This is a genomic window from Acuticoccus mangrovi (assembly GCF_016411865.1).
Taxonomy (GTDB): domain Bacteria; phylum Pseudomonadota; class Alphaproteobacteria; order Rhizobiales; family Amorphaceae; genus Acuticoccus; species Acuticoccus mangrovi.
This window is the reverse complement of record NZ_JAEKJA010000013.1, coordinates 113,028-169,434: the sequence shown is the minus strand read 5'-3', so window position 1 is coordinate 169,434 and position 56,407 is coordinate 113,028. Positions and strand designations below refer to the sequence as shown.

General features: G+C 69.7%; 52 protein-coding genes (1 of these 52 running past the window's edge). 22 read left to right on the top strand and 30 right to left on the bottom strand.

The window, feature by feature from the left end:
* Positions 1-227 precede the first annotated feature (227 nt).
* The gene (locus JCR33_RS16360; protein ID WP_198883178.1) at positions 228-683 is read right to left on the bottom strand and encodes a YaiI/YqxD family protein; all 456 of its coding nucleotides are present in this window, start codon (positions 681-683) and stop codon (positions 228-230) included.
* Positions 684-729: 46 nt separating this feature from the next.
* Positions 730-1,080, bottom strand: coding sequence for an SH3 domain-containing protein (locus JCR33_RS16355; RefSeq protein ID WP_198883177.1), 351 nt, complete (start codon positions 1,078-1,080; stop codon positions 730-732).
* Positions 1,081-1,252: 172 nt separating this feature from the next.
* Here JCR33_RS16355 and ilvA point away from each other — a divergent pair, with 172 nt between their 5' ends.
* From ilvA to JCR33_RS16340, 3 genes are read left to right on the top strand one after another with little or no spacing between them, the layout of a single operon-like run.
* Positions 1,253-2,539 carry a threonine ammonia-lyase IlvA gene (gene ilvA, locus JCR33_RS16350; RefSeq protein ID WP_198883176.1) on the top strand — a complete coding sequence of 429 codons (1,287 nt, stop codon included), beginning with the start codon at positions 1,253-1,255 and terminating at the stop codon, positions 2,537-2,539.
* Positions 2,539-3,537 carry a 4-hydroxythreonine-4-phosphate dehydrogenase PdxA gene (pdxA, locus tag JCR33_RS16345; RefSeq protein ID WP_198883175.1) on the top strand — a complete coding sequence of 333 codons (999 nt, stop codon included), beginning with the start codon at positions 2,539-2,541 and terminating at the stop codon, positions 3,535-3,537. Before ilvA ends, pdxA begins: the two co-directional genes overlap by 1 nt.
* Complete coding sequence (locus tag JCR33_RS16340) at positions 3,534-4,262, top strand: pyridoxine 5'-phosphate synthase (protein ID WP_198883174.1); 729 nt, start codon at positions 3,534-3,536, stop codon at positions 4,260-4,262. The genes pdxA and JCR33_RS16340 overlap by 4 nt, the downstream gene beginning before the upstream one ends.
* Before the next feature lie 69 nt (positions 4,263-4,331).
* Here JCR33_RS16340 and JCR33_RS16335 read toward each other — a convergent pair whose 3' ends face one another.
* From JCR33_RS16335 to JCR33_RS16295, 9 genes are all read right to left on the bottom strand, one after another.
* Positions 4,332-5,033, bottom strand: a complete 702-nt coding sequence (locus JCR33_RS16335) for a 2OG-Fe(II) oxygenase (protein WP_332461214.1) — start codon at positions 5,031-5,033, stop codon at positions 4,332-4,334.
* On the bottom strand, positions 5,020-6,084 hold the full coding sequence (gene ada / locus JCR33_RS16330) for a bifunctional DNA-binding transcriptional regulator/O6-methylguanine-DNA methyltransferase Ada (protein ID WP_198883172.1): 1,065 nt from the start codon (positions 6,082-6,084) through the stop codon (positions 5,020-5,022). The genes JCR33_RS16335 and ada overlap by 14 nt, the downstream gene beginning before the upstream one ends.
* Positions 6,085-6,222: 138 nt before the next feature.
* The gene (locus JCR33_RS16325; RefSeq protein ID WP_198883171.1) at positions 6,223-6,423 is read right to left on the bottom strand and encodes a hypothetical protein; all 201 of its coding nucleotides are present in this window, start codon (positions 6,421-6,423) and stop codon (positions 6,223-6,225) included.
* A 55-nt stretch (positions 6,424-6,478) separates the two neighbouring features.
* Entirely contained in the window at positions 6,479-7,249 is a 771-nt protein-coding gene (locus JCR33_RS16320) for a VOC family protein (RefSeq protein WP_198883170.1), read from the bottom strand.
* 76 nt (positions 7,250-7,325) lie between these two features.
* Entirely contained in the window at positions 7,326-10,490 is a 3,165-nt protein-coding gene (locus JCR33_RS16315) for an efflux RND transporter permease subunit (protein WP_198883169.1), read from the bottom strand.
* Positions 10,491-10,526: 36 nt separating this feature from the next.
* Positions 10,527-11,897: an efflux RND transporter periplasmic adaptor subunit gene (locus tag JCR33_RS16310; protein WP_198883168.1), complete on the bottom strand. Its 1,371-nt coding sequence runs from the start codon at positions 11,895-11,897 to the stop codon at positions 10,527-10,529.
* A gap of 518 nt (positions 11,898-12,415) precedes the next feature.
* The gene (locus tag JCR33_RS16305; RefSeq protein ID WP_198883167.1) at positions 12,416-13,543 is read right to left on the bottom strand and encodes a zinc-dependent alcohol dehydrogenase family protein; all 1,128 of its coding nucleotides are present in this window, start codon (positions 13,541-13,543) and stop codon (positions 12,416-12,418) included.
* Between the two features lie 135 nt (positions 13,544-13,678).
* On the bottom strand, positions 13,679-14,110 hold the full coding sequence (gene aroQ / locus JCR33_RS16300; protein ID WP_198883166.1) for a type II 3-dehydroquinate dehydratase: 432 nt from the start codon (positions 14,108-14,110) through the stop codon (positions 13,679-13,681).
* Positions 14,107-14,781, bottom strand: coding sequence for an aspartate/glutamate racemase family protein (locus JCR33_RS16295; protein ID WP_198883165.1), 675 nt, complete (start codon positions 14,779-14,781; stop codon positions 14,107-14,109). Before JCR33_RS16295 ends, aroQ begins: the two co-directional genes overlap by 4 nt.
* Before the next feature lie 153 nt (positions 14,782-14,934).
* Between JCR33_RS16295 and alaS the strand changes: the two genes are divergently transcribed.
* Positions 14,935-17,580, top strand: a complete 2,646-nt coding sequence (gene alaS / locus JCR33_RS16290) for an alanine--tRNA ligase (RefSeq protein ID WP_198883164.1) — start codon at positions 14,935-14,937, stop codon at positions 17,578-17,580.
* Between the two features lie 53 nt (positions 17,581-17,633).
* On the opposite strand, the gene JCR33_RS16285 is transcribed toward alaS, so the two are convergent.
* On the bottom strand, positions 17,634-18,041 hold the full coding sequence (locus JCR33_RS16285; protein WP_211110349.1) for a DUF4112 domain-containing protein: 408 nt from the start codon (positions 18,039-18,041) through the stop codon (positions 17,634-17,636).
* Positions 18,042-18,236: 195 nt separating this feature from the next.
* Here JCR33_RS16285 and JCR33_RS16280 point away from each other — a divergent pair, with 195 nt between their 5' ends.
* From JCR33_RS16280 to hydA, 8 genes are read left to right on the top strand one after another with little or no spacing between them, the layout of a single operon-like run.
* Positions 18,237-19,073, top strand: a complete 837-nt coding sequence (locus JCR33_RS16280; protein WP_198883163.1) for a transporter substrate-binding domain-containing protein — start codon at positions 18,237-18,239, stop codon at positions 19,071-19,073.
* 23 nt (positions 19,074-19,096) lie between these two features.
* Complete coding sequence (locus JCR33_RS16275) at positions 19,097-19,888, top strand: amino acid ABC transporter ATP-binding protein (protein ID WP_211110348.1); 792 nt, start codon at positions 19,097-19,099, stop codon at positions 19,886-19,888.
* Positions 19,889-19,935: 47 nt separating this feature from the next.
* Positions 19,936-20,571, top strand: coding sequence for an amino acid ABC transporter permease (locus tag JCR33_RS16270; RefSeq protein WP_232372617.1), 636 nt, complete (start codon positions 19,936-19,938; stop codon positions 20,569-20,571).
* Positions 20,572-20,586: 15 nt separating this feature from the next.
* A complete protein-coding gene (locus JCR33_RS16265) occupies positions 20,587-21,252 on the top strand; it encodes an amino acid ABC transporter permease (protein WP_198883161.1) in 666 nt (221 codons plus the stop codon).
* A 10-nt stretch (positions 21,253-21,262) separates the two neighbouring features.
* The gene (locus tag JCR33_RS16260; RefSeq protein ID WP_198883160.1) at positions 21,263-22,189 is read left to right on the top strand and encodes an N-carbamoyl-D-amino-acid hydrolase; all 927 of its coding nucleotides are present in this window, start codon (positions 21,263-21,265) and stop codon (positions 22,187-22,189) included.
* Positions 22,189-22,830, top strand: coding sequence for a flavin reductase family protein (locus JCR33_RS16255; protein ID WP_198883159.1), 642 nt, complete (start codon positions 22,189-22,191; stop codon positions 22,828-22,830). Before JCR33_RS16260 ends, JCR33_RS16255 begins: the two co-directional genes overlap by 1 nt.
* Positions 22,827-23,777, top strand: a complete 951-nt coding sequence (locus tag JCR33_RS16250) for a dihydrodipicolinate synthase family protein (RefSeq protein WP_198883158.1) — start codon at positions 22,827-22,829, stop codon at positions 23,775-23,777. The genes JCR33_RS16255 and JCR33_RS16250 overlap by 4 nt, the downstream gene beginning before the upstream one ends.
* Complete coding sequence (gene hydA / locus JCR33_RS16245; RefSeq protein ID WP_198883157.1) at positions 23,777-25,234, top strand: dihydropyrimidinase; 1,458 nt, start codon at positions 23,777-23,779, stop codon at positions 25,232-25,234. The genes JCR33_RS16250 and hydA overlap by 1 nt, the downstream gene beginning before the upstream one ends.
* A 51-nt stretch (positions 25,235-25,285) precedes the next feature.
* On the opposite strand, the gene JCR33_RS16240 is transcribed toward hydA, so the two are convergent.
* Positions 25,286-25,432 (bottom strand): hypothetical protein, encoded by a 147-nt coding sequence (locus JCR33_RS16240; protein WP_198883156.1) that lies wholly within the window; start codon positions 25,430-25,432, stop codon positions 25,286-25,288.
* A 168-nt stretch (positions 25,433-25,600) separates the two neighbouring features.
* A complete protein-coding gene (locus JCR33_RS16235; protein WP_198883155.1) occupies positions 25,601-26,770 on the bottom strand; it encodes an isovaleryl-CoA dehydrogenase in 1,170 nt (389 codons plus the stop codon).
* Between the two features lie 141 nt (positions 26,771-26,911).
* On the opposite strand from JCR33_RS16235, the gene JCR33_RS16230 reads away from it, so the two are divergent.
* From JCR33_RS16230 to JCR33_RS16220, 3 genes are all read left to right on the top strand, one after another.
* Entirely contained in the window at positions 26,912-27,994 is a 1,083-nt protein-coding gene (locus tag JCR33_RS16230) for a GSCFA domain-containing protein (RefSeq protein ID WP_198883154.1), read from the top strand.
* 42 nt (positions 27,995-28,036) lie between these two features.
* On the top strand, positions 28,037-28,852 hold the full coding sequence (locus tag JCR33_RS16225) for a hypothetical protein (protein ID WP_198883153.1): 816 nt from the start codon (positions 28,037-28,039) through the stop codon (positions 28,850-28,852).
* 209 nt (positions 28,853-29,061) lie between these two features.
* Positions 29,062-29,454, top strand: a complete 393-nt coding sequence (locus JCR33_RS16220; RefSeq protein ID WP_198883152.1) for a hypothetical protein — start codon at positions 29,062-29,064, stop codon at positions 29,452-29,454.
* A 37-nt stretch (positions 29,455-29,491) separates the two neighbouring features.
* Here JCR33_RS16220 and gatB read toward each other — a convergent pair whose 3' ends face one another.
* Together gatB and rpsD are read right to left on the bottom strand one after the other, a co-directional pair.
* Positions 29,492-30,973, bottom strand: a complete 1,482-nt coding sequence (gene gatB, locus JCR33_RS16215; RefSeq protein WP_198883151.1) for an Asp-tRNA(Asn)/Glu-tRNA(Gln) amidotransferase subunit GatB — start codon at positions 30,971-30,973, stop codon at positions 29,492-29,494.
* Between the two features lie 376 nt (positions 30,974-31,349).
* Positions 31,350-31,967, bottom strand: a complete 618-nt coding sequence (rpsD, locus tag JCR33_RS16210) for a 30S ribosomal protein S4 (protein ID WP_198883150.1) — start codon at positions 31,965-31,967, stop codon at positions 31,350-31,352.
* 278 nt (positions 31,968-32,245) lie between these two features.
* On the opposite strand from rpsD, the gene JCR33_RS16205 reads away from it, so the two are divergent.
* From JCR33_RS16205 to JCR33_RS16185, 5 genes are all read left to right on the top strand, one after another.
* Positions 32,246-33,664 (top strand): cytochrome P450, encoded by a 1,419-nt coding sequence (locus JCR33_RS16205; RefSeq protein WP_198883149.1) that lies wholly within the window; start codon positions 32,246-32,248, stop codon positions 33,662-33,664.
* 76 nt (positions 33,665-33,740) lie between these two features.
* Complete coding sequence (locus JCR33_RS16200; RefSeq protein ID WP_198883148.1) at positions 33,741-34,634, top strand: lysophospholipid acyltransferase family protein; 894 nt, start codon at positions 33,741-33,743, stop codon at positions 34,632-34,634.
* A gap of 56 nt (positions 34,635-34,690) precedes the next feature.
* Positions 34,691-35,662 (top strand): ABC transporter substrate-binding protein, encoded by a 972-nt coding sequence (locus tag JCR33_RS16195; RefSeq protein WP_198883147.1) that lies wholly within the window; start codon positions 34,691-34,693, stop codon positions 35,660-35,662.
* A gap of 76 nt (positions 35,663-35,738) precedes the next feature.
* The gene (locus JCR33_RS16190) at positions 35,739-37,370 is read left to right on the top strand and encodes an ABC transporter permease (RefSeq protein ID WP_332461213.1); all 1,632 of its coding nucleotides are present in this window, start codon (positions 35,739-35,741) and stop codon (positions 37,368-37,370) included.
* Between the two features lie 54 nt (positions 37,371-37,424).
* Positions 37,425-38,405, top strand: a complete 981-nt coding sequence (locus JCR33_RS16185) for an alginate O-acetyltransferase AlgX-related protein (RefSeq protein ID WP_198883146.1) — start codon at positions 37,425-37,427, stop codon at positions 38,403-38,405.
* 4 nt (positions 38,406-38,409) lie between these two features.
* Here JCR33_RS16185 and JCR33_RS16180 read toward each other — a convergent pair whose 3' ends face one another.
* From JCR33_RS16180 to mutS, 4 genes are all read right to left on the bottom strand, one after another.
* Entirely contained in the window at positions 38,410-39,471 is a 1,062-nt protein-coding gene (locus tag JCR33_RS16180) for an ABC transporter ATP-binding protein (RefSeq protein WP_332461212.1), read from the bottom strand.
* A 79-nt stretch (positions 39,472-39,550) separates the two neighbouring features.
* Positions 39,551-40,348, bottom strand: a complete 798-nt coding sequence (gene dapB, locus JCR33_RS16175) for a 4-hydroxy-tetrahydrodipicolinate reductase (RefSeq protein ID WP_211110352.1) — start codon at positions 40,346-40,348, stop codon at positions 39,551-39,553.
* Positions 40,348-40,656, bottom strand: coding sequence for a DUF1330 domain-containing protein (locus tag JCR33_RS16170; RefSeq protein ID WP_198883144.1), 309 nt, complete (start codon positions 40,654-40,656; stop codon positions 40,348-40,350). Before JCR33_RS16170 ends, dapB begins: the two co-directional genes overlap by 1 nt.
* Positions 40,656-43,367 carry a DNA mismatch repair protein MutS gene (mutS, locus tag JCR33_RS16165; RefSeq protein WP_211110347.1) on the bottom strand — a complete coding sequence of 904 codons (2,712 nt, stop codon included), beginning with the start codon at positions 43,365-43,367 and terminating at the stop codon, positions 40,656-40,658. Before mutS ends, JCR33_RS16170 begins: the two co-directional genes overlap by 1 nt.
* Before the next feature lie 18 nt (positions 43,368-43,385).
* Between mutS and JCR33_RS16160 the strand changes: the two genes are divergently transcribed.
* Positions 43,386-45,797 carry an NADP-dependent malic enzyme gene (locus JCR33_RS16160; protein ID WP_198883143.1) on the top strand — a complete coding sequence of 804 codons (2,412 nt, stop codon included), beginning with the start codon at positions 43,386-43,388 and terminating at the stop codon, positions 45,795-45,797.
* Positions 45,798-45,842: 45 nt separating this feature from the next.
* Entirely contained in the window at positions 45,843-46,394 is a 552-nt protein-coding gene (locus JCR33_RS16155) for a DUF1697 domain-containing protein (RefSeq protein ID WP_198883142.1), read from the top strand.
* Between the two features lie 9 nt (positions 46,395-46,403).
* On the opposite strand, the gene JCR33_RS25535 is transcribed toward JCR33_RS16155, so the two are convergent.
* The 10 genes from JCR33_RS25535 to rimI all read right to left on the bottom strand — a co-directional run.
* Positions 46,404-47,420: a GNAT family N-acetyltransferase gene (locus JCR33_RS25535; protein WP_332461210.1), complete on the bottom strand. Its 1,017-nt coding sequence runs from the start codon at positions 47,418-47,420 to the stop codon at positions 46,404-46,406.
* A 109-nt stretch (positions 47,421-47,529) separates the two neighbouring features.
* Positions 47,530-48,699, bottom strand: a complete 1,170-nt coding sequence (gene metK, locus JCR33_RS16145; RefSeq protein ID WP_198883141.1) for a methionine adenosyltransferase — start codon at positions 48,697-48,699, stop codon at positions 47,530-47,532.
* Between the two features lie 367 nt (positions 48,700-49,066).
* Positions 49,067-49,498 (bottom strand): helix-turn-helix domain-containing protein, encoded by a 432-nt coding sequence (locus tag JCR33_RS16140; protein ID WP_198883140.1) that lies wholly within the window; start codon positions 49,496-49,498, stop codon positions 49,067-49,069.
* 213 nt (positions 49,499-49,711) lie between these two features.
* Entirely contained in the window at positions 49,712-51,301 is a 1,590-nt protein-coding gene (lnt, locus tag JCR33_RS16135; protein WP_198883139.1) for an apolipoprotein N-acyltransferase, read from the bottom strand.
* A gap of 36 nt (positions 51,302-51,337) precedes the next feature.
* Positions 51,338-52,315: a hemolysin family protein gene (locus tag JCR33_RS16130; RefSeq protein ID WP_198883138.1), complete on the bottom strand. Its 978-nt coding sequence runs from the start codon at positions 52,313-52,315 to the stop codon at positions 51,338-51,340.
* Positions 52,316-52,350: 35 nt separating this feature from the next.
* Complete coding sequence (gene ybeY / locus JCR33_RS16125) at positions 52,351-52,860, bottom strand: rRNA maturation RNase YbeY (RefSeq protein WP_198883137.1); 510 nt, start codon at positions 52,858-52,860, stop codon at positions 52,351-52,353.
* Complete coding sequence (locus tag JCR33_RS16120) at positions 52,841-53,854, bottom strand: PhoH family protein (protein WP_198883136.1); 1,014 nt, start codon at positions 53,852-53,854, stop codon at positions 52,841-52,843. Before JCR33_RS16120 ends, ybeY begins: the two co-directional genes overlap by 20 nt.
* On the bottom strand, positions 53,851-55,224 hold the full coding sequence (miaB, locus tag JCR33_RS16115; protein ID WP_198883135.1) for a tRNA (N6-isopentenyl adenosine(37)-C2)-methylthiotransferase MiaB: 1,374 nt from the start codon (positions 55,222-55,224) through the stop codon (positions 53,851-53,853). The genes JCR33_RS16120 and miaB overlap by 4 nt, the downstream gene beginning before the upstream one ends.
* 10 nt (positions 55,225-55,234) lie before the next feature.
* Complete coding sequence (locus JCR33_RS16110) at positions 55,235-56,086, bottom strand: lysophospholipid acyltransferase family protein (RefSeq protein ID WP_211110346.1); 852 nt, start codon at positions 56,084-56,086, stop codon at positions 55,235-55,237.
* Positions 56,087-56,140: 54 nt separating this feature from the next.
* Positions 56,141-56,407: the 3' portion of a ribosomal protein S18-alanine N-acetyltransferase gene (rimI, locus tag JCR33_RS16105; RefSeq protein WP_198883134.1), read on the bottom strand. It continues 246 nt past the right edge of the window; only the last 267 of its 513 coding nucleotides appear in the window; its start codon lies off the right edge, out of view; its stop codon occupies positions 56,141-56,143.

Sequence of the window (56,407 nt, the reverse complement as noted above, 5' to 3'; positions counted from 1 at the left end):
GACGCCGAAGGCGCCCGCAGGGCTTGTCCTTGACACGCCCACGACCCGCCCCAAGCTTGTCGCAGGGTGTCAGGCAAGAGGACCGCGAAGCGGTCGTCTTTCCTGAACCCCTGCCCATCGGCGAGATGGGGGAGCGCGAGGGGGAACACCCTCGCCCTAGAAAACAATGCCGGCGCGCAGCGCCGTCCGCCTCCCACTTACGCGCAAAGGCACCGGCAGGGCGCTGCTCACCCCTTGAGCGCCGCCCGCACCATCCGGTCGAGAGTCTGCAGGAAGCGGGAGCGGTCGGCCTTGCCGAACGCCTTGCCGCCGCCGCCCGTCGCGAGCGGGTGGGCGGCACGGATGTCGGCCATCAGATCCCGCATCGCGAGCTGATGGCCGATGTTCGCCGCCGTGAAGGCGTCGCCGTTGTGGCGCACGGCCTGGGCGCCCTTCTCCAGGCAGCGCGCGGCGAGCGGAATGTCGCCGGTGACGCAGATGTCGCCGGGCCCGATGCGCTCGGCGATCCACTGATCCGCCGCGTCCGGCCCCTCCGGCACCACCACCGTCGTCACCATCGGATCGGCGCTCGGGCGGATGCCGCCGTTCGACACGATCACCACCTCCAGGCGATGGCGCTCGGCGACCTTCAGCGTCTCCCCCTTCACCGGGCAGGCGTCGGCATCCACGTAGATGATCGTCATCGCCGTTCGCCACTCCCTCGTTCCTCACGCGCCCTCGGCGCGGCGCTCACCCGAGATAGCGCGCCGAGGCCCATCCCGTCCGCCCGCCATACCAGATCGGGCACCAATTTCCGCGACAGGCGTCCCACTCCACCGCCACGCCGCACGCATCGGGCGGGAGGGCGAAGAGGATCCGGTGCCGAATGCTCGGCCCGGCGCGCACGTTGAGAGTATCCCAGGAGGCGACGTCCACCACGCAGGCGGCGACCTCGACCGGGGCCGCCCGAGACGGAGCAGGCTGAGGCGGAGCGGCCTGGAGCTGAGCGGCCTGGAGCTGAGCAGCTTGGAGGGGAGAGACCGCGAGAAGGGCGGGGGCCGCCGCAAGCACGAGACGGCGAAGGCGCGAGCGGGTCGTCATGGTGGGCTCCTTGGCGATGATCCTTTTCTCCCTTTCGATGTGACCCACCACACGCGCCAGCGCAGCGATCCATGTCACACTTTCGCCCGATTGCGCGATCGCCCCGGCCCGATGCCATCCTCGACGCCTCGACCCGTTGGCGCGGCAAGCCGAAGGGCGTATGGAGGGCGCCATGACCCTCGCCACTGCCCACAACGACGCGCTACCGCGCGACAGCTTTCTCGACCGCTGCGAAGAGGCGGCGGCCGAGTTGCGCCCGCTCCTGGAGCCCACCCCGCTCCAGCGCAACGCCTTTCTGTCCGAACGCTATCGTGCCGAGATTTACCTGAAGCGCGAAGATCTCACCCCCGTGCGCTCCTACAAGCTGCGCGGCGCGGCGAACTTCTTCCGCAAGGCGCTCGCCGCCCATCCCGACATGCGCAACTTCGTCTGCGCCTCGGCCGGCAACCACGCCCAGGGCTTCGCCTACGTCGCGGCGAAATATGGCGTGACGGGCACCGTCTTCATGCCGATCACGACGCCCAAGCAGAAGATCCAGAAGACGCAGACCTTCGGCGGTGACGCCATCACCATCCGCCTGATCGGCGACACCTTCGACCAGTCGAACCGTGCCGCCCAAGAGTTTGCCGCCGAGACCGGGGCGACCTTCGTGCCACCCTTCGACCACCCCGACATCATCGAGGGCCAAGCATCGGTGGGCCTCGAAATCCTCGACCAGATGCCGACGCCGCCGGACGTGCTCGTGGTGCCGGTCGGCGGTGGCGGGCTCGCGGCGGGCCTTGCCCAGGTGTTCGCCGCCCGCGCCCCCGAGACTGAGATCGTGTTCGTGGAGCCCGCCGGCGCGCCGTCCTTCCGGAAGAGCCTCGTCGCCGGGCGCCGCGTCACGCTCGAGACGATGAACACCTTCGTCGACGGGGCGGCCGTGGCGCAGATGGGCGCCCACTCCTTCGCCGCGCTCGCCAACCGCCATCCGGCGCAGGTGCTCCACGTCTCGGAAGACCGGCTCTGCGAGACGATCCTCGAAATGCTGAACATCGAGGGCATCGTCTTGGAGCCGGCCGGCGCGATGCAGATCGACGCCCTCCGCCTGCTGCCGCCGGAGCGGCTCGCCGGCCGCACCGTGGTGTGCGTGACCTCCGGCGGCAACTTCGACTTCGAGCGGCTGCCGGAGGTGAAGGAGCGCGCCTTGCGGGCGGCCGGGCTGAAGAAATATTTCATCCTGCGCCTGCCCCAGCGCCCCGGCGCCCTGCGCGAGTTCCTCGACATTCTCGGCCCGGACGACGATATCGCCCGCTTCGAATATCTGAAGAAGAGCGCCCGCAACTTCGGCTCCATCCTGCTCGGCGTCGAGACCACCTCGCGCGACAACTTCGACGCCCTCCTCGCCCGCATGGACGAGAAGGGTTTCGTCTATCGCGACATCACCGAGGACGAGATCGTCGCCGGCGTCCTGATCTGATGCGCCCCCTCGCCCTCACCATGGGCGAACCCGGCGGCATCGGCGGCGAGATCGCCCTCGCCGCCTGGCAGGCCCTCAGGCACGGCGGCCCGGCCTTCGTGCTTCTCGACGATCCGGACCGCGTCCGCGCCCTCGCCGCGCACCTCGGCGCGGCGGTGCCGGTGGAGCGCGTCGCCTCGGCAGCGGATGCGGCGGATGCGTTTTCCCGCGCCCTCCCGGTCCTCCCCCTCGCGCGGCCCGTGCCACTCGCCCCGGGCCGGCTCGAGGCGGCGACGGCACCCGCCGTCATCGAAGCGATCGACACCGCCGTCGCCCTCACCATGGCGGGCGAGACGGCGGCCGTCGTCACCAACCCGATCCACAAGGCCGCCCTCCTCGGCGCCGGCTTCGCCCACCCCGGCCACACCGAATATCTCGCCGAGCTCGCCGGCGTGCGCCGCACGGTGATGATGCTCGCGGGGCCGGACCTGCGCGTGGTGCCGGCGACGATCCACATCCCCCTCCACGACGTGCCCGCCGCGCTCACCGAGGCGCTCATCGTGGAGACGGTCGAGATCCTCCACGCCGCGCTCGTGGCCGATTTCGGCATCGCCGCACCGCGCATCGCCGTCGCCGGCCTCAACCCGCACGCCGGCGAGGACGGCCGGCTCGGAGGCGAGGAGATCGCCACGATCGCGCCGGCACTGGCGCGGCTCGCGGCGGAGGGGATCGCCACCACCGGGCCCCTGTCGGCCGACACGATGTTCCACCCCCGGGCCCGGGCGGGCTACGACGCGGCGCTCTGCATGTACCACGATCAGGCGCTGATCCCGATCAAGACGCTCGCCTTCGACGAGGGGGTGAACGTCACCTTGGGGCTTCCCTTCGTGCGCACCTCGCCCGACCATGGCACGGCGCTGACGCTCGCCGGGCACGGGACCGCCCGCGCCGACAGTCTGATCGCCGCCCTCAACCTTGCCGCCGAGCTCGCCGCGCGGCGCCACGGAGGCCCTCGATGACACCCATGCGCCTCGGCGTGAACGTCGACCACATCGCCACCGTGCGCAACGCGCGCGGCGGCACGCATCCCGACCCCGTGGCGGGCGCGCTGGTGGCGGAGAAGGCGGGCGCCGACGGGATCACCGCGCACCTGCGCGAAGACCGCCGCCACATCCGCGACGACGACATTCGCCGGCTGAAGGAAAAGCTCGCCATCCCGCTCAACCTCGAGATGGCGGTCACCGAGGAGATGGTGGGGATCGCCCTCGCGACGCGCCCGCACGCCTGCTGCCTGGTGCCGGAGAAGCGCACCGAGGTGACCACCGAGGGCGGCCTCGACGTGAAGGGCGCGGCGGGCCTTGCCGACACCGTCGCCCGCCTCGCCGACGGCGGCATCCGCGTGTCGCTGTTCATCGATCCCGACGTCGCCCAGGTGGAGGCGGCGCACCGCGCCGGCGCCCCGGTGGTCGAGCTCCACACTGGCAGCTACTGCGAGGCGACGGCGACGCGTCCGGCCGAGCTCGCCCGCATCGAGCAGGCCGCCGAGGCGGCCGAGGCGCTGGGGCTCGAGTGCCACGCGGGCCACGGCCTCACCTTCGACACGGTGGGCGGCGTCGCCGCGATCCCGACCATCGCCGAGTTCAATATCGGCCACTTCCTGATCGGCGAGGCGATCACCATGGGCCTCGCGGCCGCGATCACCGAGATGCGCCGCCGCATCGTCCAAGGCCGCCTCGGCCAGTAGGCGCCCGATCGGCCCGCCGGAGATCGACTGCGGCGGGCGCGGTTCGGCCCGCGCCGTCAGGCCGCGTCGTCAGGCCGCGTCGTGGAAGATCACTCCGAGGGTCATGCGCTCGCCCGAGCGCAGGCGGCTCACGCCGTGGCGCATGTTGACGCGGTAGTCGCCCTTGCTGCCCGCCTTGGGGCGGATCGAGGTCGTGAACAGCGCCCCCTCACCCCGCTTCAACGGCACCACCTCGGCGCGGGACTGCATCCGCGGGCGCTGCTCGGTGAGGACCAGCTCGCCCCCCTCGAACTCGGCCGGGTCGGTCAACAGTACGACGAGCTGCAGCGGGAAGGCGACCTCGCCGTAGAGGTCCTGGTGCAGGCAGTTGTAGTCGCCCTCGCCATATTTCAGGAGGAGCGGCGTCGGCTTCTCCTGACCCGCGGCATGGCAGCGCTCCAGCATGCCGTGAAGCGTCTCGGGGAAGGTCGGCGTGCCGAGCCGCGCGGCCCAGCGGTTCGCGATCGCCGCGGCGTGCGGATAGACCGCCTCGCGCAGCGTCGCCACCTGGCGCGGCAGCGGGGCGGCGAAATATTTGTACTCCCCGGAGCCGAAGCCGTGGCGCGCCATCACCACGCGGCTCCTGAAGCGGTCCTTCTCGTAGAAGGCGGCGACCTCGTCACAGTCCTCGTCGGAGAGGAGCCGGCCGGTCCGGCCGACGCCGTAGGTGTCGAGCTCGGCGGCGATCCTCTCCCAGTCGAGAGCGTCGATATCGGCGCTACGCAACGGCACCCTCCCGTCTCAACAGGGCTTCCTTGCGGGCGACGCCCCAGCGATAGCCGGCGAGGGTGCCGTCGGACCGCACCACGCGGTGGCATGGGATGAGGATGGCGATCTTGTTCATCGCGCACGCCCGGGCCACCGCGCGGTGGGCGGTGGGACGGCCGAGCGCCGCGGCGATCTCGCCGTAGGTCGCGGTGGTGCCCACGGGAATTCGACGCAGTGCCGCCCACACCCGTTCCTCGAAGGCGGTGCCGCGAATGTCGAGCGGCAGCTCCTCGGCGAGCCGCGGCTCCTCCACCACGGCGACGATCTCCTCCACGAGAGCGCGGAAATCCTCTCCGCCATCCACAACCAGGGCGTGCGGATAGAGGGTCTCGATGCCGGCGCGCCCTTCGACGAAATCGTCGGTGAGGCGCACTGCGGCGATGCCGCGCCTTGAGAAGGCGGCGGTGACCACCCCGAGCGACGACGGCGCCTGCGCCACCACGATCACCTCGCCCTTGCCCCCCGCCCGCAGGGCCGACGGCGACATGCCGAGGCATTCGGCGGCGGCGTCATAGAAGCGTGAGAGGCTGCCGAAGCCGGAGCCGAAGGCGGCCGCCGTCGGCGTCTCCCCCGCCCCGAGGGCCGCCGTGGTGCGCCGCACCCGCGCCGCATCGGCGTAGGCCTTCGGAGTGAGGCCGGTGTGAGCCTTGAAGGTGCGGTGAAAGTGATGCTGGCTCATGCCGGCGGCCGCGGCGATGGCGGCGAGCGTCGGCGGCACATCCGCCGCCTCGATCGTCCGGCACGCGGCCTCCACCGCGAGGGCCTTCGTCTGGGCCGAGCTCATCTCGTCCGGCCGGCAGCGCTTGCAGGCGCGATAGCCCGCCGCCCGCGCCTCGGCGGTCAGGGCGAAGAAGTGCACGTTGCGGCGCAGCGGCCGACGCGCCGGGCAGCTCGGGCGGCAATAGACCCCGGTGGTGCCGACGGCGTACACGAAGGCGCCGTCGGCATCCGCGCTCCTCGTGCAGACCGCGACCCAACGCGCCTCGTCCTCGGTGCTTTCCATAACCTCGCTCATCGGGGCCTCCCTCGGCTTGCTCTACGAGGATGACAGATGGCCCGTCGCGGCCGTCCGAACCATCCGGACCTTGCTCGCAAACTCGATCCGCTCGGCCCCGTCCCGCTCAGTCGCCGCCTCGATCAGTCGCCGCCCCGATCAGTCACCGATGGGGGTCGCGTGAATGCCGGCGCCACGGCGACCCATCCGGTCCGCCCTCGCCCAATCGGGCCAATAGCCCGCGCGCTCCACCGTGTAGAGAACGGCCGCGATGATCACCACCGCGGTCGCGGCGATGATGAACCGGCGCGAGGGTGGCTGGTGCACCCATTTCGCCATCCGAACCAGAAGCCAATCCATGGGGCCGATCCTCTCCTTCCGGCGCGCTCGCCGCAACCCCCGTGCGCCGGTCTCCTCAGCCGGCGAACTCGATGGCGACCCCGAGGGTGTCGTCGAGCGACCAATCGGGCACCTCGGCGCCGGTGGTGAGCACCAGCGAGTGCGGTCCCTCCCCCCGCCGCCGCAGATGATGCTCGAGGGGGCTGTCAAGCCCCGCCGATCCGATGAGCTGCAGCTTCACCGAGCCGAGCAGCAGCAGCGCGCCCGTCGCGCCGAGGGACGGAAGGGCGAGCGCCGTCGGCGCGACGCCGAGAACACGGCCGAGCCGTGCCGCCGCTCCCAGCGGATCGTCGAGCGCGATGCGCACGGCAGCGATGCCGGTCACGCCGTTCGGGTGGGCCGCGGCGGCCGGCAGGCGGAGGTCGCGCGGCGTATCGTCGGTGATGATGAAGGGCATCACGCCGGCGTCCGCCCCCTCCGGAAAGCTGAGCCGCCAGGCAAGGCACGTCCCGTCGGGCTTCTCGCGCGACATCGCGACGACCGGCGCCATCGGCACGCCCGCGCCGGTAAGGGCCGCGGCATCCTGGTCGATGTCGTCCGACGCGAGACACACGTCGATCAGGCCACCCCCGTGGGCGAGGGCCTGATACCAGCGGTGCTGAGGGTTCGCCCGCTCGAAGGCGATGAGCTCGATGTAGCCCGTCTCGCCGAAGCCGATCAGCGCGTTGTGCGAGCCGATGTCATGCCGCCCGCCGGGGGTGACGACGAAGCCAAGCGCCTCGTAGCGAGCCATCGCGTCGGCAAGGTCGGGAACGAGAATGACGACGTGATCGAGACCGGCGATCATGGCACCTCCAGCGGCATGGTCAGAAGCAGCGACGTGGTCAAAAGCAAAGCCGACGCCCGAGGGCGCCGGCCTGTCGTTATTCGGCGGGTGCGGGACCCGGCACGGCAGGAGGCGGCGTGCCGTCGGTGGTCTCGTGCGGCTTCTCCTTCAGCGGAATGATGCGCCGCACCACCACGTAGAAGAGCGGCACGAAGAAGATGCCGAGCAGCGTCGCCGACAAGGTGCCGCCGAGGACGCCGGAGCCGATCGCCGTGCGCCCCGCCGAGCCCGCGCCCGTCGACAGGACGAGCGGCACGACGCCGAGGGAAAACGCCATCGACGTCATGAGGATCGGGCGGAAGCGCTGTCGCGCCGCCTCCTTCACCGCGTCGAGGAGGGGTTCGCCCGCCTCCTCCCGCTCCCGCGCGAACTCCACGATCAGGATCGCGTTCTTGCCCATCAGGCCGATGACGGTGAGCAGTCCCACCTGGAAGAACACACCGTTGTCGAAGTTGCCGAGCCAGGCGCCGGCGAGGGCGCCGATCACGCCGATCGGCATCGCGAGCATCACCGCGATGGGGATCGACCAGCTCTCGTAGAGCGCGGCGAGGCTGAGGAACACCGCGGCGAGCGACAGCGCGTAGAGGAGCGGTGCGGCGTCGCCCGATTCGCGCTCCTCCAGCGACAGGCCCGTCCAGGAGATGTCGAAGCCCGCCGGCAGCTGGGCGACGATCCGCTCGATCTCCGCCATCGCCTCGCCGGTGGTGACGCCCGCGGCGGGCGAGCCCTGGATCTGCATCGCCGGCACGCCGTTGTAGCGCTTCAGACCCTGCGGCCCGAACCGCCAGCTCCCCTCCGAGAAGTTGGAGAAGGGCACGAGCGCCCCCGCATCGTTGCGCACACGCCAGCGCTCGATGTCCTCCGGGTTGCGCCGCGCATCCGGCTCGCCCTGCACGTAGACGCGCTTGATCCGGCCGCGGTCGAGGAAGTCGTTGACGTAGGACCCCGCCCAGGCGGTGGACAGGAGATTGCCGACGTCCGTCGCCGTCACCCCCATCGCGCCGGCGGCTCGCCAGTCGACGTCGAGATTGAACTGGGCGGCGTCCTCGAGCCCCGACGGGCGGATCGAGCCGATCAGCGGGCTCTGCATCGCCATCCCGAGGAGCTGATTGCGCGCCTCGAGGAGCTGCTCATGCGTCTGGCCGCCGCGCGCCTGCAGGTAGAAGTCGAAACCCGACACGTTGCCGAGCTCGATCACCGCCGGCGGCACGATGGGAAACACCATCGCGTCGCGGATCTGCATCAGCGCCCCGAAGGCGCGGCGGGCGATGGCCTGAACGCTCTGGCTCGCCTCCTCGCGCTCCGACCAGTCCTTCAGCCGCACGAAGCCGAGGCCCATGTTCTGGCCGCTGCCGGCGAACGAGAAGCCGACCACGGTGAAGATCGACTGGACGTCGTCGGTCTCGTTGTTGAGGAAGTGGTCCTCGATCTTCGACATCACCTTGAGCGTCCGCTCGGCGGTGGCGCCGGTGGGGGCCTGGACGAGGGTGAACATGATGCCCTGGTCCTCGTCCGGCAGAAAGCCGGTGGGCGTGTTGATGAACATCCACACCATGCCGCCGACGAGGGCGACATAGAGCAGCCCGACGCGCAGCGGCCGCCGCACGATGCCGCCCACGGTCCGACTATAGCCGTGCTGCGAGGCGTCGAAACCGCGGTTGAACCAGCCGAACAGGCCGCGCCGCCTGTCGTGCCCCTCCTTCGGTCGCTTGAGGAGGGAGGCGCAGAGGGCCGGCGTGAGGGTGAGCGCCACCACCACCGACAGCGTCATCGCCGACACGATGGTGATGGAGAACTGCTTGTAGATGACGCCGGTCGACCCGCCGAAGAAGGCCATCGGCACGAACACCGCCGACAGCACCATCGCGATGCCGATCAGCGCGCCGGTGATCTGGCCCATCGACTTGCGCGTCGCCTCGCGGGGCCCGAGCCCCTCCTCCTCCATGATGCGCTCGACGTTCTCCACCACGACGATGGCGTCGTCGACCAGAAGGCCGATGGCGAGCACCATCGCGAGCATCGTCAGCGTGTTGATGGAGAAGCCGGCCACGGCGAGCACGCCGAAGGTGCCGAGAAGCACCACCGGAACCGCGAGGGTCGGAATGATCGTCGCCCGGATGTTCTGCAGGAACAGAAGCATCACGAAGAACACGAGGACGATCGCCTCGACCAGCGTCTTCACCACCTCCTCGATGGAGATCGTCACGAACGGGGTGGTGTCGTAGGGGATGACGTAGGCGACGCCTTCCGGGAAGAACTGGGCGAACTCGTCGATGCGCTTGCGCACCGCCGTCGCCGTGTCGAGGGCGTTCGCGCCGGAGGCGAGCTGGATCGCCATGCCGGAGGCCGGCTGACGGTTGTAGCGCGAGATGGTCTGGTAGCGCTCGGCGCCGATCTCCACCCGGGCGACGTCCTTGAGGAGGACGAGGCCGCCGTCGGTCTCCGCGCGCAGCACGATCTGCTCGAAGTCGGCCGGCGTGCGCAGCAGCGACTGCGCGGTGATGGTGGCGTTGAGCATCTGCCCGTCGACCGCCGGCAGGCTGCCGAAGGCGCCCGCGGAGATCTGCGCATTCTCCGCCGACACCGCGTTGACGATGTCGATGGCGGAGAGCTCGTAGGCGGCGAGCTTGGAGGGGTCGAGCCAGATGCGCATCGCATATTGCGAGCCGAACACCTGGACCTGCCCCACCCCGGGGATGCGGCTGAACTCGTCGACGAGGTTGGAGTTCAGGTAGTCGGCGAGGTCCACCTCGTCGAGCCGGCCGTCCTCGGAGATGAGGCCGATCACCATGAGGAAGCCGGCGGAGGACTTGCGCACCGTCACGCCCTGACGCTGCACCGCTTCAGGCAGCAGCGGCGTCGCCTGGGCGAGGCGGTTCTGCACCTGCACCTGGGCGATGTCGGGGTCGGTGCCCGTCTCGAAGGTGAGGTTGATGTCGACGCTGCCGGCGGAGGTGGAGTTGGAATCGATGTAGCGCAGACCGTCGAGGCCGGTCATCTGCTGTTCGATCACCTGGGTGACGGTGTTGGCCACCGTCTCGGCCGAGGCGCCGGGGTAGGTCGCGCCGACGCGCACCGACGGCGGCGCGATCTGCGGATATTGGGCGATCGGCAGCACCAGGATCGACAGGATGCCGATCCCCATGATGATGATCGAGATGACCCACGCGAACACGGGTCGGTCGATAAAAAACTTGGCCATGGGACCGTCCGGGTCGTCGCGTTTCGCGGATCAGGATCAGTTCGAGGGGGTCGTGGACTTCGCGCCGCCCGGGCGAGCCCGTCGGCGCGTCGGTGCCGTCTCTTCGGCAACCTGCGTGGCGTCGGCGGGCGCGGCCGCCGCTGCTTCGCTCGCAGGCTTTGCCGGAGCCGCCGGCGCGGGCTTCGCCGCGGCCTCCGGGGCGGGTTTGGCCGCCGCTGCCGGCGCGGGCTTTGCGGCCGACGGCGCCGGGGCCGCCTGCGCCGTCCCGGCGGCAGCTTGCGCGGCGGGCTTGGCCGCTGCCGGAGCGGCCGGCGGCGGCGCGCCGCGCTCCTGCGGCATCACCGGCGCCTGCGGGGCGATCTTCTGCAGCCCTTCGACGATGATCTGGTCGCCGTCGCCGAGGCCCTCGCTCACCACCCAGTCGTTGTCCCGGGCCTGCATGATCGAGAGCTCGCGCACCTCCACCACGTTGTCGGCGTTGACGACGTAGGCGATCGGCCGGCCGCGGCGGTCGCGGGTCACCCCCTCTTGGGGCACGAGCACCACGTTCTTCGCCACCGCCTGCGGCACCTCCACCTGCACGTACATGCCGGGCAGCAGGAGGTGGTCGGGATTGGGGAATTCGAGACGCAGCGTGATCACGCCCGTGCTCTCGTTGACGTGCGGCTCGGCCGCGCGCAGCGAGCCGGTCTTCTCGTACTTGCTGCCGTCGGCGAGGATGAGGGTGACCGTCGGGTCGGCGTTGGCGAGCTCGGCCTGGGTCTGGCCGCGACGCCATTTCAGCATCTCGGCGGCCGACTGGGTCACGTCGACGAGCACCGGGTCGAGCTGACGGATGACCGCCAGCGGGTCCGTCTGGCCCGAGGTGACGAGCGCGCCTTCGGTGGTCAGCGAGCGGCCGATCACGCCGGACAACATCGCCCGAACCGTGGTGCGCTGGAGGTCGATCTGGGCCGACTGGAGCTGCGCCTCGGCCACCTGGAGCGCCGCCGCTGCCGAATCGCGGGTCGCAACGGCGGTCTCGAGGCTCTGATCGCTGACGACGCCGCGCCCCTGCAGACGCTCCTGCCGGGCCGCTTCCTTCTCCGCCTGGTTGGCGGTGGCCTTCGCCTGCGCCACCGCCGCCTTCGCCGCGGCGACGCTCGCTTCATAGCTCGCCGGGTCGATCCGGTAGAGCGGGTCGCCGAGCTTCACCTCGGCGCCCTCGTCGAACAGACGTCTCACGATGATCCCGTCCACCTGCGGGCGTACTATCGCGACGCCGGAGGCGACGACGCGCCCCGGCAGGATCGACGTCAAGGTGACCTCCGCCTCCTTCAGCGTCACCACGGTGACGGGTGTGGGTGGTCTGCCACCGCCGGGCGCTTGGGCGAAAGCGGTTCCGCCCGCGGCAAATATCGCAAACATCGCGACAACCGCCGCCCGCAAGCTCAAATCACTCATGCCTTGCCTTCCGCATCCGCAGGCGAGCCAAACGTCTCCTGCTGCCCTCCGCGACGGCCGCGGTCCGGGCGAGTTCGAGGCGAACCAAAGGTCCGAGGGGGGACGAGTTCGTGCCGTAGCACTTATGGTGACGATGACCGCGCTTTGCAATCGCCGCCGGCGCCAGCTTTTCGCTACTGCACAATGCCCGTACAATGCCTAGTCTGAAAATATTGGAAACTTTTAGAAACAGTCTGGCACGCCATCGACATCCGGAGACCGGCTCCGGATATGCCGCCGGAATGGACCTCCGGCCGACGAGCTCCGTCGACTTTCCCGCGGCAACATCTTGACGAAACATGGCTGTTTCGTCCGCGGCGAGCGCTGCGGATCGCCGAGGCCGACGGCGTCCGCGAATCGCCGCCGCGGAGAGGTTTCCTTACATTTCATCCATGTGGGAGCCACGCGCGACAGGGTGCCGCGGCCATCCTCCCAAGACGGCGCTACGCCGTCAGGTCGATCAGACGCCGCACCACGGCGCCGTCGGCGAGGGCATCGAAACCTTCGTTGATCTCGTCGAGCGGGCTCGTTCCGGTGTGGAGCTTTTCGACCGGAAGACGCCCCGCCGCGTTGAGGCGCATGTAACGAATGATGTCGCGCGAGGGCACGCCGCCGCCGAGATAGGAGCCGCGCAGGGTGCGCTCCTCCGCCACCATGGAAAGGTGCTGCAGGGGGTAGGTGGCGGCGGGATTCGCAAGGCTCGCCGTCACCGTCTGCCCGCCCCGGCGCGTCGCCTTGTAGGCGGTGTCGAACGCCGCCATGACGCCGGCCGTCTCGATGGCGGTGTCGACGCCGCCGCGCGTTGCCTCCTTGACCTCGCCCGCGGTGTCGGCGCCCGCCTCGAAGGTGCCGGTGGCGCCGAGCGAACGGGCGAAGGCGAGCTTCTCGGGGTTCACGTCGATGGCGATCACCTCGGCCGCGCCGGCGGCGATGGCGCCGAGCAGGGCGGCGAGGCCGACCCCGCCGAGCCCGACGACGGCCACCGACTGGCCGGCTTTGACCGCCGCCGTGTTCACCACGGCGCCCACCCCCGTCAGCACCGCGCAGCCGAAGAGGGCCGCCCGCTCCAGGGGAAAGGCCTTGTCCACCTTGACGAGGGAGCGGCGCGAGATCACCGCGAGGTCGGCGAAGGCCGACACGCCCACGTGGTGGTAGACGCCGGCCCCGTGCCAGTGGATCCGGCGGGCGCCCGACAGGAGCGTCCCCTCCCCGTTCGCCTTGGCGCCCGGCTCACAGAGGGCGGGCCGCCCCTCCGCACACGGCGCGCACGAGCCGCAGGACGGAACGAACACCATCACCACGTGATCGCCGGGCGACAGATCGTCGACCCCCTCCCCGCAGCGCTCCACGATGCCGGCGGCCTCGTGGCCGAGGGCCATCGGCATCGGCCGCGGGCGGTCGCCGTTGATCACGGAGAGGTCGGAATGGCAGAGGCCGGCCGCCACGACGCGCACCAGCACCTCGCCGGGACCCGGGTCGTCGAGCTCCACGGTCTCGATGGAAAGCGGCTTCGACGTGGCGTAGGGACGTTCGGCCGGAAAGGCCGAGAGGATGGCGGCGCGGCTCTGCATGGCTCGTCTCTTATGGTCGGGTCCTTGGGCACCGGCCGAAACCGGCCGCGCAGTCTCCCACGCCCGCGCCGTGCTTTGAAAGCCGCGGGGCGAGGGTCATAGGCGGCCGACCCCCGCCGGAACGCATGGCGCGCCTCAGGCGAGGAGCGTCGCCATCCGCTGCAGCGCCAACAGATAGCCCTCGGTGCCGCACCCCGCGATCACCGCGTCCGCCCGCGTCGAGACGTAGGAATGATGGCGAAAGGCCTCCCGCTTGTGGATGTTGGAGATGTGGACCTCGATCACCGGCGCGTCGAAGGTGTTGAGCGCGTCGAGGATCGCCACCGAGGTGTGGCTGAAGGCGCCGGGGTTGATGATGATGCCGGCAGCCGCCTCGCGCCCTTCGTGGATCAGTTCGATGATCTCGTGCTCGGCGTTCGACTGATGGCAGCGCACCGTCATGCCGAGCTCGGTGGCGCGGGCGTGGCAGGCGGCCTCGACGTCGGCGAGCGTCTCGCGGCCGTAGATCTCCGGCTGACGCTTGCCGAGAAGATTGAGGTTGGGCCCGTTGATGATGAAGACGCTCACGCGGCCGCCCGCATTTCGCCACCGCGCGCGAGGAGCACGAGCCCCAGCGCCTGGGCGGCGGCGGCCTGGGTGGGGTCGATCACCGGGACGCCCAGCTCGGCGATGAGCGGCGCACGGTGGCGCGTCATCCCCGCGCAGCCGAGGATGATGGTCTCCGCACCGGCTTCGAGGAGGCTTTCGGCGGCGGCCTTCACCTTCGGATAGGCGGCCGCCTCCTCCGCCGCGGCGACGGAGAGGTGGAGCGGCGCGGAGCCGGCGCAGCGCCCGTCGACGCCCATCTCGCGGAACGCGCGATACTGGCGCTTGATCGAGGACGGGCCGAGCGCCACCACGCCGAAGCGGTCGCCCTGCATCAGCGCCGACATCACCGCGCACTCGCGGATCCCGAGCACCGGGCGCGTCGTCGCCTCGCGGCACACGGCGAGGCCGGGGTCGGAGAAGCAGGCGATCACGAAGGCGTCGACGTCGCCGCGCGAGGCGACGATCTCGCGCAAGGGGAGCGTCACCTCCTCCACGTGGCGCTGGGTCTCGATGCCGAAGGGGCCGGAGGCCATCGTCATGCATTCGAGCGCCGGCCCGCCGGCAAGCCCCAGCGGCGCGACGGCCCGGGCCATCCCCGCGGTGACCTCCGGGTTGGAATTCGGATTAATGAGAAGGATGGTTCCACCCATATTCTGTCGTCTTTCCCAAGCCGTTACGAAGATCTACCGCCGCGCCGGCGAGATTGGCGGCCCGTCTGCGCCCCGTCAACGCGCAAAGGCCCGTCGACAATTGTCCGCCAAGCCGCTACCTCGGCGGAACCTAGACGTGAGGAGCCGACACCCGTGAGTGGCGTCAACGATATCCGCTCGAAGTTTTTGAACTATTTTGCCGAGAACGGACACGAGATCGTGCCGTCGAGCCCGCTCGTGCCGCGCAACGACCCCACCCTGCTCTTCACCAACGCGGGGATGGTGCAGTTCAAGAACGTCTTCACCGGCGCCGAGCACCGCCCCTACGACCGGGCCGTGACGAGCCAGAAGTGTGTGCGCGCCGGCGGCAAGCACAACGACCTCGAAAACGTCGGCTACACCGCGCGTCACCACACCTTCTTCGAGATGCTCGGCAACTTCTCGTTCGGCGACTACTTCAAAGAGCGCGCGATCGACCTCGCCTGGACCTTGATCACGAAGGAATACGGGCTGCCGGCCGACAAGCTGCTCGCCACCGTCTATGCCGAGGACGACGAGGCCTTCGACCTCTGGAAGAAGGTTGCGGGCCTCCCCGAAAGCCGCATCATCCGCATCCCGACGGACGACAATTTCTGGCGCATGGGCGACACCGGCCCCTGCGGCCCGTGCTCGGAGATCTTCTACGATCACGGCGACCACATCTGGGGTGGCCCTCCGGGATCGCCGGAAGAGGACGGCGACCGGTTCATCGAGATCTGGAACCTCGTCTTCATGCAGTACGAGCAGGAGACGCCGGAGATCCGCAAGGACCTCCCCAAGCCCTCCATCGACACCGGCATGGGGCTCGAGCGCATCTCGACGATCCTGCAAGGGGTTCACGACAACTACGAGATCGACCTCTTCCGCAACCTCATCGCCGCCGCCGAGGAAGCCATCGGCGCGAAGTCGCGCGACGGCGAGGGCAATCTCGTCCCGAGCTTCAAGGTGATCGCCGACCATCTGCGCGCCACCTGCTTCCTGATGGCCGACGGCGTCCTCCCCTCCAACGAGGGCCGCGGTTACGTCCTGCGCCGCATCATGCGCCGCGCCATGCGCCATGCGAACATGCTGGGAGCCACCAAGCCGGTGTTCCACAAGCTCGTTCCGGCGCTGGTGCGAGAGATGGGCCAGGCCTATCCGGAGCTTCGCCGCGCCGAAGCGCTCATCGTCGAGACCACCGAGGCGGAGGAAGTGCGCTTCGGCCGCACCCTCACCCGTGGCCTGACGCTCCTCGAAGAGGCCGTGTCCGAGCTTCCCGAAGGCGCCGCCCTCCCCGGCGAGACCGCCTTCAAGCTCTACGACACCTTCGGCTTCCCCTACGACCTCACCGAGGACGCCCTCCGCCCGCGCGGCATCGCCGTGGACCGGGCCGGGTTCGAGACCGCGATGGAGGCCCAGAAGGCCGAAGCGCGCCGCTCATGGGCGGGCTCGGGCGAGGCGACGGACGAGAAGGTGTGGTTCGGCTTGCGCGAAAAGCTCGGCGCCACCGAATTCCTCGGCTACGAGACCACCACCGCCGACGGGGCGCTCGCCGCCATCGTGGTGGACGGGGCGGAGGTGGGCATGCTCATCGCCGGCACCGAGGCGCGTCTCGTGTTCAACCAGACGCCGTTCTACGGCGAATCGGGCGGCCAGGTGGGCGACGCCGGCCTCGCCTTCGCCGGCGATACCGTGTTCGAGATCGCCGATACCCAGAAGGTGGCCGACGGCCTCTTCGTCCACCGCGGCACGCTGAAGTCGGGCACGCTGAAGGTGGGCGACGGCCTGACGCTGGAGGTCGACGCCACGCGCCGCAACGCGATCCGCTCCAACCACTCCGCCACCCACATCCTGCACGAGTGCCTGCGCCGGGCGCTGGGCGATCACGTGGCGCAGAAGGGCTCGCTCGTGTCACCGGAGCGGCTGCGCTTCGACTTCTCCCACGCCAAGCCGATGACCGACGACGAGATCGCCGGCGTCGAGGCCGAGGCGAACCTGCGGGTGCGCGAGAACGACGAGGTCGACACCCGCGTCATGGGCATCGAGGACGCCATGCAGTCCGGTGCCCGCGCCCTCTTCGGCGAGAAATATGGCGACGAGGTCCGCGTCGTCTCCATGGGCCGGGAAGGCAACAAGCGCTTCTCGGTGGAGTTGTGCGGCGGCACCCATGTGAGGCGCACCGGCGACATCGGCCTCGTGGTGCTGACCGACGAGGGGGCCGTCTCCTCGGGCGTGCGCCGCATCGAGGCGCTGACGGGCGAGGCCGCCCGCCGCTACGTCGCCGACCAGCGCGCCAAGCTGCGCGCCGTCGCCTCGGCGATGCGCGTCTCCACCGACGAGGCGCCCGGCCGCGCCGAAGCCCTCGTCGAGGAGCGCCGCAAACTGGAGCGTGAGCTCGAGGACGTGAAGAAGCGCCTCGCCCTCGCCGGCCCCGCCCAGGCCGAAGCGGCGCGGGAGGTGGCGGGTGTGACCTTCGTCGGCCGCGTGGTCGACGGGCTGCCCGGCAAGGCGCTGAAGGGCCTCGCCGATGAGGCGCGCGAGGCGGCGGGCTCGGCGGTGGTCGCCATCGTGGGCAAGGCCGACGGACGCGCGAGCGTGGTCGTCACCGTCAGCGGCGACCTCACCGACCGCTTCGACGCCGTGGCGCTGGTGCGGGCCGGCTCCGAGGCGCTCGGCGGCAAGGGCGGTGGCGGCCGGCGCGACATGGCCCAGGCCGGCGGCCCCGATGCCGACAAGGCCGACGCCGCCATCGAGGCGATCGCCGGCGCGATGGCCGGCTGATCGAGGACGGACGCCACCCCCTTCGCGGGGGGTGCCCGTCCTCGAGGCGACGATCAGGTGCGGCGGATGACGCCGGGCCGCGCGAGGTCCTTTTTCAGCAGCACCATGTTGGCGCGGTTCGCCTTCCAGAACACGTCGATCACCGATCCCACGAGTGGGATGGAGCCGAACACGGTGTCCCCGGCGACGTTGGCCGCCATGCGGGCGAGGGTGCGTTTGCGCGCGCCCATCCGGTACCCCTGGGCGATCAGATAGGCCGACAGGCCGAAGCCCGCCAAGTCTCCGATCCCCGGCACCAGGCCGAGCACCGAATCGAGACCGAAGCGGATCCCAAACAGGCTGAATTTCGAATCGAGCCAGTGCGCGAGTTCATCGAGCTCCCGCACCGATGTTGCGGACGCGGCAGCGCTATACGTCGCGCCGCGCCCCGGAGCCCGACGCATCGTCAGAGTGGGTGCCATTGTTCTCTCCTCGCAAGAAGAAATACTGTCACTCCCGCTCCGGTTCCTCTCACGATGGCGAAGGGTCCAGGGTCACGGGCGAAAGGAATTTAGTCCTTGCACGCCGCACTTCAAGTTTTCCGGCGCGACAGGCCGGCGCGGATTGGCATGGCTTTCGCAAGCATCGGGAGAAAACACACCATGCGGGAGAGCTTCATGACCATCACCGTCCGCCTCGCAGCGCTCGGCCTCGCAGCATGTCTCGCCGGCCCGGCGGTCGCGCAGGATTCCTACAAGACCGCTATCGACGGCACATTCGCACCCCATGCGATGCCCAAGCTCGGCGGCGGTATCGAAGGCTTCAACGTCGATCTCACCGACGAGCTCGCCAACCGCCTCGGTGCCGAGATCGACCTCACCGCCACCCAGTGGTCGGGCCTCCTGCCCGCACTGCAGGCCGGCACCTACGACTTCATCGTCGCGCCCACCACGATCACCAAGGAGCGGGCGGCGAACCTCCTCTTCTCCGAAGGCTATCTCAACACCGACTACCTCTTCATCACCAAGAAGGGCGCGCCCGAGATCACCGACCTCAAGCAGTTCGAGGGCAAGACGATCGCCGTCAACAAGGGCTCGGTCTACGACAGCTGGGCGCGCGGCCTCGAGGATGAGATCGGCTGGACGGTGGAGAGCTACGGCACCAACTCCGACGCCGTCCAGGCGGTGCTGTCGGGTCGCGCCTTCGCCAACGTCGCCGGCAACACGGCCTCGGCCTGGGCGGTGAAGAAGAACCCCAACCTCGCCAACTCCTACCTCTACAAGACCGGCCTCGTCTGGGGCATGCCCTTCCGCAAGGGCGACGAGGAGCTGCGCAACAAGATCGAGGCGGCGCTCGAGTGCATGAAGGCCGACGGCTTCATCGCCGGGCTGCACGAGAAGTGGTTCGGCTTCGCTCCGGCGGAGGATTCGGCCGCCGTCGTGGTCCAGCCGGGCTACGGCGAGCCGGGCTTCGAGGGCTATCAGGACATCGAGCACGAGCTCTCCTGCTCCTGAGCGACCAGCCCGAGCCCACGCCGATGACCGACAGCCCCCTCGCCACCGCCGCCGCCCGGTCGGGCGGCTCGGCCCCGCACGCCACGCCGATCCTGCAGCTCATCGCGCTGCACAAGAGCTTCGGCACGGTCGACGTCCTCAAGGGCATCGACCTCAAGGTGACGCCGGGCGAGATGGTCTTCCTCATCGGCCCCTCCGGCTCCGGCAAGTCGACGCTGCTGCGCTGCTGCAACCGCCTCGAGGAGCCGACGTCCGGCGCGGTGGTGGTGGAGGGCGTCGACATCACCGGCCCCAAGGTGGACCTCAACAAGGCCCGCCGGCGCATCGGCATGGTGTTCCAGTCCTTCAACCTCTACCCGCACAAGACGGCGCTCGGGAACGTGGCCCTCGCGCTGATCAAGGTCTCGGGCCTCTCCCGCCGCGCCGCTCGCGAGAAGGCGATGGCCGCCCTCTCCGACGTCGGCCTCGCCGACAAGGCGGAGAACTACCCCGCCCAGCTCTCCGGCGGCCAGCAGCAGCGCGTCGCCATCGCCCGCGCCCTCGCCTTGGAGCCGAAGGTGATGCTCTTCGACGAGCCCACCTCCGCCCTCGATCCGGAGCTCGTCGGCGACGTGCTCGACGTGATGCGCAAGGTGCGCGAGGCGGGCATGACGATGCTCGTCGTCAGCCACGAGATGCGCTTCGCCGCCGAGGCCGCCGACCGCGTCATCTTCATGGACGGCGGCGTCATCGTGGAGGAAGGCTCGCCGCAGGAGATCTTCCGCGCCCCCAAGGAGGCGCGCACCCAGACTTTCCTCTCCCGGGTCAGCCACTGATGGGACCGTTCGAGAGGTTTCTCGATACCTTCTTCAACGAAACGGTGATGGCGAAATACCTCCCCGCCATCATCGGCGGGATGGGCGTCACGCTGCAGCTCGCCGTGCTGGTGGTGGTGAGCGGGATCGTCCTCGGCCTCCTCCTCGCCTGCCTGCGCGCCTACCGCATCAAGGCGCTCAACATCGCGATCGTCGCCTTCTCCGACGTGTTCCGCGCGCTGCCGCCGCTCGTCATCATCCTCATCGCCTATTTCGGGCTGCCCAACGTGGGGCTGTCGCTCAGCGCCTTCGTCGTGATCTGGCTGGTGCTCGGCCTCACCCTCGGCGCCTTCGCCGAGGAGATCTTCTGGGCCGGCATCCTGTCGATTCACAAGGGCCAGTGGGAGGCGGCCCGCTCCACCGGCCTCACCTTCACCCAGACGCTCCTTTCCGTGGTGCTGCCCCAGGCGGTCCGCCTCACGGTGCCGCCGCTCACCAACCGCGCCATCGCCATCACCAAGTCGACCGCCCTCGGCATGGTCATCGGCCTGCCCGACATCCTCGGCGAGGCGACCACCGCCCAGTCCTTCTCCGGCAACGCCTCGCCGCTGATGATGGCGGCGATCGCCTACATCGTGCTCTTCCTGCCGCTCGTCGTCTTCTCCCGCTGGCTGGAGACGCGCTTCAAGTGGCGCCAGGCGTGAGGCGGGGCTGAGCCGATGGACGCCCTTCTCGATCAGTTCTTCAACGTCACCATCATGACGCAGGCCTGGCCGATGCTCTTGCGCGGCCTCGCGATGACGGCGCTCATCTGCCTCATCGTGATCCCGCTCGGCCTCCTCGCCGGCATCGCCGCGGCACTGCTCAGCCTCGCGGAGCGCCGGGCGATCCGCTGGCCGGCCATCGCCTTCGTCGACTTCTTCCGCGCCGTCCCGCCGCTCGTCCTCCTGATCTTCGTCTATTCGGGCCTGCCCTTCGCCGGCATCCGCCCCTCCCCGCTCCAGGCCGTCGCCATCGCCTTCGTGCTCAACAACGCGGCCTACTACGGCGAGATCTACCGGGCCGGCATCCTCTCCATCGGCAAGGGGCAGTTCGAGGCCGCCCGTTCCACCGGCCTCACCGCGGCCCAGACGATGGCGCACGTCGTCCTGCCGCAGGCGGTCCGCAACGTCCTGCCCGACCTCATCTCCAACACGGTGGAGGTGGTGAAGCTGACCTCGCTCGCGAGCGTCGTGTCGCTCGCCGAACTCCTCTACCAGGCTGACATGGCTCGTTCGGTCACCTACAACGCATCACCGATCGTGGCCGCGGCTGGCCTCTATCTCGTCATCCTGTGGCCCCTTGTCCGGCTCGTCAGCCGGATGGAGCGCCGCATCGCCGCCTGAGGACATTGCTATGAGACCCGTACATGTCGCCGCCGCCCAGCTCGGCCCCATCCAGAAGGCCGAGCCGCGCGAGGCCGTCGTCGCCCGCATGCTCGCCCTGCTCGATGCCGCCGCCGACAAGGGCTGCGACCTCGTGGTCTATCCCGAGCTCGCCCTCACCACCTTCTTCCCCCGCTGGTACATGGAGGACCAGGCCGAGGTGGACACCTGGTTCGAGGCGGAGATGCCCAACGCGGCGACGCAGCCCCTCTTCGACGCCGCCAAGGCGAAGGGTGTCGCGATTTCCTTCGGCTATGCCGAGCTGACGCCCGACGGCCACCACTTCAACACCTCGATCCTCACCGACAAGACCGGCACGATCATCGGCAAATACCGCAAGGTGCACCTGCCCGGCCACGACGAGTTCGATCCCGAGCGCGCCTTCCAGCACCTCGAGAAACGCTACTTCGAGCCCGGCGACCTCGGCTTTCCGGTGTGGCAGACGCTCGGCGGCGTCTTCGGCATGTGCATCTGCAACGACCGGCGCTGGCCCGAGACCTACCGCGTGATGGGCCTGCAGGGCGTGGAAATGGTCCTCCTCGGCTACAACACCCCCTCGGTGAACAGCCAGAAGAGCGCCGAGGGACCGGAAGACCGCCTCTTCCACCATCGCCTGGTGCTCCAGTCCGGCGCCTACCAGAACGCCACCTTCGTGGTCGCCGTCGCCAAGGCCGGGGTGGAGGACGGCCACCCCCTCATCGGCGGCAGCGTGATCGTCGACCCCAACGGCAAGATCGTCGCCGAGAGCCTCACCGAGGACGACGAGCTCGTCACCGCCGTCTGCGATCTCGACGAGACGGTGTTCGGCAAGGAGACGATCTTCGACTTCGCCCGCCATCGCCGCATCGAGCACTACGGCCGCATCACCTCCCAGACCGGCGTCGAGGTCGCGTCCTGATGGCGACCTTCGACTTTTCGCAGCTCGAGGCGCGCGAGCGCTACAAGCTCCTGTGCGCCGCCGTCATCCCGCGGCCGGTCGCCTGGATCACCACGCTCAACGCCGAGGGCGGGGTCAACGCCGCGCCCTTCTCCTTCTTCAACGTGTTCGCCGACGAGCCGCCCCTCCTCATCGTCGGCATCGGCCGCCGGCCGGAGTCCGGTCCGAAGGACACGGTGCTCAACGCCGAGCGCGAAGGTGCCTTCACGGTGAACCTCGCCGACACCGCCCTCGCCGAGAAGATGGTGGCGACCGCCGCCGACTTTCCGCCGGAGATCGGCGAGGCGGAAGCGGTGGGCCTCGCCGTCGCCGACGGCGTCACCCAGAAGATCCCCTACCTCAAGGACGCCCCCGTCGTGCTCGAGTGCAGCGTCTACGAGATCCGATATCTCGACGTCGACCGAGCGCTGCTGATGGGAAAGGTGTCCGCACTGATTGCCCGCGACGGCCTGTTCGATCTGGATACGCGGCGGCTCAATGTGCCACATTGGGACCCGGTGGCGCGGCTGTTTGCCACGTCCTATGCGCCTCTCGGAGAAGCGTATTCCCTGCCCATTCCCGATTGGCGGACCATCACCGGCCCTAAGGAGACTTCCGAATGACCCACCGCCTCACCGAGGACGCCCACGGCGTCTACATCATCTCGGCGACCCCCTTCACCGACGACGGCGCCGTGGATTTTGCGAGCCTCGACAGCCTGACCGACTACTATCTGAGCCACGGCGTTTCCGGCATCACGATCCTCGGCCTGATGGGCGAGGCTCCCAAGCTCACCGCCGAGGAGGCGAGTGAGATCATGACGCGCGTCCTGAAGCGCGTCGACGAGCGCGTCCCGGTCATCGTGGGCGTGTCCAATGCCGGCCTCGACAATCTCGTGTCGCTCGCCAAGAAGGCGATGGGCCTCGGCGCCGCCGGCGTGATGGCCGCCCCCAACGCCGGCCACAAGCACGAGAAGGGCATTCTCGACGGCTTCAAGGCGATCGCCGACCGGCTGCCGGACGTGCCGATCGTCTACCAGGACTTCCCGCTGACCACCGGCATGCCGATCTCGGCCGAAGGCTTCAACACCATCGTCGACGAGATCCCCTCGGTGGTGATGCTGAAGCATGAGGACTGGCCGGGCCTGCCGAAGCTCTCGAGCGTCCGCCGCGTCGCGCAGGAGAAGGGCAGCCGCCGCGTGTCGATCCTGTGCGGCAACGGCGGCATCTTCCTGCCGCTCGAGCTGGCGCGCGGCGCCGACGGCGCGATGACGGGCTTTGCCTATCCGGAGATGCTGGTGGAGGTGGTCCGCCGCCACCGCGCCGGCGACGTCGACGGTGCCGAGGATCTCTTCGACGCCTATCTGCCGCTGGTGCGCCACGAGCAGCAGCCGGGCTACGGGCTCGCCGTCCGTAAGGAGATCCTGCGGCGCCGCGGGGCGATCAAGACCGCCACCGTGCGCGCCCCCGGCCCCAAACTCGACGCCGCGGGCCAGGAGGAGCTGACGCGCCTCATGAGCCGCCTCGAGCGCAACCTCGCCGCCCTGCGCCCGGCGATGGCCGCGGAGTAATGCACTTCGACCTCGTGATCAGGGGCGGTACGGTCGCGACCGCCTCCGACACCTTTGCCGCCGACGTCGGGATCGCCGGCGGCACCGTCACCGCCATCGCGAGGGGCCTGCCGGACGGCGCCCGCACCATCGATGCCACCGGCCGCCTCGTGCTCCCGGGCGGCATCGAGAGCCACTGCCACATCGAGCAGGAGTCGGCGACCGGCGCGATGACCTCGGACGACTACTATTCGGGGTCCGTGTCCGCCCTCTTCGGCGGCAACACCAGCTTCATCCCCTTCGCCGCCCAGCACCGTGGGCAGAGCGTCGAGGAGGTGCTCGAAACCTACCACGAGCGGGCCAAGAAGTCGGTCATCGACTACTCGTTCCACCTCATCATCACCGATCCGTCCGACGCGGTGCTGAAGGTCGGACTGCCGAAGGCGTTCGCCGACGGGGTCACGAGCTTCAAGGTCTTCATGACCTACGACAAGATGATCGTCACCGACGAGATGATGCTCGACATCCTCGTGACGGCGCGCGAGCACGGCGCGCTGACGATGACGCACGCGGAGAACAACGCGCTCATCAAGTGGATGGTGAAGCGCCTCCTGGAGCGCGGCTACACCGACGCCAAATATCACGCCATCAGCCACCCCGCGGCGGCCGAGGCGGAGGCGATCCACCGCGGCATCAGCCTCGCGAGCTTCGTCGGCGCGCCGCTCCTCATCGTGCACGTGTCGACCGACGCCGGGGCCCGCCTCGTCGCCAACGCCCGCACCGAGGGGCACGCGATCTTCGGCGAGACGTGCCCGCAATATCTCTTCCTGACGCGCGACGACCTCGACCGGCCGGCGCCGGAAGGGGCGAAGTTCTGCTGCTCACCCCCGCTGCGCGACGGGCGGACGCAAGCGGACCTCTGGCGCCACCTCAAGGCGGGCAACCTGCAGCTCTGGTCCTCCGACCACGCCCCCTACCGCTTCGACGCGACGGGCAAGCTGTCGGCCGGCCCCAACCCGCCCTTCAACAAGATGGCGAACGGGATGCCGGGCATCGAGATGCGGGCCCCGCTCCTCTTCTCCGAAGGGGTGCGCAAGGGCCGGGTCAGCCTCAACGAGTTCGTGGCGCTCACCTCCACCAACGCCGCCAAGATGTTCGGCATCCACCCGCGCAAGGGCACCATCGCGGTGGGCTCGGACGCCGACATCGCGATCTGGAACCCCGACGAGACGCGCACGGTCACCCAGACCGGCATGCACGACGCCATGGACTACACGCCGTTCGAGGGCATGTCGGTCACCGGCTGGCCGGAAACGATGATCACCAACGGCCGCGTGGCGATGGCGGACGGCGTCCTCCTCGCCGAGCGCGGTGCGGGCGTGTTCATGAAGCGGGCACCGTTCGACGCCTCCGGCTACCAGCAGCCGGTGCCGCCCGAGCTCGATCCAAAGATCGCCTTCGGCGCCAAGCTCCTCTGACTGGAGCCATGGCGAGAGGGCGCACGGCGCTCCCTCTCGGACGGCACCTCCTCAGAGGAGGTAGACGGGGTCGCGCGTCACCTCGATCTGGTCACGCGCTCCGCAGTGGCAGCAGCGCACGACGTGGCAGCGACCCCGCAGCCGATCGTCAGCCTGGCCGATGCGCTCCCAGTGGTGAATACAGAGCGGACGCCGCATCCGCCCTATCCAATATTCCAACGTCGACATGACCGCCCTTGGGATCGATCAGCGCCGCAGGGGCGGCGATGATCATATGATCTTCAAGAGGATAGCGCCGATTGTGGTCGAAATGTGTCGGACCGCGCCGCAGCTGTCGCGACAGCGTGTCGCCGGTGCCGCGCCCGGTCAGGCCGACTTCTCGAAGAGCTCGCGGCCGATCAGCATGCGGCGGATCTCGCTGGTGCCCGCGCCGATCTCGTAGAGCTTGGCGTCGCGCAGCAGGCGGCCCGTCGGGTAGTCGTTGATGTAGCCGTTGCCGCCGAGGGCCTGGATCGCGTCGAGCGCCACCTGGGTGGCCTTCTCGGCGGCATAGAGGATCGCCCCCGCCGCGTCCTCGCGCGTGGTGCGCCCCACGTCGCAGGCGCGCGCCACCGAATAGACGTAGGCCTTGCAGGCGTTCATCGTCACGTACATGTCGGCGAGCTTGCCCTGCATCAGCTGAAAGGTGCCGATGGGCTGGCCGAACTGCTTGCGCTCGTGCACGTAGGGCACCACCACGTCGAGGCAGGCCTGCATGATGCCGAGCGGCCCCGCCGCGAGCACCACACGCTCGTAGTCGAGCCCCGACATCAGCACGTTGACGCCCTTGCCCACCAGGCCGAGCACGTTCTCCTCCGGCACCTCGCAGTCCTCGAAGATCAGCTCGCAGGTGTCGGACCCGCGCATGCCGAGCTTGTCGAGCTTCTGCGCGGTGGAGAAACCCTTCATGCCCTTCTCGATCAGGAAGGCGGTGATGCCGCGCGACCCCGCCTCCGGATCGGTCTTGGCGTAGACCACCAGCGTCTCGGCTACCGGGCCGTTGGTGATCCAGAATTTGTTGCCGTTGAGGACGTAGCGGTCGCCCTTCTTCTCGGCGCGGGTACGCATCGACACCACGTCGGACCCCGCGCCCGGCTCCGACATCGCGAGCCCGCCCACGTGCTCGCCGGAGATCAGCTTGGGCAGGTATTTTTCCTTCTGCGCTGCGCTGCCGTTGCGGTTGATCTGGTTGACGCAGAGGTTCGAGTGGGCGCCGTAGGACAGCCCCACCGAGGCGGAGGCCCGGCTCACCTCCTCCATCGCCACGCAGTGGGCGAGATAGCCGAGCCCCGCCCCGCCATACTCCTCGCCGACGGTGATGCCGTGCAGGCCGAGCGCGCCCATCTCCGGCCACAGCTCGATGGGGAAGAGATTCTCCCGGTCGGTCTTCTCCGCCAGCGGCGCGATGCGATCGTCGGCAAAGGTGCGCACCTGGTCGCGCAGCATGTCGATGTCCTCGCCGAGACCGAAATCGAAGCCGCCGAAGTCGTTGCGCATCGTTCTGTCCTCCCTTGGCGCGGCGTTTCGCGCGGCATCATTCGTCCCTCAGCGATGGGAGGAAGGCAAGGCGTCGGGTTGCGAGGCGCTCTGGCGGATGCGACCATGTCCAGACCGAACTGTCTTCTCCGGTGGTCTTTCATGGACACGCCCTACGCCTCGCTCCCCGCGACCGCATTCTGGCGGACGGGGGTCGCCGACCTCGCTCCCGACGCCATCGCCGGCGTCTACGCCCCGAAATTCGCGATCGCCCCTTCCACCACCGTCGCCACGCTGGGCTCGTGCTTCGCCCAGCACATGGGCCGGGAGCTGCGCCAGCGCAGCTTCCGCTGGTTCGAGGCCGAGCCCGCCATCGCCGGCTTCCCCAAGGAGTTCAACGAGAGCCACCAATACGGCGTCTTCTCCTTCCGCACCGGCAACATCTACACCCCGCGCATGCTGCGCCAGTGGCTCGAATGGGCGAGCGGCACCGCCTCGCCGCCGGACGAGATGTGGGAGAAGGACGGCCGCTTCGTCGACCCCTTCCGCCCCACCATCGAGCCGGACGGCTTCGCCACGCCCGACGACGTTCTCGCCGCGCGCCGGGCGAGCCTCGCCGCGATCGCCGCGAGCCTGCCGAAGATCGAGGTGCTGGTGTTCACCCTCGGCCAGACCGAGGCCTGGCTCGGCGAGGACGTGACCTACGCCATGTGCCCGGGGACGGCCGGCGGCACCTTCGACGGCGCCCGCCACCGGTTCCACAACTTCTCCACCCGCGAGTGCGTCGCCGACATGGAGGCCGCGATCGCGCTGCTGAAGGCGGCCAACCCGCAGATGCGCATCCTCCTCACCGTGTCGCCGGTGCCGATGGTGGCGACCGCCTCGGCCGAGCACGTGCTCGTCGCCAACGGGCGCACCAAGTCGGTGCTGCGCGCCGTCGCGGCGATGCTGGCGGAGGAGCGCGACGAGGTCGACTACTTCCCGAGCTACGAGCTGATCACCCAGCCGCCCTTTCGGGGGATGTTCTACCACGACAACATGCGCACGGTGCAGCCGGCCGGCGTCGCCTTCGTGATGGAGCAGTTCTTCACCGCGCACGGCGTGGCGCCGAAGGGGAACCGCAAGGCGCGGCGGCGCCTCGCGCTCAACGGCAAGGCGGCGGCGAAGGCCGAGCCCGCGACGGATGACGTCGACGACGTCATCTGCGAAGAGGTTCTTCTGGAGGCGGCGGCCCCGCGCCGCTGAGCGGCCCGCCGGCCCTGCGGGAGAGACGAGGCGAGTATCGGTATGCGTATCTGCGTCATAGGCTCCAGCCAGATGGCGGCGATGAAGATGGCGCACGACGACGGCGGCACCCCCGCCGACGTCGGGATGCGCTTCATGGGCCGCGGCGGCGGGCGGTTCCGCACCATCATCGCCGATCGGCGGGGCATCTCCATCGATCGCCGCCCTGACGAGAAGGCCGGGCCCAACGCCATGTGGGTGCCGCTCGACGCCGTCGTGCGCTACGACGAGCACGACGTGTTCGTGGTCTACGGCCTCCTGCGTCTCGACGGCCTGCTCCAGGCGAGGATCGAGGAGCAGTCCGCCAATCCCCGCTTCACGCGGTCCTATATCGAGAAGGGCGTCGAGGGAGTCTTCACCGGCGATCCGACCCTGCGCATCGCCGGCGACATCGCCCGGTGGGGCGGCAAGCCCACCTACGTGCTGGCCGCCCCCCTCTTCGCCGAGAAGCCGACATGGACCGATGGGCTGCCGCCGGAGCCGCTCGCCGAAGTCGACCGGCTCGTCGCCCAAAGATGCGCCGACGTCGGGGCGATCTTCGTGCCCCAGCCGGCCGCGACGATCGTGGAGAACAGCCACACCGCGCCCGAGTTCGCCCGCGGCCTCGGCGACATGGGCACCCTCTCGCGGATGGAGCACGACGTCGTCCACATGAACCCGGACTATGGCCGGATCGTGCTCGACGCCGTCCTGCAGCGCATCGCCGCCGACGCGGCCGCCGATCCGTCGGCCTTCACCGCGCCCCCCGCCGAGCAGTCCGGCGCGCCATCCGCCGCCCGCGGCCTTTCCCGCTTCTTCCGCCGTTCCAAGAGCGCCTGAGCGCGGCTTGCGGCGGCTCCAGCCCGCCGCGGCAGCTCGCGTGGCGACCCAGCGATGCCCCCGGGGCGGTTGCCGACATATGTCGGCACATTATGTCCACGATTCCCGGGCACATTGCAGGGCAGGGTCTTTCACCAATGCGAAGTCGGGACGGCATGCGTCTACGCCGCTATTTTCGTGCGTTGTTAATGTCCGTTGTCGGGTTTTCGGTGGCCGCGTGCGCGGTCCACGACGCCGACCAGGCCGAGGAGGGCAAGTCCGTCATCGTTGGCATGAGCAAGACGGAGGTGCGCATGTGCGCCGGCTTCCCGACGAAGACGCTGTCGGACGACAAGGGCGAGATCTGGAGCTACGAGCGCGTCATCACCGGCGGTCGCTCGATCGCGCTGCCGACGGTGCCGATCCCCACCCCGACCTCGATCATGCTGCCGGGGCCACAATTCTCCCAGGGAAGCGGCGCCTATTGCCACGCCCAGGTGCGCTTCAAGAAGGATCACGTGGTCGAAGTCGCCTATGCCGGCGCGACCGACATGATGGGTGCCTCGGACGCGGCCTGCGGCCAGATCGTCCAAGGCTGCATCGGCTACCGCCCGCCGATGTGAGGCGACGGGCGGCGGCTCTCCCGGGCCGGGACCCGGCCTATTCGATGCCGAGCTTGGCGCGGACGATCTGCTGCACCGCCTGCGGATTGGCCTTGCCGCCGGTCGCCTTCATCACCTGACCCACGAACCAGCCGGCGAGATTGGGCTTCGCCTTCGCCTGCTCGGCCTTGTCGGGGTTCGCCGCGATCACCGCCTCGACGGCCCCCTCGATGGCGCCGGTGTCGGTGACCTGCTTCATGCCGCGCTGCTCGACGATCGCGGCGGGGTCGCCCCCCTCGGTCCACACGATCTCGAAGAGGTCCTTGGCGATCTTGCCGGAGATCACCTCCTCGCTGAGGAGGTCGAGGATGGCGCCGAGCTGGTCGGACGAGATCGGGCTCGCCTCGATGCCGTGACCTTCCTTGTTGAGACGGCCGAAGAGCTCGTTGATCACCCAGTTGGCGGCGAGCTTGGGGTCGCGACCGGCCGCCACCGCCTCGAAATAGTCGGCCGCCGCGGCGTCGGACACGAGCACGCTGGCGTCGTAGGGGGTGAGGCCGAGCGTCTCCACGTAGCGGGCCCGCTTCTCGTCCGGCAGCTCCGGCAGCGAGTCGCGCAGCCGCTCCACGAGGCTCGCCTCGACCACGAGCGGCAGAAGGTCCGGGTCGGGGAAGTAGCGGTAGTCGTGCGCCTCCTCCTTGGAGCGCATCGAGCGCGTCTCGCCGGAGCGGGCGTCGAACAGGCGCGTCTCCTGCACGATGCTGCCGCCGTCCTCCAGGATGCCGATCTGGCGCCGCGCCTCGTAGTCGATCGCCTGGCCGGCGAAGCGGATCGAGTTGACGTTCTTGATCTCGCAGCGCGTGCCGAGCGGCTCGCCCGGGCGGCGCACCGAGACGTTGATGTCGGCCCGAAGGTTGCCCTTCTCCATGTCGGCGTCGGAGGTGCCGAGATAGCGCAGGATGGTGCGCATCTTGGTGAGGTAGGCCTTCGCCTCGTCGGCGGAGCGCAGGTCGGGCTTCGACACGATCTCCATCAGCGCCACGCCGGACCGGTTGAGGTCCACGTAGGAGCGGGTGGGGTGCATGTCGTGCACCGACTTGCCGGCGTCTTGTTCGAGGTGCAGCCGCTCGATGCCGACGACGATGCGCTCGCCGTCGAGCATATCGACGATCACCTCGCCCTCCCCCACGATGGGGTGCTGGAACTGGGAGATCTGGTAGCCCTGCGGCAGATCCGGGTAGAAGTAGTTCTTCCGGTCGAAGCGGGAGACGAGGTTGATCTGCGCCTTGAGGCCGAGGCCAGTGCGCACCGCCTGCTCGACGCACGCCTCGTTGATGACGGGAAGCATCCCCGGCATCGCCGCGTCCACGAGGCTCACATGGTCGTTGGGCTCACCGCCGAAGGTGGTGGAGGCGCCGGAGAAGAGCTTGGCCTTCGACTGGACCTGGGCATGGATCTCCATGCCGATCACGACCTCCCAGTCGTCCACCGCACCCTTAATGAGCTTGGAGGGGGCGGGCTCGCGTACGTGTTCGTTCATCGACGGGGCTCCTCAACTCGCACCGATCACCTAGTGCCAGAGGGGCCCCCGCCGCAACATCAAAGCGTCACCGACGCCCCAGGCAGGCGGCTCGATGGACGGCGGCCCTACTGGGACTGCCCCATCCGCACGATCGTGTCGCCGTTCTGGCAGGCGTCGTAGCGGATCGCGTGCTCCCCCGCTCTGATCCACGCCGCGCCGACGGCGCATGTCGTTGTTTCACAGAATCGTTCGGGGACGGCACGCCGTCGCAGGGTGCAGCATGGGGGGCGCCGAAAAGCAAGAACGGCCGAGGCGATGGCTCGCCGCGGCCGTTCCAGATGGCGATACCGACCGAGCCGGCGCCCAGAGGCGCCGGGAGGCCCGGCAGGTCGGATCAGCGCGAATAGAACTCGATGACGAGGTTCGGTTCCATGGTGGCCGCATAGGGCACGTCGCCGAGCGCCGGCATGCGCACGAAGTTGGCGGTCATCTTGGAGTGGTCGGCCTCGATATAGTCGGGCACGTCGCGCTCGGCGAGGCCGATGGCCTCGAGCACGGAGAGAAGGTTCTTCGACTTCTCGCGCACCTCGATCACATCGCCCGGCTTGCAGCGGTAGCTCGGAACGTTGACGCGCTGGCCGTTCACCTTCGTGTGGCCGTGGCTCACGAACTGGCGGGCGGCGAACACCGTCGGCACGAACTTCGCGCGGTAGACGATGGCATCGAGACGGCTCTCGAGCAGGCCGATGAGATTTTCGGAGGTGTCACCGCGGCGGCGGACGGCCTCGTCGTAGATGCCGCGGAACTGCTTCTCCGAGATCGACCCGTAGTAGCCCTTCAGCTTCTGCTTGGCGCGCAGCTGCAGGCCGAAGTCGGACATCTTGCCCTTGCGGCGCTGGCCGTGCTGGCCGGGACCATATTCGCGCTTGTTGAGCGGGCTCTTGGGGCGACCCCAGAGGTTCTCGCCCATGCGGCGGTCGATTTTGTACTTCTGGCTATGGCGCTTCGTCATCTCAACGTCTTTCCTGTCGCCGGGTCACCCCGGCGGTGATGCCGGCGAACCGGCGGTGAAGACGCCCCTCCTCTGTGCCCCATGCGGAACACTGACAGGGCCATGGCGACAAGCGACGCCGTAGCCCACGGGTGCGTTCGATCCTGCTTTTGCGGCAAGAGCCGGCGATATAGCGCCCCCTCCATGCTCCGTCAATGATCGAAGCGTTGGTTTACTCAATCGGCAATTGTCTCGTTCGTCCGTGATGAGTAGAGTCAAAGTGCACTTGGGAATGCTAGATGAATCTCAGCCCGGAGGTGATCGCCGACCACCGGCTTGCCGACAGTTTCGTGCCACCCTCCCCCATCCGGCACAAGACGCGGGTATCGCTGTGGACCCTCTTTCGGCTCTATCGCCAGAACCTGCTCGCGATCTTCATGGAACGCGACTACGCCACGCGGCGGATGCGCAAGAAGGTCGGTCTGAGGACCATCCACTTCAGCAACCATCCCGACGGGGTGCGTGAAACGCTCCACCGGCAGGCCGCGACATTCGAGAAGAAGACGTCGCAGCAGCGTCAGGCGCTCGCACCGCTGCTCGGCGACGGGCTGTTCGTCTCCGACGGCGCGACGTGGGCGGAGCGGCGTGCCATCGTCGCGCCCATCGTCCATGGCCGCCGCATCGCGACCTTCGCGCCGGTGATGCGGGAGACCGCCATCGAGTGGTGCGGGGATTGGCGCAAGGCGGGCGACGGCGCCACGCTCGACATCCTCTTCGAGATGGGCGAGCTCACCGCGGAGATCATTTCGCGCACCATCTTCGGTCGGCGCCTGGGGCGCGAGTTCACGCGCGAGATCATCGCCGGCTTCGCCGCCTATCAGCGCAACGTCGACCAGACCGACCTTCTCAGCCTGATGAACGCGCCGGACTGGGTGCCGCGCCTCCAGGGCGTCTCGACCCGCCGCGCCCGGCATCGCGTCCACCGCGTGATCGACGACATCGTCGACCGCTTCGCCCGCGGCGAGGGCGATCCCAACGCCGTCATCAGCCAGCTCTTCGCCGCCCGCGACAGCTCCGGCGCACCGCTCACCAAGGCCGCCATCCGCAACGAGGCGATCGTCATCTTCATGGCGGGGCACGAGACCACCGCCAACACCCTCGCCTGGGCGATCTACCTCGTGTCGCAGAGCCCGCGGGTCGAGGCCCGCCTCGCCGCCGAGCTCGAGGCTGTGCTCGGCGGCCGCCACCCCGAGCTCGCCGACGTCGCCGACCTGACCTTCACCCGCGCCATCATCGAGGAGACGCTTCGCCTCTATCCGCCAGTCCCCCTCCTCGGCCGCACCGCGACGGGGCCGGGCACGCTCAACGGCAACGCCGTCGCCAAAGGCGACATCCTCGTCGTCGCGCCGTGGCTGCTCCACCGCAATCGTGACCTGTGGGCGCTGCCCGACCACTTCGTGCCGGAACGCTTCGACCCGGCGATCGCCGCCCGTCCCGACAAGCACGCCTACATTCCGTTCGCCTCCGGACCGCGCGTCTGCCCAGGCCTGACTTTCGCCATAACCGAGGCGACCTTGTGTCTTGCCACTCTCCTCCAAGCATTTAAAGTGACACTTGAGGAGGGACACAATGTCGAGGTGAGCTGCCGGCTGACGTTGCGGCCGGGCGACCGCCTTCCGATGGTGGTGAGGAGACGCAAGGGTGGTGAACCATCCTGATATTCCGTGGTCGGCGACCTTTGCCGAGTGGCCGAAGCGCAAGCCCTTCCGCACCCTCTTGCGGGAAGGCGACGGAGTGGCGATCCGCCGCCGCCTCTATCGCGAGACCATCGACGGCACTCGCCTCGCCGTGTCCGAGCTTCTGCGTCGGCTCCCTGCCGAGACCGGATCGTTGATCGGCGGCCGTGTGTGCGCCCCCGTCGCGCTGCGCCGGCACCACGACCGTCCCTATGCAGCACAGATGACGCGGACCCTGCGCCGGATTGCCCCGCATCTGGCCGACGATACCTTTTTGGCGCGGTGGTACGTGAACGCCGGGCGCACTATGGGCGAGTTGCCGGCTCTCCACCGCCTCGCCTCGCCATCCAAATCGAGGGTTCTCGGCCTCGAAAACATCGCAGCGGCGAAGGCCACGGGCCGGCCGGTCATCATGACCGCCGTGCATGTGGGCAACTGGGAGGTCGTCCCCCTCGTCGGGTCACGACAAATCTGGGCCCACTGCATCGGCCCTTGGCAGCCGCAGAGCAACCGGTGGGACAACCGCCTTATAGCCCAAGCGCGCCGGCGCTCGGGCTATAAGGCGCTGCCGCCAAGCCCCAACCTCGTCCGCACCCTCAGTCGCTACCTCGCCGTCCCTGGCCAGTCCCTGATCTTCTTCATCGACGAGATCTCCGAGGGAACCGTCAAGTTCCCCCTCTTTGGTCGCCCGGCCCCGGTCCGCTGCAATCTCAGCTTCGCTCTGAAGCTCGCCGTGCGGCGCGGCGCGCTCGTCGTGCCCGTCACCGCGCGCCGCCTTGGCGGCACCCAGCACGAGTTGGTCGTTCACCCACCGGTGGACATCACCACCCTCGGCGGCGATCCGGTAGAGGCTGGCGCCGTCCGCCTCAACGAGCTCTACGAGCCCTTCGTGCGCGCCAACCTCGATCAATGGTACATGCTGAACAGACTGACCCTGGAAGGGCAGCCGTAATCCCTCTGTCACACAAGCGTTGCAGATAGCGGCCAACCTTCACAAAGGAGACCGCCATGCGCATCGCTCTGATCGTCGCCGCGACCCTCTTCGCCGGCGCCGCCCTTGCCGAACCGTCGGGCAAGCTGATGCTCTACACCTCGCAGCCCAACGCCGATGCCCAGGCGACCATCGACGGCTTCATGGCCGCCTATCCCGGCGTGGAGGTCGAGTTCTTCCGCGACGGCACCACCAAGGTGATGGCCAAGCTCGAGGGCGAGTTCGCCGCCGGGAGCCCGCAGCCCGACGTGCTGCTGATCGCCGACACGGTGACGATGGAGGGTCTCGAGGCCGAGGGCCGCCTGATGGCCTATCCGGAGGCCGACACCAGCGCCTACGAAGCTGGCCTGATGGACCCGGAAGGGTACTATTTCTCCACCAAGCTCATCACCACCGGCATCGTCTACAACACCGGCGCGCCGATGAAGCCCACCACCTACACCGACCTCCTGAAGCCCGAGGCGACCGGCAAGATCGCGATCCCCTCGCCGCTGACCTCCGGCGCCGCCACCATCACCATGGCGACCTTGACCGGCGACCCGAAGCTCGGCTGGGAGTTCTACGAAGGCCTCGCCGACCAGGGCACCCTCGCCCAAGGCGGCAACGGCGGCGTCTACAAGGCGGTCGCCGGCGGGGAGAAGCTCTACGGCTTCGTCGTCGACTTCCTCGCCATCCGCAGCGCCGAGGACGGCGCACCGGTCGCCTTCGTGTTCCCGCCGGAGGGCGTCTCCTACGTGACCGAGCCGGTGGCGATCCTCTCCACCGCCAAGAACCCCGAAGCGGCCAAGGCGTTCGTCGACTTCCTGATCTCCAAGAAGGGCCAGGAGCTCGCCGTGTCGCAGGGCTATCTGCCGGCCCATCCCGACGTCGCGCCGCCCGCCGGCTTCCCGCCGCGCTCCGAGATCAAGCTGATGTCCTTCGACCCCGCCAAGGCGCTCGCCGAGGACACCGAGATGAAGATGCGCTTCCAAGAGATCTTCGGCGGCTGACATTCGGACCTCCGTCAGACCGGGCGGCGAGGCGATCGCCCTCGCCGCCCTCCTCCTCATCGCCGCAGCGCTCTACGTGCTGCCGCTCGCGCGTCTCTTCGCGATCGGCCTCGCCCCCGACGGCGCGCTGTCGCTCGGGCCCCTCACCGAGGCGCTCCACAGCCGCGCGACCTACGCCGCCGTCCGCAACAGCCTCGATTCGGCATTCTGCTCGGCGCTCGCGGCGACGCTCGTCGGCACCCTCCTCGCCCTCGTCGTCGGCTTCACCGACGTGCGGGCCAAGGGCCTCGTCGTCTTCCTCATCCTGTTGCCGATGATGATCCCGCCGCACGTGACGGCGATCTCATGGATCCAGGCGCTCGGCCCATCGAGCCCGCTCCTGCGCAGCCTCGGCCTCGCCCCCGAGCTCGGCAGCACCCATCCGCTCTATTCCCGCGAGGGGGTGATCCTGGTGCTCGCCCTGCAGCACACGCCGCTCGTCTTCCTCGTGGTGCGGGCGGCGTTGCGGGCGCAGCCGCGCGAGCTCACGGACGCCGCGCGCATCGCCGGCGCCTCGGCGACGCGGGTGCTCCGGCGCATCGTCCTGCCGCTTCTCGCCCCCGCCCTCCTCGCCGGCTTCGGCCTCGCCTTCGTGGCCGCGCTCGGCAATTTCGGCATCGCCGCTCTCCTCGGCCTGCCGGCGCGCTACGTCACCCTCCCCGTCCTCATCTGGCAGCGCATGGCGAGCTTCGGGGTGGGAATGCTGCCGAAGGTCGCCGTCATCGCGATGATCATGGCGGTGGTCGCGGTCGCCGCCGTGACGGTGCTCTCACTGCTGCAGCGTCTCGGGCGGACCGCGCTCACCGGCCCGCCGCGACCGCCGCTCGCGATCCGCCTCGGGCGTGGCCGGTGGGTGGTGGAGCTTGCCCTCTGGGGCTTCATCGCCGCCGTGCTCGCGCTGCCGCTCGCCTCGCTCCTCGCGACCGCCCTCGTGAGGACCTACGGCCTCCCCCTCACCCTGGCGACCATCACCTTCGACAACTTCGCCGAGATCCTCGTGCGCCAGGAGGTGACGGCGCGCGCCTTCCTCAACTCCTCGATCGCGGCGGGGACGGCGGCGCTGCTCCTTGCCGGGCTCGCCGTGGTCGCGAGCCACGCGGCGGGGGGACGCGGCCCCGTCCGCCGCTCGATCGGGGGCGGCCTCGCCCTCCTCGGCGACGTCACCTACGCCGTGCCGGGCATCGTCCTCTCGATCGCCTTCATCGTCGCCTTCATCCGGCCGCTGCCCGTCGTCGGCGTATCGCTCTACAACACGCTCCTCATCATCGCCCTCGCCTACGTCACCGCCTTCCTCGCCATCGCGCTGAAGCCCGTCTCCGCCGCCTTCGCCCAGCTCGACCCGGCCCTCGACGACGCCGCCCGCATCGCCGGCGCGGGCTACGGCCGGCGCATGCTGCACATCTTCGCCCCGCTCGTCGCCCCGGCCGCCGCCTCGGGCGCGATCCTCGTCTTCCTCACCGCCTACAACGAAATCACCGTGTCTGCCCTCCTCTGGTCCGCCGGCAACGAGACCATCGGCACCACCATCTTCAACTACGAGGACGGCGGCTACACCACCCTCGCCGCCGCCATGAGCGCGGTGACCGTCGCCGCCACGGTGGTGCTGATGTTGATTTTAGACCGCATGGGTCGACATCTTCCGCCGGGCACGGTTCCCTGGCGCGATTGAGCCCTCGCCGCCGCTCGAGCGGCGAGCTAGAGTTGGCCGACGGGAGGCGGTGGAATGGCGATCGACGTGGCACCCGCACCACACAAGGTGCTGCGGGGCAAGGATGGCTGGCTGTTCCTGAACTCCGGCGAGCATCGCCAGCTCGACTATCTGACCGCGGCGCGCACGCCCTCCGCCGCCTCGGTGGGAAACTTCCACGCCAACATCGCACGGCGCGCCGACCGGTGCGCCCGCGCCGGGTGGCCCTATCTCCACGTGGTCTTCCCCTCAAAGCCCGTGATCATGCACGAGCAGCTGCCCGACGAGGTCGCCGGCGAGGTCCAGAGCCTCTTTCGCCGCCGCTACGATCGTGGGGACAGCCGGGTGTTCTATCCGGACGCGCTGCTGCAGGCGCGAGGGCGGATCGTGCCGGTCTTCCACAAGGGCGACACCCATATGACGGACGGATCGTCCGCCATCGTGGCGCGGGAGATCCTGCGCCGCCTCGGCGTCTCGCCGCCATCGATCGAGGATGACTTCGCGTTCCGCACCGTGCCCTTCCTCGGCGACCTGCAGAAGCTCGTCGGCGAGACCACACCGGAGCGCATCACGGTGATGACCCCCTATCGGCTGCGCGCCACCATCTTCGACAATCGCGACGATCTGCCGGGCAACACCAACAACATCGCCATCATCCACACCGCGAACGCCCGGAGCGACCGGCGCCTTCTGGTGTTCGGCGACAGCTTCGTGCGCGCCGCGCTGCTCTTCTTCGCCCCCGCCTTCCGCGACATTCTCTACGTGCGCAGCGCCCACTTCGACGCCGGCATCGCCGAACGCTTCGGACCCGACTTCGTCCTCACCGCCACCGCCGAGCGCTACCTCGCCGCCGTCGACGCCGATGACGACCTGGGCGCGACGGGGATCCTCGACGCCCTCGCCGACAGCGACGACTACCGCCCCGACCCCGCCTTCACCGCGGCGCTCGAAGCAACGCTCGCCTTCGTCGACGAGCCCGCGCGCTACGCCGCCTGGGCGGCAACCGTCGAGGGCTGAGGCTTCAGGCCATCACCCATCCGTCGGCGATGCCGAAGCGCACGAGGGCGGCCCCGGGGGGGACGCGCGACTCCGCCTCCACCGGGCCGATGCCCGGCGCCGTCAGCGAAACCTCGAAGAGGCCGCCGCGGTAGGTGACGCGCTCCACGCGCCCCTCGAACGGCCCCTCGCCGAGCACCACCTGGTGCGGGCGCACGAAGAGCCGTCCCGCTCCGGCCGTCACCCCGGGCGCCGCGGCCGCGATCACCACTTCCCCGGCGACGGCCACGGCCGCCCGCCCGCCCGCGATCTCCTTCACGGCCCCGTCGATCATCGCGCCGCGGCCGATGAAGCGGGCGACGGTCTCCGACATCGGCCGCTCGTAGAGGGCGCGCGGGGTGTCGACCTGGAGGATGCGGCCGCCGTCCATCACGGCGATGCGGGAGGCGAGCGCCATCGCCTCGCGCTGGTCGTGGGTGATGTAGAGCGTGGTGGCCCCGGACGCGGCGTGCACGCGGGCGAGCTCGGCCTCCATCTGGTAGCGCAGATGCGGGTCGAGGTTCGCGAGCGGCTCGTCCATCAGCACCGTCCTCGCCCGCGAGGCGAGGCAGCGGGCGAGCGCCACGCGCTGCTGCTGGCCACCCGAGAGGGCCGCGGGCTTGCGCGTCGCGAAGGGGGTGAGCGCCACGGCCTCGAGCGCGCCTTCCACGATCTCGGCCGCCTCGGACCGCGGCAGCCGCGCCGAGGCGACGGGAAAGGCGACATTCTCCCGCACGCTCATGTGCGGCCACAGGGCGTAGGACTGGAACACCACCGCGACGCTGCGCGCCTCCGGCGGCACGTGGCGGCCCGGGCCAGACACCCCTTCGCCGGAGAGGCTGATGGTGCCCTCGTCGGCCTCCTCGAGCCCCGCGATGAGCCGCAGCAGGGTGCTCTTGCCGCAGCCGGAGGGGCCGAGAACCACGAAGAATTCGCCGGCCTCGATGGTCAGCGTGACCTCGTTCACCGCGGTGGTCCGGCCAAATCGCTTCGTCAGCCTGTCGAGAGCGATCCCGGCGGTGGTGACGGGGCGGAGAATGGCGTTCACGGCGGCGGCTCCTGCAATGGGTGCAGGCGCCACAAAGCATAGGGCGGCCGCCTTCGCCACCGCCCAACCGTCTTCTCGCCTAGTCCTCCAGGCCGAGCACGTCGGTCATCTTGTAGAGGCCCGGCGGGCGGCCGATCACCCAGTGCCCGGCCTTGATGGCGCCGCGGGCGAACACCGTGCGGTCCTCCGCGATGTGGCCGAGCCGCACGCGCTCCGAATCGAGCGCCAGGATGACCTCGTGCTCGCCGATCACCGTGCCGCCGCGCAGCGTGGCGAAGCCGATGGTGCCGGCCTCGCGCGGACCCGTCTGCCCCTCGCGCACGAACACGGCGTTCTCGCGCAGCGCGATGTCGCGCCCGGCCGCCGCCGCCTCGCCGAGCATCAGCGCCGTGCCGGACGGGGCGTCCACCTTGCGGCGGTGATGCATCTCCAGCACCTCGATGTCGGCGTCCGGCAAGGCCCTCGTCGCCCGCCGCACCAGCGCCGCGAGGAGGTTGAGGCCGAGCGACATGTTGCCAGACTTCACGATGGCGATCTTCTGCGCCGACCCGGCGATCGCCACGTCCTGCTCGGCCGAGAAGCCGGTGGTGCCGATCACGTGGGCCGTGCCGAGCTCGGCGAGCGCCGCCGCGAGCGCGACACTCGTCGCCGGCGCGGTGAAGTCGAGCACCACGTCGCACGCGGCGAAGGCGGCGGGATCGTCGCCAACCATCACGCCGTTGGGGCCGAGGCCGGCGAGCGTGCCGACATCCGCCCCGAGATCAGCAGCACCCGGGCGCTCGGTCGCGACCGCGAGCCTCGCCCCGTCGTCCTCGCTCACGGCGCGCACCACGGCCCGCCCCATGCGCCCCGCGGCGCCGACCACACCGACGCGCATCATTCGCCCGGCTGCGGGCCGTCGTAGCCCTCGATCACGATGATGTCGGCCGTCGAGTACTTGCGGCGTACGGCGAGGGCGGCCTGGTAGCCGTCGGAGTTCATGCAGTCGAGCGCCGCCTGATAGGACGGGAACTCGATGATCACGTTGCGCGAGCGCTTGGTGCCCTCGATGGGGGTGAACTGACCGCCGCGCACCAGAAAGCGGCCGCCATGGGCCGCGATCGGCTCGGCGTTCATCGCGACATATTCCTTGTAGCCTTCATCGTCGGCCACATCGACGTGGGCCATCCAGTACCCCTTGGGCATCAGCCTTCTCCCTGATCCACGGCACGCGCCGCCTTGAGTTCGTAGAGCGCTTCGAGCGCTTCACGAGGGGATAGGGCGTCGGGGTCCAGTCCGTCCAGAGCTTCGACGAGGCGCGAGGCGCAATGGGGCGTCGCCGGCGCGGGCTCCGCCGGGGCGACGGTGGCGGCGAACAGCGGCAGGTCGGCCATCAGCGCGGCGCGGGCGGCCCCGCGGTCGCTCTCCTCGAGGCGGGCGAGCACGTCGCGCGCCCGCCGCACCACCGCCGCCGGCAGCCCGGCGAGGCGGGCGACCTGCACGCCGTAGGAGCGGTCCGCCGCCCCCGGCTCCACCTGATGCAGGAACACGATGTCGCCGCGCCACTCCTTCACCCGCATCGTCGCGTTGGCGATGCGGGGGCGGCGGTCGGCGAGCGCCGTGAGCTCGTGATAGTGCGTCGCAAAGAGGGTGCGGCAGCCGATCTCGTTGAGCCGCTCCAGCGCCGCCCACGCGATGGAGAGGCCGTCGAAGGTGGCGGTGCCGCGGCCGATCTCGTCGAGGATCACGAGCGCCCCCGGCCCGGCCTGATTCAGGATCGCGGCGAGCTCGACCATCTCCACCATGAAGGTGGAGCGGCCGGCGGCGAGGTCGTCGGAAGCGCCGATGCGCGAGAAGAGCCGGTCGACCACCCCGATCCGCGCCCGCGCGGCCGGCACGTACGCGCCCGCCTGGGCGAGGATCGCGATCAGCGCGTTCTGGCGCAGATAGGTGGACTTGCCGCCCATGTTGGGGCCGGTGAGGATCGTCGCGCGGGCCTTCGCATCGCCCTCGGCCGGCGTCAGATCGCAGTCGTTGGGCACGAAGCGGGAGGCGTCGGCGAGCGCCGCCTCCACCACCGGATGGCGCCCCGCCGCCACCTCGAAGGCGAGCCCCTCCTCCACCACCGGGCGCGTCCAGCGGGCGGCGACGGCGATCTCGGCGAGGGCGGCGGTGACGTCGAGCTCGGCCATCTTGTCGGCGACGGCGGCGATCCACGGCCGCGCCGCCACGATGTCGGCGACGAGGGCGGCGAAGATCGCCTGCTCGCGCGAGCGGGCGTCGTCGGAGGCGGCGAGGATGCGGCTTTCCAGATCGCGCAGCGTGTCGGTGGTGAAGCGCACCGCGCTCGCAAGGCTTTGGCGATGGCTGAAGTCGTCGATCCCGTGCAGCGTGTCGGCGTGCCCCGCCGGCACCTCCACGAACCAGCCGAGCACCGCGTTGTGCTTGATCTTCAGCGCGCGAACGCCCGTCGCCTGCTGGTAGTCCGCCTGGAGCGCGGCGACGAAGCGGCGGCTCTCGTTCTGGAGGACGCGCGCCTCGTCGAGCGCGGCGTCGACCCCCTCGGCGACATATCCGTCGGTGGCGTTGGCCGAGGCGGCGCGCTCGTCGAGCGTCGCGGCAAGGCGCGCTCCGAGCTCGCCCGGCGCCTCGGCGAGCCGCTCACCCATCGCCGCGACGAGCGCTGGCCGCTCGGCGGGAAGCGCCGCGGCCGCGGTCGCCGCCGCCTCCAACGCCCGGCACACCGCGAGCGCGTCGCGCGGCTGGCCCCGCCCCGCGGCAAGGCGCCCCACCGCCCGCATCGCGTCGCTGACGCCCTTCAGCGCCCGCCTCACCCCGGCGCGCGCCTCGGGGTCGGCGATGAAGACGGCCACCGCGTCGTGGCGCGCGGCGATCGTCTCAACCCGCGTCGACGGGCTCGCGATCCGCTCGGCGAGGCGTTGCGCGCCGATGCCCGACACCGTGCGGTCGATCGCCGAGAGCAGCGTCGGCCCGTCCGCACGGGAGGCGCGGGTGAGCTCCAGGCTCGCCCGCGTCGCAGCGTCGATCACCATCACGTCGCCGGGCGCGTCCTTGCGCGGCGGATCGAGCGGCGGGGCGCTCTCGATCTGCGTCTCCTGCAGATAGAGCACCAGCGCGAGACCCGCGGCGGCCTCCACCTCCGAGAAGGCGCCGAACGCGGCGAGATCGGCGACGCCGAAGGCCTCGGCGAGCCGGGCCGAGGCCTCGGAGGTGCGGAACATCGAGGGGGGGCGACGCGTCACCGTCACCCGCGGCGGCAGATGGGGGAGCGTCAGGCCGTCCGGGGCGATCAGCTCCACCGGATCGAGCCGGGCGAGCTCGGCGGAAAGCCCCTCCTCGCTCGTCGCGAGAAGCTGGAAGCGGCCCGACGCGACGTCGGCGGCGGCGATCCCGTAGCCACCCTTGCCGCCGGCGATCGTCACGAGGAGGGCGGCGCGGGAAGGGTCGAGAAGCCGCTCCTCGGTGATCGTGCCCGGCGTCACCACGCGCACCACTTCGCGCGCCACCACCGACTTCGCGCCGCGCTTCTTCGCCTCGGCCGGATCCTCGGTCTGCTCGGCGATGACGACGCGGATGTTCTGCGCGATCAGCCGCGCCAGATGCTCCTCGGCGGCGTGGACCGGCACGCCCGCCATCGGGATGGGCTCGCCGAGATGGGTGCCCCGCGTGGTGCAGTGGATCGACAGCGCCCGCGCCGCGAGGTGGGCGTCGTCGAAGAACATCTCGTAGAAGTCGCCCATGCGGTAGAAAAGCAGCCCCTCCGGATAGGCCGCCTTGATGGCGAGATATTGCGCCATCATCGGGGTGACGCCGGCCGCCGCGGCCGAGACGATCCCCGCGTCGTCGGGCTCACGCGCCTCGATCGGGTCCTCCCTGCGCTCGCTCATCGCCTCCATCGGCGTCCCCCTCGCTCCATGCCGACACCGTGCCGGGGGGTGGACGACCGTTCAAGCCGGCGAGCGCGACACTTCACAGCCCGCTGTCGATATGGACGGGCGGGCGCGAAACATCGTACCTCTTCCAATCAAAGACACTTTAAGGAGGACGCCGTGGACGCGGAGACGAACCGGCGCACACGCACAAGGATCACCGATGCCGAGGCGCTGGAATTCCACCAGCGCGGCCGCCCCGGCAAACTGGAGGTCACCCCCACCAAGCCGATGGCGACGCAGCGCGATCTGTCGCTCGCCTATTCACCCGGCGTGGCCGTGCCCGTCCTCGCCATCGCCGAGAACGAGGATCGCGCCTTCGACTATACGACGCGCGGCAACGTGGTCGCCGTGATCTCCAACGGCTCGGCGATCCTCGGCCTCGGCAATCTCGGCGCCCTCGCCTCGAAGCCCGTGATGGAAGGCAAGGCCGTCCTCTTCAAGCGCTTCGCCGACATCGACGGCATCGACATCGAGGTCGACACCCAGGACGTCGACGCCTTCATCAACTCGGTGCGCTATCTCGGCCCCTCCTTCGGCGGCATCAATCTCGAGGACATCAAGGCGCCGGAGTGCTTCCTCATCGAGAGCCAGCTGCGCGAGCTCATGGACATTCCGGTGTTCCATGACGACCAGCACGGCACCGCGATCATCGCCGCCGCCGGGCTCATCAACTCCGCCCACCTCACCGGCCGCGATCTCAAGACCATGAAGATCGTCTGCAACGGCGCGGGCGCGGCGGGCATCGCCTGCGTCGAGCTCGTGAAGGCGATGGGCGTGCCGCACAACAACGTGATCCTGTGCGACACCAAGGGCCCCATCTACGCCGGCCGCGAAGAGGGCATGAACCAGTGGAAGTCGGCCCACGCGGCCGAGACCGACGCGCGCTCCCTCGCCGAGGCGATGGAGGGGGCGGACGTTTTCCTGGGCGTCTCGGTGAAGGGGGCGGTGACGCGCGAGATGGTCCGCGCGATGGCGCCCAACCCGATCATCTTCGCGATGGCGAACCCCGATCCGGAGGTGACGCCCGAGGAGGTCGCCGAGATCCGCGACGACGCCATCGTCGCCACCGGCCGGTCGGACTATCCGAACCAGGTCAACAACGTCCTCGGCTTTCCCTACATCTTCCGCGGCGCGCTCGACGTGCGGGCGACGGCGATCAACGAAGACATGAAGGTCGCGGCCGCCGAGGCCCTCGCCGCCCTCGCCCGGGAGGACGTGCCGGACGACGTCGCCGTCGCCTATCAGGGCCAGCGCCCGCGCTTCGGCAAGGAATACATCATCCCGGTGCCGTTCGACCCGCGGCTGATCTCCACCATTCCCCCGGCGGTGGCGAAGGCGGCGATGAAGACCGGCGTCGCCCGTCGCCCGATCGTCGACATGGCCCGCTACGCCGAGGAGCTGTCGGCCCGGCGCGACCCGGTGGCCGGCTCGCTGAGCCGCATCTTCACGAAGGTGCGCCAGGCGCCCAAGCGCGTGGTGTTCGCCGAGGGCGAGGAGGAAGCGGTGATCCGCGCCGCCGCCTCCTTCGTCAACCAGGAGCTCGGCACCGCGATCCTGATCGGGCGCGAGGACATCGTGCGCGAGCAGGCCTTCCAGGCCGGCATCGAGATCCGGCCGGGGCTCGAGATCGCCAACGCGCGCCTGTCGAACCGCAACAACGAATATGCGCAGTTCCTCTATTCGAAGTTGCAGCGCAAGGGCCACCTCTTCCGCGACTGCCAGCGGATGATCAACCAGGACCGCAACTATTTCGGCGCGACCATGGTGGCCTCCGGCGACGCCGACGCCATGGTGACGGGGGTGACGCGAAACTATTCGGTCGCGCTCTCGGCCGTGCGCCAGGTGATCCCCGCCAAGCCGGGCCACAAGATCATCGGCGTGTCGCTGGTGCTCGCCCGCGGCCGCGCCGTGCTCGTGGCGGACACGGCGGTGCACGACGGCCCGTCTGCGACCGACCTTGCCGACATCGCCGAGGAGGCGGCACGGGTCGCCCGCCGGCTCGGCTACGAGCCGCGCGTCGCAATGCTCGCCTACGCCAACTTCGGCAACCCGCCGGGCGAGCGGGCGGCGCGGGTGGAGGAAGCGGTGTCGCTCCTCGGCAAGCGCCGGGTGGACTTCGAGTTCGACGGCGAGATGGCGGCCGACGTCGCCCTCAACCCCGGCCTGATGGCGGCCTACCCCTTCTGCCGCCTGTCTGGCCCGGCGAACGTCCTGTTGATGCCGGGTCTCGATTCGGCCTCGATCTCCACCAAGATGCTGCAGGAGCTCGGCGGCTCGACGGTGCTCGGGCCGATCCTCGTCGGCCTCGACAAGGCGGTGCAGATCGTGCCGATGGGCGCGCGCGACACCGACATCGTCAACATGGCGGCGATCGCCAGCTTCGGCGTGAACTGAGGCGATGCCGGCGGGGTCCTCTCTCGCCTCGCCGGCGCCCTGCCCATGAGCACGGCGGCCATCGCCTTCCTGAGGGCGGTGAACGTCGCGGGCAAGGGCCGCCTCGCCATGGCGGACTTCCGCCGAGCCCTCACGGCCCTCGGCCTCGAAGCCGTCGAGACGGTGGCGCAGACCGGCAACGCCGTGTTCCGCGCCGTCGACCTCGCCGGCCTCGAAGCGCGTGTCGAGGCCGCCCTCGCCGACCGCTTCGGCCTCGACACCACGGTTCTGGTGCGCACGGCGGCGCACTGGGCCGAGACGCTCCGCGCGCTTCCCTTTCCCGAGGCGGCGCGCGACATGCCGGCGCGCCTCGTCGTCATGCCGCTGACGGCGGTGCCGCCCGCCGACGCGGTGGACGCGCTGCAGGAGATCGGCTCCGAAAGGGTCGCCGCCGTCGGCGACATGCTCTTCGTCGTCTATCCCGACGGCATCGGCCGGTCCCGCCTCACCACCGCTCTCATCGAGCGCCGCCTCGGCGTGCGCGGCACCCAGCGCAACTGGAACACGGCCCTGCTCATCGCCGAGGCCGCGGCACGCCACTCCGCGCCCTCGCCGTAGGGCCGACGGCTACGCACGTACCAGCGTGAGATAGCGCGGCGTGCGGCCTTCGCGGAACGCCTTCGCCTCGTAGCGCGTCCCGGGCCAGCCCTCCCACGGCGTCGCGCTGTCCTCGCCCATCGCGAACGCGGGATGAGCCGCCGCGTGGGCGCGGGTCCAGGCGACGTAGGAGGGGATGTCGGAGGCGAACCGCACCACTCCGCCCGGCGCCAGCACGCGGGCGAGCCGGTCGAGCCCGTCGACGGAGACGAAGCGGCGCTTCCAATGCTTCTTCTTGTGCCAGGGGTCGGGATAGAGGATGTCGACCCGGTCGAGCGCACCGTCGGGCAGCCACTCCAGGACGCGCCGCGCGTCGCCCAGATAGAGGCGCACGTTCGCGAGGCCTTCGGCGGCGACATCGCGCACCGCGCGCATCATGCCGCTTTCGAACGGCTCCACCCCGATGAGCCCGACATCGGGAGCGCTGCGGGCGTGGTGGACGAGGTGCTCGCCGCCGCCGAAGCCGACCTCGAGGCGCACGGCCCCGACCGGGACCTCGAAGTGGCGCACGAGCGGCGCCGCGGGGGCCTCGAGATCGAGCGCGTAGCGATCGTAGGTGGGGTCGATGGTGTGGCCGTGCACGCGGCGACGGCCATAGAGGCCGTCGACCGGCGCCTTCAGCGCGATGCGCGGCGCGAGCGTCTTCTCGAAGTTGACGCGGCGGAAGCCGTCGCCCGTCACGCGCCCGGTCTCGCGATAGCCGAGGCGCGGATAGAGGGCGAGGTTCGCCGCCATCTTGACGTTGGTGTAGAGCGTCACGCGGCCGGCGCCGGCGGCGCGGATCTCCGTCTCGGCGGCCTCGATCAGGCGCGGTCCGATGCCCCTGCCCTGGCGATCCGGCGCGACGGCGACGGTATCGATCAGCGCCGGCGCCTCGCCCTCGAGGTCGAACACGATGACGCCGACGACGCCACCGCCCTCGCTCGCGGCATCGCTTGCGACGAGGACGCGCCGCGACCGCAGGGCCGCGGCGAGGTCCAGGTCCATCGGCATCGGTCGGCGACCGATGAGCGGGATGTAGACGGAGAAGGCCGCCTCGATGATGGCGGCGCAGGCCGGGAGGTCCGCCGCGCGGGCCTCCCGGATCGCGACGGCGTCAGGCGAGCCGCGAAAGTTCCTCGGCGAGATCGGTCTTCTCCCACGAGAAGCCACCGTCGGCGTCCGGCTCGCGGCCGAAGTGCCCGTAGGCGGCGGTACGCTGGTAGATGGGCTTGTTGAGTTCCAGCTTCTCGCGAATGCCGCGCGGCGACAAGTCCATCGCCTTGCGGATCGCGGTCTCGATGGCCTCGTCGTCGATCTTGCCGGTGCCGTGGGTGTCCACGTAGACGGACAGCGGCTGCGACACGCCGATGGCGTAGGCGAGCTGGATGGTGCAGCGCTCGGCGAGGTCGGCCGCCACCACGTTCTTGGCGAGGTAGCGTCCGGCGTAGGCCGCCGAGCGGTCCACCTTCGTGGGATCCTTGCCGGAGAAGGCGCCGCCGCCGTGGGGCGCCGCACCGCCGTAGGTGTCGACGATGATCTTACGACCGGTGAGGCCGCAGTCCCCGTCTGGGCCGCCGATCACGAACTTGCCGGTGGGGTTGACGTACCAGACGGTGTCCTCGGAGATCCAGTCCGCCGGCATGACCTCGCGGATATAGGGCTCCACTACCGCGCGCACGTCGTCGGAGGTCATCGCCTCGTCGAGATGCTGGGTCGACAGCACGATGGAGCTGCAGGCGACCGGCATGCGGTTCTCGTAGCGCAGCGTGACCTGGCTCTTGGCGTCCGGACCGAGGGTCGGTTCAGCGCCGCTCTTGCGGGCCTTCGCGAGCGTCTTCAGGATTTCGTGGCTGTAGTGGATCGGCGCGGGCATCAGCACCGGGGTCTCGCGGCAGGCATAGCCGAACATGATGCCCTGGTCGCCGGCACCCTCGTCCTTGTTGCCGGCGGCGTCGACGCCCTGGGCAATGTGGGCGGACTGGGCGTGCAGGTAGATCGACACGTCCGCCGTCTGCCAGTGGAAGCCGTCCTGCTCGTAGCCGATGTCACGGATGCAATCGCGGGCAATCGCCTCGATTTTCTCCGGGGTGATCGAATCCGGCCCACGGGTCTCGCCGGCGATCACAACGCGGTTCGTGGTCGCGAGAGTCTCGCAGGCGACACGCGCTTCGGGCATCTCGGTGAGGAACGCATCGACGACCGCATCGGAAATGCGATCGCACACCTTGTCGGGGTGACCTTCGGAAACGGATTCGCTGGAGAAAAGGTAGGATTGCCGGGCCAAATTGCTAACTTTCTTGGCAGGGCGGACCGGTCAACGCCGCCAGATGGGTGGTTGCGGGGCTGACCGCAGCCCCGATCTAACTCACACGCCCGGCTCCTCGCAGTAGGGACCGGACGGCTCACTCTTCAACCAAAAGCGCTGGGGGAGGTCAACAAGTTGGCGCCGACTCATATCAAAATCTTTATATCGGCATGCCTTTCTGTGCTCGCTCCGCAGGCAGCGGTGCCCGCGAAGCGGCCGCTCCCCTGCCCTTCGTGCCTCGCAAGGGGTGCATGTGACATTTGAACCGGTGCCCGCCGGACGACGGACACGGACCGCGGCGACACTCCGCGTCGATGGCCTTTTGGCGGCGAGACCGGTGGTGGTCTCAGTGGCGATGGGCGTCGGCGAGGGTCTCCACCAGGTCGATGATCCGCCGGCGGATGCGTGCATCGTCGATCCGGCTGAAGGCGCGGGCGAGCTCGTGCGCCTCGTTGGCCGGGGCGCGGGGCACGGCGAAGGCGGAACCGGCATCCTCGGCGAAGCCGGAGGCGCGGGCGACGCCCGCGAGCCCATCGTCGGCCGGCTGTCGGGCGTCCTCGAAGAAGAAGGCCACCGGCACGTCGAGGATCTGCGAGATCTCCTGCAGCCGGCTCGCGCCGATGCGGTTCGCACCCTTCTCGTATTTCTGAACCTGCTGGAAGGTCACCCCAAGCTGATCGCCGAGCTTTTCCTGGGTCATGCCCAGCATGGTGCGCCGCAGCTTCAGGCGGCTGCCCACATGAACATCGATCGGGTTGGGCTGTTTCCGGGGCGCCATCGTATCACACTGTTCCATGACTCTTGCCTCACTCAAACGCGAACTACTGGGTTCACACACAGCCTGTGGGTTCAACCTTCGGCTGGGGTGCCGTTCCTTTCGGATTGCGTGAGGACAACCCGGCCATACCCCATTTAGTTGCGCACGAACAAGTTAAAAGTGTTTTGGTGAAAATGCAAACCCCGACGTGGATCATTCCACGTGATGATCGCTTCAACCTTTCATGGCGCCTCTTCGGCGGCGAGCCGCCGCCGCGGCACCCGCCCCCGCCGCGACGAGAATGAGCCCGAACAGCGGCGCGTCGCCGAGGCGGCGATAGAGCGTTGACCGGGGTGCGGGAAGGCCGGTGTCGATCACCCCGACGGCGTCGAGCGCGAGGCGGCCCACGAAGCGCCCCTCCGGATCGATGACGGCCGAGATCCCGTTATTCGCCGCGCGCACCACCGGGAGGCCGTCCTCCACCGCGCGCACCTGCGCGTGGCGCAGATGCTGACGCGGCCCGGGCGTGTCGCCGAACCAGGCATCGTTGGTCACGTTGACGATCCAGCGCGCGTCGGCGATTTCGGGATGGGGGAAGATCACCTCGTAGCAGATCAGCGGAAGGGCCGGCGCCAAACCCGGAATATCAATGGGTTGACGGTCCGTTCCGGCGTCGAAGGCGGCCACCGCCTCGGTGATCTGGCGCAGTCCGATCGCCGACAGCACTCCCTTGAGCGGCAGATATTCGCCGAACGGCACAAGGTGATTCTTATCGTAGCGGGCAAGGGGTGCGCCGTCGCTACCGACGAGGATCAGGCTGTTGGTGGCGCGCCGTCCGTCGGCCGTCGCCTCGAGCTCGACGGCGCCGGCGAGAAGCATCGCGCCGCCGCCGAGCGCCGCCGCGAGGTCGAGCTGTTCCACGCTCGGCGTGCGGTAGATGAAGGGAAAGGCGGTCTCCGGCCAGATCACGACGTCGACCGCCGCCCCGTCGCCGGTCGGCGAGGCGGTGAGATCGAGCAGACGGCGCCAGATGGCCGCGCTCTCGGCGGGATCCCACTTGTGGGCCTGCGGAACGGAGGGTTGCACCACCCGCACGCGCGGCTGGGTTGCGTCGATCGACGGCGCGCGCGCCAGACGTGCGCTGCCATAGGCGGCGAGCGCCACCACCACGGCGACCACGGGTAGCGCCAGCCATCGGCTTCCGCGCGCGATCAGCGCCACGGGGGACGCGCCGAGGAGAACCGCGACGAAGGAGAGGCCGTTGAGCCCCACGACGGCCGCCCCTTGCAGCGCCACCGACGAGCCGGTGAGCTGCAGCCCGGCCGCATTCCAGGGAAAGCCCGTCAGCACCACGCCCCGCAGCCACTCGGTGGCGGCGAGGGCGACAGCGAGGCCCACCACGCGCCAGGCCGGCGACGGCGGCGCCAGCCCCATCGCCACCGCCGCGAGGGCGTGCAACGGGGCGAGGAGCAGCGGCAGCCCCACCACGGCGAGCGGCAGCAGGGCGCCGAAGGTGTCGGCGTCGACGAGGAAGGCGGCCCCCACCCACCAGAGGCCCGCGAGGTGATAGCCGAAGCCGAAGGCGGCACCGAGCACGGCGCGCGCCAGGACCGGTCGGCGCGCGCCGTCGGCAGCGTCGAGAAGCAGGAGGAACGGCGTGTAGCCGAGGATCGCCGGCACGAAATCGACCGGCGGCAGCGCCAGCGCCACGACGGCGCCCGACAGCACCGCGGCCACCGGGCGGGCGACGGCCCGCCCCCTCACGAGCATGCGGGCGACGGCCCGCCCCCTCATGCGCATGCGGGCGACGGTCGGCCACCTCATTCGCATGCGGGAGATCGCGGCGGGCGCGGTGCGACGCTAGAGGGCCGCGCCGCCCTTCGCCTCGTCGTCGCGATGGATGACCACCTTGACGCGCTTGATGCGGCGCGGATCGGCATCGAGCACCTCGAACTCGAAGCCCGGCAGCTCCGGCGAGGTGACGATCTCGCCCCGCACCGGCACGCGGCCGAGGATCGCAAAGACGATGCCGCCGAGCGTGTCGACGTCCTCCAGCAGCTCCTCGTCGGGGAAGGTGACGCCGGCTTCCGTCTCGAAGTCGTCCACCGCCACGCGGGCATCGGCATACCACACCCCGTCGTCGCCCGCCGTCATGGTCGGGTCGTCGGGCCAGTCGTACTCGTCCTCGATGTCGCCGACCACCGTCTCGATGAGGTCTTCCAAGGAGACGAGACCATCGGTCCCGCCATACTCGTCGACCACGAGGGCGAGCTGGATGCGGTTCGCCTGCATCCGCACCATCAGGTCCATTGCCGCCATCGAGGGTGGCACGAAGAGCACCTGGCGGATGATCTTCATGTCCGCGAGCGGGCGGGAGAGGTCCACGGCCCCGAAATTCAGCCCGTCCTCGGCGGCCGCCTCCTCGGCGACGCGGATCATCACGTCCTTGGCGTGGACGAAGCCCACCGGGTCGTCGAGCGTCTCGCGATAGACGGGCAGGCGAGAGTGGCCGGCCTTGCGGAACGTCTTCAGCAGATCGCCGAGGGTGATCGTCTCCGGCACCGCGTCGATGTCGGCGCGGGGGATCATCACGTCGAGAATGCGCACGTCGCGCAGGGCGAGGATGTTCTGGAGGAGGCGGCGCTCCTCCGCGGAGAAGATGGTGTCCTCTCCATTGTCCTCGGCGAGCGCCTGGGCGAGGTTTTCTCTCAGACCTTCGGTGGGCCGAAGGCCGAAAACGGTCAGAACGCGGTCGAACCAGCCTTCTTCACCGTCGGATTTGTGTGCGGCGACCGTGCCATTGTGCACAGTCGCGCGGGGACTATCTGTGTCGGCCATCTGTCCTTTTCAGCGCCGATAGAACGGACGCTCTCTCAACTCCCCTCGTAGGGGTCGGCAATGCCGAGCCCCTTCAAAATACTCACCTCGGTCCGCTCCATCTCCGCCCGGTCCGTCTCGATCTCGTGATCGTAGCCGAGCAGATGGAGGACGCCGTGCAACGTCAAATGGGTGGCGTGGTCGGCAATTGGAATGCCCCTTTCGCCGGCTTCGTTCGCCACGGTGTCGAATGCCAGAATCACGCCACCGAGGAAGCACGGCTCGTCCCCCTCGCACGGCTCGCCGGAGGGAAATGCGAGCACGTTGGTGGGGCGGGGCTTGTGGCGATAGCGGCCGTTGAGCGCCGTCACCTCGGCGTCGTCGGCATAGAGGATATCGAGGGACGCGACACCCTCCGGCGCGGCGATCGACCCGGCCACCGCCGTCAGCACCCGGTCGGCGATGGCGACGGGGTCGACGGCGCTCCAACGCGGATCAGCGACGCGGACGGACGCCGGCATCGACTGCGGCCCCGCCGTCACGTCCTCATCGAGCGTCGGGGTCATCCCCATCATCCTGCGAATTTGTTTCCGCATCATAAGCGGCGACGATCCGAGCGACAAGCTCGTGCCGCACCACGTCCTCGCCGCGGAAGCGGATCTGCGAGATGCCCTCCACACCTTTGAGAATGCCGAGCGCTTCGCGCAGCCCCGAGACCACACCGCGCGGCAGATCCACCTGCGAGGGGTCGCCCGTCACGATCATGCGCGAGCCCTCGCCGAGACGCGTCAGAAACATCTTCATCTGCATCTGGGTGGTGTTCTGCGCCTCGTCGAGGATCGCGACGGCGTTGTTGAGGGTGCGGCCGCGCATGAAGGCGAGCGGCGCCACCTCGATCACCCCTTGCTGCAGCCAGCGGTCCACCTTGTCGGGCGGCAGCATCTCGTAGAGAGCGTCGTAGAGGGGGCGCAGATAGGGGTCGACCTTTTCCTTCATGTCGCCCGGCAGGAAGCCGAGCCGTTCGCCCGCCTCCACCGCCGGCCGCGACAGGATGATGCGGTCCACCATCCCGCGCTCCAGGCACTGGGCGGCGTAGGCGACGGCGAGGAAGGTCTTGCCGGTGCCCGCCGGACCCACGCCGAACACCAGCTCGTGCGCCTCCATCGCCCGGATGTAGCCGTTCTGGGTGGGCGAGCGGGCCTGCACGGTGCGCTTGCGGGTGGCGATCTGGGCCACCGACTGGGGCCGGTCGATCGAGGGCAGCGAAAGCTGGCGGTCGCGGGCGCGGGCGAGGCGCACCGCCCCTTCCACGTCGGCCTTCTGGATCTCGTGACCCTTCTTGAGGCGGCCGTAGAGATGCTGGAGGGCGATGCGCGCCTGTGCGCAGGCCTCCTCCGAGCCGGTTATCGCGACCTCGTTGCCGCGGGCCACGGCATGGACGTCGAGCTTGTTCTCGAGCGTCGCGAGGTGCTGGTCGAACTGGCCGAACAGCTCGCTCGCGAGGCGGTTGTCGTCGAAGGCGAGCGCGACGGTCTCGCTCTCCGTCGACGCGACGCTCAAGCGGCCTCACTCCGTGCGGGTGGCGCGCCCGTCTCCGGCGCGTCGGCCCGAACGCCGAACAGGCTGTTGCCCTCTTGGGCGGTGATTGCGACGGTCACAATATCTCCGATCACGCCGGCATCGGCCGGGATGTGGACGGGTTGAAGATAGGGCGAACGGCCGACGAGCTGCCCCTCCCGCTTGCCGGCCTTTTCGAGGAGCACCGGAAGGGTGCGCCCGACGCAGGCGCGGTTGAAGCCACGCTGCTGCTCGGCGATGAGGCCCTGCAGCCGCTGCAGCCGCTCCGACTTCTCGGCTTCCGCCACCTGGTCGGTGCGCTCGGCCGCGGGCGTGCCGGGGCGCGGCGAATATTTGAACGAATAGGCCGAGGCGTAGCCGACGGTGCGCACGATCTCCATCGTCGCCTCGAAGTCGTCCGCGCTCTCGCCGGGAAAGCCCACGATGAAGTCACCCGAGAGGGCGATGTCGGGCCGCGCGGCGCGAATCCTCTCGATCAGCTCCACGTAGGCGGCGGCGGTGTGCTTGCGGTTCATCGCCTTCAGCGTCCGGTCGGCGCCCGCCTGCACCGGCAGGTGCAGATAAGGCATCAGCTTCTCCTGATCGCGATGGGCGGCGATCAGATCCTCGCCCATGTCGTTCGGGTGGCTGGTGGTGAAGCGGATGCGGGCGAGCCCGTCGATCGTGGCGAGACGGTCGACGAGGTCGGCAAGGCTCGCCGCCCTCCCCTTGTCCTCGCCGTGATAGGCGTTGACGTTCTGGCCGAGCAGCGTGATCTCGCGCACCCCGGCATCGACCAGCGCCTTCGCCTCGTCGAGGATCTGCGCGACGGGCCGCGACACCTCCGCTCCGCGGGTATAGGGCACCACGCAGAAGGCGCAGAACTTGTCGCAGCCCTCCTGCACGGTGAGGAAGGCGGTGACGCCGCGCGCGGTGATCGCCCGCCGGGTGGGGCGCGCGAGGTGATCGAACTTGTCCTCGGCGGGAAAGTCGGTGTCGACGGGCTTGGCGCCGGCCTCCGCCTCGCGGATCAGCCCCGGCAGGCGGTGGTAGGACTGCGGCCCCACCACGAAGTCGACGCGCGGCTGGCGGCGGATGATCTCCTCCCCCTCCGCCTGGGCGACGCAGCCGGCGACGCCGACGAGCGTGGGTGCGCCCGAGGCCCCCCGCGCGCCCTTCCAGCGACCGAGCTCGGAATAGACCTTTTCCGCCGCCTTCTCGCGGATATGGCAGGTGTTGAGGATGACGAGGTCCGCACCGTCCGCCTCGTCCACCACCGCGTAGCCCTCGGCGCGCAGCTGATCGGCCATGCGCGTGGCGTCGTAGACGTTCATCTGACAGCCGTAGCTCTTGATGAAGGCGCGCTTGTTCATCTCGTTCCCTCTACGCCGCCTCCGTCTCGTCCGCGTGACGCTCCTGCGCGGGCCCCGCCCCCTTCGGCGAGCGCGTCAGGCGGCCTGCGGTCGCCTCGCCCACGAGGCGGCGCACCGCCGTTTCGGCATCGCGCGCAACGCGCTTGCGGTCGGCCCCCTCGCCAAAGGCGAGCGGCTCGCCGAACGCGACGTCGACGTCGATCTCTCCGTGTTTCAGAACCCACCACAGGTGGGATGCCATCTCCATGTCGCCGTACCACGCGACACGCGGCTTGTGGAACCGCCCGATGGGCAGGCCGTGGAGCTGAGTATAGTTGATGGCGAGCGGCTGTACCGTCACCGAGCCGCCGACGCTCTCGATCGCCCGTGCCGCACCGCCCACGAGGGCCGTGCGGAAGGGGAGCACGTGGATGCCGTTCGAGGAGGTCCCCTCGCCGAACAGCACCAGGACGTCGCCCGCCTTCAGCCGGTCGGCGATCTGCTCGGCGACGCTGCCGGTCTTCGCCCGCTTCTCCCGCTCCACGAACACCGAGCGCTGCAGCTTGGCGAAGAGGCCGAAGATCGGCCAGCTCGCGACCTCGGCCTTGGAGATGAAGGAGAGCGGCATCACCGATCCGAGCACGGTGATGTCGAGCCAGGAGACGTGGTTGGAGACCACCAGCAGGGGTCGCGTGTCGGCCACCTTGCCGTGGACGTGGACGCGAATGCCGAGGATGCGCACGGCGCAGCGGTGCCACAGGAGAGGCAGCCGCCGCATCGCCGACGTCCACTTCAGCCCCATTGCGATGAACTGAAGCGGGATCAGGATCACCGACACCAGCGCCAGGGCGATGATGGAAAGGATGGCGCGGAACGTCGTCATCGGCGCCCTCCGGCGGGCGGGCAGGACGCGGCGCGCCCGGGGGAAGGGGCGGCGCTAGACACGGTTCAGGGCTTTGGGCTGCTGCATCGCAAGGCGCATGGTGAGGGCCTTCTGGCGGGTGGTGGCGGAGCCGTTGGCATAGTAGTCCGGCCGCTCGCCCACGGTCTCGAAGCCGACGCTGCGGTAGAGGGCGAGGGCCGCGTCGTTGCTCGGGTCGACCTCCAGGAACACGGCGCCGACGCGCTCGGCGTAGAGGTGGCGCAGCGCCGCTTCGAGCAGCAGCCGGCCGATGCCGGAGCGGCGGTTGCGGGGGTGGACGGC

Coding starts and splice junctions, on each gene's coding strand:
- JCR33_RS16360 (WP_198883178.1), bottom strand. CDS start 683: ATGACGATCATCTACGTGGATGCCGACGCCTGCCCGGTGAAGGGGGAG.
- JCR33_RS16355 (WP_198883177.1), bottom strand. CDS start 1,080: ATGACGACCCGCTCGCGCCTTCGCCGTCTCGTGCTTGCGGCGGCCCCC.
- ilvA (WP_198883176.1), top strand. CDS start 1,253: ATGACCCTCGCCACTGCCCACAACGACGCGCTACCGCGCGACAGCTTT.
- pdxA (WP_198883175.1), top strand. CDS start 2,539: ATGCGCCCCCTCGCCCTCACCATGGGCGAACCCGGCGGCATCGGCGGC.
- JCR33_RS16340 (WP_198883174.1), top strand. CDS start 3,534: ATGACACCCATGCGCCTCGGCGTGAACGTCGACCACATCGCCACCGTG.
- ada (WP_198883172.1), bottom strand. CDS start 6,084: ATGAGCGAGGTTATGGAAAGCACCGAGGACGAGGCGCGTTGGGTCGCG.
- JCR33_RS16325 (WP_198883171.1), bottom strand. CDS start 6,423: ATGGATTGGCTTCTGGTTCGGATGGCGAAATGGGTGCACCAGCCACCC.
- JCR33_RS16320 (WP_198883170.1), bottom strand. CDS start 7,249: ATGATCGCCGGTCTCGATCACGTCGTCATTCTCGTTCCCGACCTTGCC.
- JCR33_RS16315 (WP_198883169.1), bottom strand. CDS start 10,490: ATGGCCAAGTTTTTTATCGACCGACCCGTGTTCGCGTGGGTCATCTCG.
- JCR33_RS16310 (WP_198883168.1), bottom strand. CDS start 11,897: ATGTTTGCGATATTTGCCGCGGGCGGAACCGCTTTCGCCCAAGCGCCC.
- JCR33_RS16305 (WP_198883167.1), bottom strand. CDS start 13,543: ATGCAGAGCCGCGCCGCCATCCTCTCGGCCTTTCCGGCCGAACGTCCC.
- JCR33_RS16295 (WP_198883165.1), bottom strand. CDS start 14,781: ATGGGTGGAACCATCCTTCTCATTAATCCGAATTCCAACCCGGAGGTC.
- JCR33_RS16285 (WP_211110349.1), bottom strand. CDS start 18,041: ATGGCACCCACTCTGACGATGCGTCGGGCTCCGGGGCGCGGCGCGACG.
- JCR33_RS16280 (WP_198883163.1), top strand. CDS start 18,237: ATGACCATCACCGTCCGCCTCGCAGCGCTCGGCCTCGCAGCATGTCTC.
- JCR33_RS16275 (WP_211110348.1), top strand. CDS start 19,097: ATGACCGACAGCCCCCTCGCCACCGCCGCCGCCCGGTCGGGCGGCTCG.
- JCR33_RS16270 (WP_232372617.1), top strand. CDS start 19,936: ATGGCGAAATACCTCCCCGCCATCATCGGCGGGATGGGCGTCACGCTG.
- JCR33_RS16265 (WP_198883161.1), top strand. CDS start 20,587: ATGGACGCCCTTCTCGATCAGTTCTTCAACGTCACCATCATGACGCAG.
- JCR33_RS16260 (WP_198883160.1), top strand. CDS start 21,263: ATGAGACCCGTACATGTCGCCGCCGCCCAGCTCGGCCCCATCCAGAAG.
- JCR33_RS16255 (WP_198883159.1), top strand. CDS start 22,189: ATGGCGACCTTCGACTTTTCGCAGCTCGAGGCGCGCGAGCGCTACAAG.
- JCR33_RS16250 (WP_198883158.1), top strand. CDS start 22,827: ATGACCCACCGCCTCACCGAGGACGCCCACGGCGTCTACATCATCTCG.
- hydA (WP_198883157.1), top strand. CDS start 23,777: ATGCACTTCGACCTCGTGATCAGGGGCGGTACGGTCGCGACCGCCTCC.
- JCR33_RS16240 (WP_198883156.1), bottom strand. CDS start 25,432: ATGCGGCGTCCGCTCTGTATTCACCACTGGGAGCGCATCGGCCAGGCT.
- JCR33_RS16235 (WP_198883155.1), bottom strand. CDS start 26,770: ATGCGCAACGACTTCGGCGGCTTCGATTTCGGTCTCGGCGAGGACATC.
- JCR33_RS16230 (WP_198883154.1), top strand. CDS start 26,912: ATGGACACGCCCTACGCCTCGCTCCCCGCGACCGCATTCTGGCGGACG.
- JCR33_RS16225 (WP_198883153.1), top strand. CDS start 28,037: ATGCGTATCTGCGTCATAGGCTCCAGCCAGATGGCGGCGATGAAGATG.
- gatB (WP_198883151.1), bottom strand. CDS start 30,973: ATGAACGAACACGTACGCGAGCCCGCCCCCTCCAAGCTCATTAAGGGT.
- rpsD (WP_198883150.1), bottom strand. CDS start 31,967: ATGACGAAGCGCCATAGCCAGAAGTACAAAATCGACCGCCGCATGGGC.
- JCR33_RS16205 (WP_198883149.1), top strand. CDS start 32,246: ATGAATCTCAGCCCGGAGGTGATCGCCGACCACCGGCTTGCCGACAGT.
- JCR33_RS16195 (WP_198883147.1), top strand. CDS start 34,691: ATGCGCATCGCTCTGATCGTCGCCGCGACCCTCTTCGCCGGCGCCGCC.
- JCR33_RS16185 (WP_198883146.1), top strand. CDS start 37,425: ATGGCGATCGACGTGGCACCCGCACCACACAAGGTGCTGCGGGGCAAG.
- dapB (WP_211110352.1), bottom strand. CDS start 40,348: ATGCGCGTCGGTGTGGTCGGCGCCGCGGGGCGCATGGGGCGGGCCGTG.
- JCR33_RS16170 (WP_198883144.1), bottom strand. CDS start 40,656: ATGCCCAAGGGGTACTGGATGGCCCACGTCGATGTGGCCGACGATGAA.
- mutS (WP_211110347.1), bottom strand. CDS start 43,367: ATGGAGGCGATGAGCGAGCGCAGGGAGGACCCGATCGAGGCGCGTGAG.
- JCR33_RS16160 (WP_198883143.1), top strand. CDS start 43,386: ATGCCGACACCGTGCCGGGGGGTGGACGACCGTTCAAGCCGGCGAGCG.
- JCR33_RS16155 (WP_198883142.1), top strand. CDS start 45,843: ATGAGCACGGCGGCCATCGCCTTCCTGAGGGCGGTGAACGTCGCGGGC.
- JCR33_RS25535 (WP_332461210.1), bottom strand. CDS start 47,420: ATGGACCTGGACCTCGCCGCGGCCCTGCGGTCGCGGCGCGTCCTCGTC.
- JCR33_RS16140 (WP_198883140.1), bottom strand. CDS start 49,498: ATGGCGCCCCGGAAACAGCCCAACCCGATCGATGTTCATGTGGGCAGC.
- lnt (WP_198883139.1), bottom strand. CDS start 51,301: ATGAGGTGGCCGACCGTCGCCCGCATGCGCATGAGGGGGCGGGCCGTC.
- JCR33_RS16130 (WP_198883138.1), bottom strand. CDS start 52,315: ATGGCCGACACAGATAGTCCCCGCGCGACTGTGCACAATGGCACGGTC.
- ybeY (WP_198883137.1), bottom strand. CDS start 52,860: ATGACCCCGACGCTCGATGAGGACGTGACGGCGGGGCCGCAGTCGATG.
- miaB (WP_198883135.1), bottom strand. CDS start 55,224: ATGAACAAGCGCGCCTTCATCAAGAGCTACGGCTGTCAGATGAACGTC.
- JCR33_RS16110 (WP_211110346.1), bottom strand. CDS start 56,086: ATGACGACGTTCCGCGCCATCCTTTCCATCATCGCCCTGGCGCTGGTG.